This window comes from uncultured Photobacterium sp., assembly GCF_947502415.1.
GTDB lineage: Bacteria > Pseudomonadota > Gammaproteobacteria > Enterobacterales > Vibrionaceae > Photobacterium.
Genome location: NZ_CANMZV010000003.1, coordinates 173,015 through 230,685 on the forward strand (window position 1 = coordinate 173,015; position 57,671 = coordinate 230,685).

At 47.8% G+C, this 57,671-nt stretch carries 43 protein-coding genes (2 of these 43 running past the window's edge); 25 read left to right on the forward strand and 18 right to left on the reverse strand.

Annotated features, from left to right (window positions below; translation table 11 throughout):
* From Q0852_RS04980 to fcrX, 4 genes are all read left to right on the forward strand, one after another.
* A protein-coding gene (locus Q0852_RS04980) for an alpha/beta fold hydrolase (protein WP_299014731.1) crosses the window boundary here: on the forward strand, window positions 1-372 show its 3' portion. It extends 402 nt beyond the left edge of the window; 372 of the gene's 774 nt are visible here — the last part of the coding sequence; the start codon falls outside the window, past its left edge; the stop codon is at window positions 370-372.
* A 66-nt stretch (window positions 373-438) separates the two neighbouring features.
* The gene (locus tag Q0852_RS04985; RefSeq protein ID WP_299014734.1) at window positions 439-660 is read left to right on the forward strand and encodes a DUF2788 domain-containing protein; all 222 of its coding nucleotides are present in this window, start codon (window positions 439-441) and stop codon (window positions 658-660) included.
* A gap of 265 nt (window positions 661-925) precedes the next feature.
* Window positions 926-1,453 (forward strand): flavodoxin FldA, encoded by a 528-nt coding sequence (gene fldA, locus Q0852_RS04990; RefSeq protein ID WP_299014737.1) that lies wholly within the window; start codon window positions 926-928, stop codon window positions 1,451-1,453.
* Window positions 1,454-1,917: 464 nt separating this feature from the next.
* Window positions 1,918-2,364 (forward strand): ferric iron uptake transcriptional regulator FcrX, encoded by a 447-nt coding sequence (fcrX, locus tag Q0852_RS04995; RefSeq protein ID WP_299014740.1) that lies wholly within the window; start codon window positions 1,918-1,920, stop codon window positions 2,362-2,364.
* A 113-nt stretch (window positions 2,365-2,477) separates the two neighbouring features.
* Here the strand turns inward: fcrX and glnS are convergent, their stop codons facing one another.
* Both glnS and nagE read right to left on the reverse strand, forming a co-directional pair.
* A complete protein-coding gene (gene glnS / locus Q0852_RS05000) occupies window positions 2,478-4,142 on the reverse strand; it encodes a glutamine--tRNA ligase (protein WP_299014743.1) in 1,665 nt (554 codons plus the stop codon).
* Window positions 4,143-4,565: 423 nt separating this feature from the next.
* Complete coding sequence (gene nagE, locus Q0852_RS05005; protein ID WP_299014746.1) at window positions 4,566-6,059, reverse strand: N-acetylglucosamine-specific PTS transporter subunit IIBC; 1,494 nt, start codon at window positions 6,057-6,059, stop codon at window positions 4,566-4,568.
* 255 nt (window positions 6,060-6,314) lie between these two features.
* On the opposite strand from nagE, the gene nagB reads away from it, so the two are divergent.
* From nagB to asnB, 5 genes are all read left to right on the forward strand, one after another.
* Window positions 6,315-7,115, forward strand: coding sequence for a glucosamine-6-phosphate deaminase (gene nagB / locus Q0852_RS05010; RefSeq protein WP_299014749.1), 801 nt, complete (start codon window positions 6,315-6,317; stop codon window positions 7,113-7,115).
* Between the two features lie 14 nt (window positions 7,116-7,129).
* Entirely contained in the window at window positions 7,130-8,266 is a 1,137-nt protein-coding gene (gene nagA / locus Q0852_RS05015; RefSeq protein WP_299014752.1) for an N-acetylglucosamine-6-phosphate deacetylase, read from the forward strand.
* A 2-nt stretch (window positions 8,267-8,268) separates the two neighbouring features.
* Entirely contained in the window at window positions 8,269-9,483 is a 1,215-nt protein-coding gene (locus Q0852_RS05020; RefSeq protein ID WP_299014755.1) for an ROK family protein, read from the forward strand.
* 154 nt (window positions 9,484-9,637) lie between these two features.
* Window positions 9,638-11,224 carry a cation:proton antiporter family protein gene (locus Q0852_RS05025; protein ID WP_299014760.1) on the forward strand — a complete coding sequence of 529 codons (1,587 nt, stop codon included), beginning with the start codon at window positions 9,638-9,640 and terminating at the stop codon, window positions 11,222-11,224.
* 306 nt (window positions 11,225-11,530) lie between these two features.
* Window positions 11,531-13,201, forward strand: coding sequence for an asparagine synthase B (gene asnB / locus Q0852_RS05030; RefSeq protein WP_299014763.1), 1,671 nt, complete (start codon window positions 11,531-11,533; stop codon window positions 13,199-13,201).
* A 269-nt stretch (window positions 13,202-13,470) separates the two neighbouring features.
* On the opposite strand, the gene Q0852_RS05035 is transcribed toward asnB, so the two are convergent.
* From Q0852_RS05035 to htpG, 4 genes are all read right to left on the reverse strand, one after another.
* A complete protein-coding gene (locus Q0852_RS05035) occupies window positions 13,471-14,775 on the reverse strand; it encodes an inosine/guanosine kinase (protein WP_299014766.1) in 1,305 nt (434 codons plus the stop codon).
* A gap of 133 nt (window positions 14,776-14,908) precedes the next feature.
* On the reverse strand, window positions 14,909-15,889 hold the full coding sequence (hemH, locus tag Q0852_RS05040) for a ferrochelatase (protein ID WP_299014769.1): 981 nt from the start codon (window positions 15,887-15,889) through the stop codon (window positions 14,909-14,911).
* 137 nt (window positions 15,890-16,026) lie between these two features.
* Window positions 16,027-16,671, reverse strand: a complete 645-nt coding sequence (adk, locus tag Q0852_RS05045; RefSeq protein WP_299014772.1) for an adenylate kinase — start codon at window positions 16,669-16,671, stop codon at window positions 16,027-16,029.
* Window positions 16,672-16,847: 176 nt separating this feature from the next.
* Complete coding sequence (htpG, locus tag Q0852_RS05050) at window positions 16,848-18,746, reverse strand: molecular chaperone HtpG (RefSeq protein WP_299014775.1); 1,899 nt, start codon at window positions 18,744-18,746, stop codon at window positions 16,848-16,850.
* Between the two features lie 200 nt (window positions 18,747-18,946).
* Here htpG and Q0852_RS05055 point away from each other — a divergent pair, with 200 nt between their 5' ends.
* On the forward strand, window positions 18,947-19,819 hold the full coding sequence (locus Q0852_RS05055) for a transcriptional regulator (protein WP_299014778.1): 873 nt from the start codon (window positions 18,947-18,949) through the stop codon (window positions 19,817-19,819).
* A gap of 17 nt (window positions 19,820-19,836) precedes the next feature.
* Window positions 19,837-20,358 carry a regulatory protein ToxS gene (locus tag Q0852_RS05060; RefSeq protein ID WP_299014781.1) on the forward strand — a complete coding sequence of 174 codons (522 nt, stop codon included), beginning with the start codon at window positions 19,837-19,839 and terminating at the stop codon, window positions 20,356-20,358.
* Window positions 20,359-20,553: 195 nt separating this feature from the next.
* On the opposite strand, the gene recR is transcribed toward Q0852_RS05060, so the two are convergent.
* The 5 genes from recR to Q0852_RS05085 form a co-directional block, all read right to left on the reverse strand.
* The gene (gene recR / locus Q0852_RS05065) at window positions 20,554-21,156 is read right to left on the reverse strand and encodes a recombination mediator RecR (RefSeq protein WP_299014784.1); all 603 of its coding nucleotides are present in this window, start codon (window positions 21,154-21,156) and stop codon (window positions 20,554-20,556) included.
* 3 nt (window positions 21,157-21,159) lie between these two features.
* Entirely contained in the window at window positions 21,160-21,489 is a 330-nt protein-coding gene (locus Q0852_RS05070; RefSeq protein ID WP_299014787.1) for a YbaB/EbfC family nucleoid-associated protein, read from the reverse strand.
* Window positions 21,490-21,517: 28 nt separating this feature from the next.
* The gene (gene dnaX, locus Q0852_RS05075; protein WP_299014790.1) at window positions 21,518-23,728 is read right to left on the reverse strand and encodes a DNA polymerase III subunit gamma/tau; all 2,211 of its coding nucleotides are present in this window, start codon (window positions 23,726-23,728) and stop codon (window positions 21,518-21,520) included.
* A 115-nt stretch (window positions 23,729-23,843) separates the two neighbouring features.
* Window positions 23,844-24,389 (reverse strand): adenine phosphoribosyltransferase, encoded by a 546-nt coding sequence (apt, locus tag Q0852_RS05080; RefSeq protein ID WP_299014793.1) that lies wholly within the window; start codon window positions 24,387-24,389, stop codon window positions 23,844-23,846.
* A gap of 182 nt (window positions 24,390-24,571) precedes the next feature.
* Window positions 24,572-24,982 (reverse strand): YbaN family protein, encoded by a 411-nt coding sequence (locus tag Q0852_RS05085; RefSeq protein WP_299014795.1) that lies wholly within the window; start codon window positions 24,980-24,982, stop codon window positions 24,572-24,574.
* 407 nt (window positions 24,983-25,389) lie between these two features.
* Between Q0852_RS05085 and Q0852_RS05090 the strand changes: the two genes are divergently transcribed.
* Window positions 25,390-25,755: a TraR/DksA C4-type zinc finger protein gene (locus tag Q0852_RS05090; protein ID WP_299014798.1), complete on the forward strand. Its 366-nt coding sequence runs from the start codon at window positions 25,390-25,392 to the stop codon at window positions 25,753-25,755.
* A gap of 79 nt (window positions 25,756-25,834) precedes the next feature.
* Here Q0852_RS05090 and Q0852_RS05095 read toward each other — a convergent pair whose 3' ends face one another.
* Both Q0852_RS05095 and Q0852_RS05100 read right to left on the reverse strand, forming a co-directional pair.
* Window positions 25,835-26,473, reverse strand: a complete 639-nt coding sequence (locus Q0852_RS05095; protein WP_299014801.1) for a DUF2057 domain-containing protein — start codon at window positions 26,471-26,473, stop codon at window positions 25,835-25,837.
* A 91-nt stretch (window positions 26,474-26,564) separates the two neighbouring features.
* The gene (locus Q0852_RS05100; RefSeq protein ID WP_299014804.1) at window positions 26,565-27,524 is read right to left on the reverse strand and encodes a porin; all 960 of its coding nucleotides are present in this window, start codon (window positions 27,522-27,524) and stop codon (window positions 26,565-26,567) included.
* 538 nt (window positions 27,525-28,062) lie between these two features.
* On the opposite strand from Q0852_RS05100, the gene dinG reads away from it, so the two are divergent.
* From dinG to Q0852_RS05140, 8 genes are all read left to right on the forward strand, one after another.
* Complete coding sequence (gene dinG, locus Q0852_RS05105; protein ID WP_299014807.1) at window positions 28,063-30,141, forward strand: ATP-dependent DNA helicase DinG; 2,079 nt, start codon at window positions 28,063-28,065, stop codon at window positions 30,139-30,141.
* 24 nt (window positions 30,142-30,165) lie between these two features.
* Entirely contained in the window at window positions 30,166-30,939 is a 774-nt protein-coding gene (locus Q0852_RS05110) for a TSUP family transporter (RefSeq protein ID WP_299014810.1), read from the forward strand.
* A gap of 119 nt (window positions 30,940-31,058) precedes the next feature.
* Window positions 31,059-31,610, forward strand: a complete 552-nt coding sequence (priC, locus tag Q0852_RS05115) for a primosomal replication protein (RefSeq protein ID WP_299014981.1) — start codon at window positions 31,059-31,061, stop codon at window positions 31,608-31,610.
* A 3-nt stretch (window positions 31,611-31,613) separates the two neighbouring features.
* Complete coding sequence (locus Q0852_RS05120; protein ID WP_299014813.1) at window positions 31,614-32,549, forward strand: histone deacetylase; 936 nt, start codon at window positions 31,614-31,616, stop codon at window positions 32,547-32,549.
* Window positions 32,550-32,630: 81 nt separating this feature from the next.
* Window positions 32,631-32,801: a pleiotropic regulatory protein RsmS gene (rsmS, locus tag Q0852_RS05125; protein ID WP_299014815.1), complete on the forward strand. Its 171-nt coding sequence runs from the start codon at window positions 32,631-32,633 to the stop codon at window positions 32,799-32,801.
* Between the two features lie 373 nt (window positions 32,802-33,174).
* Complete coding sequence (locus Q0852_RS05130) at window positions 33,175-34,575, forward strand: hypothetical protein (RefSeq protein ID WP_299014817.1); 1,401 nt, start codon at window positions 33,175-33,177, stop codon at window positions 34,573-34,575.
* A gap of 368 nt (window positions 34,576-34,943) precedes the next feature.
* A complete protein-coding gene (gene dmeF / locus Q0852_RS05135) occupies window positions 34,944-35,879 on the forward strand; it encodes a CDF family Co(II)/Ni(II) efflux transporter DmeF (RefSeq protein ID WP_299014983.1) in 936 nt (311 codons plus the stop codon).
* A gap of 13 nt (window positions 35,880-35,892) precedes the next feature.
* Complete coding sequence (locus Q0852_RS05140; protein WP_299014820.1) at window positions 35,893-36,309, forward strand: MarR family winged helix-turn-helix transcriptional regulator; 417 nt, start codon at window positions 35,893-35,895, stop codon at window positions 36,307-36,309.
* A gap of 64 nt (window positions 36,310-36,373) precedes the next feature.
* On the opposite strand, the gene Q0852_RS05145 is transcribed toward Q0852_RS05140, so the two are convergent.
* From Q0852_RS05145 to Q0852_RS05160, 4 genes are all read right to left on the reverse strand, one after another.
* The gene (locus Q0852_RS05145; RefSeq protein WP_299014823.1) at window positions 36,374-37,114 is read right to left on the reverse strand and encodes a glycerophosphoryl diester phosphodiesterase; all 741 of its coding nucleotides are present in this window, start codon (window positions 37,112-37,114) and stop codon (window positions 36,374-36,376) included.
* Window positions 37,111-37,617: an ACT domain-containing protein gene (locus tag Q0852_RS05150; RefSeq protein WP_299014826.1), complete on the reverse strand. Its 507-nt coding sequence runs from the start codon at window positions 37,615-37,617 to the stop codon at window positions 37,111-37,113. The genes Q0852_RS05145 and Q0852_RS05150 overlap by 4 nt, the downstream gene beginning before the upstream one ends.
* Before the next feature lie 302 nt (window positions 37,618-37,919).
* Window positions 37,920-39,380 (reverse strand): methyl-accepting chemotaxis protein, encoded by a 1,461-nt coding sequence (locus Q0852_RS05155; protein ID WP_299014829.1) that lies wholly within the window; start codon window positions 39,378-39,380, stop codon window positions 37,920-37,922.
* Window positions 39,381-39,697: 317 nt separating this feature from the next.
* Window positions 39,698-40,672 (reverse strand): leukocidin family pore-forming toxin, encoded by a 975-nt coding sequence (locus tag Q0852_RS05160; protein ID WP_299014832.1) that lies wholly within the window; start codon window positions 40,670-40,672, stop codon window positions 39,698-39,700.
* Window positions 40,673-41,241: 569 nt separating this feature from the next.
* Between Q0852_RS05160 and Q0852_RS05165 the strand changes: the two genes are divergently transcribed.
* The 5 genes from Q0852_RS05165 to yedF all read left to right on the forward strand — a co-directional run bounded on the left by Q0852_RS05165 (window position 41,242) and on the right by yedF (window position 45,259).
* A complete protein-coding gene (locus tag Q0852_RS05165) occupies window positions 41,242-42,393 on the forward strand; it encodes an aminotransferase class V-fold PLP-dependent enzyme (protein WP_299014834.1) in 1,152 nt (383 codons plus the stop codon).
* A gap of 62 nt (window positions 42,394-42,455) precedes the next feature.
* Window positions 42,456-43,640 (forward strand): double-cubane-cluster-containing anaerobic reductase, encoded by a 1,185-nt coding sequence (locus Q0852_RS05170; protein ID WP_299014837.1) that lies wholly within the window; start codon window positions 42,456-42,458, stop codon window positions 43,638-43,640.
* Entirely contained in the window at window positions 43,637-44,422 is a 786-nt protein-coding gene (locus Q0852_RS05175) for an acyl-CoA dehydratase activase (RefSeq protein WP_299014840.1), read from the forward strand. Before Q0852_RS05170 ends, Q0852_RS05175 begins: the two co-directional genes overlap by 4 nt.
* 11 nt (window positions 44,423-44,433) lie before the next feature.
* A complete protein-coding gene (locus tag Q0852_RS05180) occupies window positions 44,434-44,712 on the forward strand; it encodes a DUF3343 domain-containing protein (protein ID WP_299014843.1) in 279 nt (92 codons plus the stop codon).
* A complete protein-coding gene (yedF, locus tag Q0852_RS05185; protein ID WP_299014846.1) occupies window positions 44,696-45,259 on the forward strand; it encodes a sulfurtransferase-like selenium metabolism protein YedF in 564 nt (187 codons plus the stop codon). The genes Q0852_RS05180 and yedF overlap by 17 nt, the downstream gene beginning before the upstream one ends.
* 121 nt (window positions 45,260-45,380) lie before the next feature.
* Here yedF and rtxA read toward each other — a convergent pair whose 3' ends face one another.
* On the reverse strand, window positions 45,381-57,671 hold the 3' portion of the coding sequence (rtxA, locus tag Q0852_RS05190) for an MARTX multifunctional-autoprocessing repeats-in-toxin holotoxin RtxA (RefSeq protein WP_299014849.1). Its footprint extends 837 nt past the window's final position; the window shows 12,291 of its 13,128 coding nt (coding positions 838-13,128); its start codon lies off the right edge, out of view; it ends in the stop codon at window positions 45,381-45,383.

Below are 57,671 nucleotides of genomic sequence, written 5' to 3' on the forward strand. Positions count from 1 at the left end.
TGTAACAGAAAAGATGCTGAGGCCTACCTGGCACAGCATATTGTTGAACCCGGTGTCCGTCAGTTCTTGCTCAAGTCATTTGCTAAAACCGAAAACGGGTACGACTGGCGGTTCAATGTCGATGGCCTGATAGCCAACTACGATACCATTATGGGCTGGCAGGAAGTTCCGGCCTTTTCCGGTCGCACCCTGTTTATCAAAGGCCAGGATTCAGAATACATCCAGCCGGAACACCGCGAATCTATCGCCCGCCAGTTCCCGACGGCTAAAGCCCATATGATTGCAAACACCGGACATTGGCTACACGCAGAAAAGCCCGAGACGGTAAATCGTATTATTCTTAACTTCTTACAACAGCCCCTAGACCGTTAACAGTCGCCCACTCTCTGTGTTATAGTGCGCGACTAGCTCGGCTTCGACTGCTGTAAGGAGACGAAAATGTTATACGAGCACATGGATTTGCTTGAATCGATTGGGCTAGACTTGCTGTTTGCCGCCATTTTTTTCTTTATTGGCATGGCCATTAAAGATGTTTTAAAGCAAGGCAATGTGCCACCTTTCGGTCGCAGAATCGTCTGGCTGGTCCTTTTTTTGGGCTGTGCCGGCTTTATTACCAAAGGTCTGATCCAACTCAGCTGGGAAGGTGCCGGCATCGGCTAAAATTTCATTTCAGGTATCCAGTGTTAGCGAAAGCTATCATTGAGCATTATGCGATAACCGTATGAAGTAAAACGATACCTGAACAATACGCAAATTGTGCAAATGTTGTAAAGACAAAGCTCAATCCTGCGTTTTCGATCTCTCGCTTGGTTAAACTCGTAGATCGGAATAATGTCATTGAAACTCAGGGCATCCCCTGAACAGATTTATGTATATCGTTACCACCAAGGTTACGGTCAACAACTAAATACAGGTAATCTCTACTATGGCGAGTGTAGGACTCTTCTTTGGTAGCGACACTGGTAATACAGAAGCAGTCGCTAAAATGATCCAAAAGCAACTAGGTAAAAATCTAGTTGAAGTAAAAGATATCGCGAAAAGCAGCAAAGAAGATATCGACAATTTTGACCTACTACTACTGGGCATCCCAACCTGGTACTACGGTGAACCACAGTGCGACTGGGATGACTTCTTCCCTGAACTTGAAAACATCGACTTCTCTACCAAATTGGTAGCAATTTTCGGTTGTGGTGATCAGGAAGACTACGCCGAGTACTTCTGTGACGCGATGGGTACCCTACGTGAAATCGTTGAAGGTCGCGGTGCAACAATCATCGGTCACTTCCCAACAGAAGGCTTTGAATTCGAAGCATCAAAAGCACTCGTTGATGACAACCACTTTGTTGGTCTGTGCGTTGATGAAGACCGCCAGCCTGAACTGACAGAGCAGCGTGTCGAACAGTGGGTCAAACAGATCTACGAAGAGATGTGCCTAGCAGAACTAGAAGACTAAGTTCTCTTTAAAAACGCGCTGAAAGGCGCGTTTTTTGATTTCGAACAGTTTGAGATAACCCTTTTTATCTATGGCCTGTTAATTACGAAACTGCGGCCTTTACGAACATACAATACCCGCCTGACCTGGGAAACAATTTCTCCTCTTTCATTGTTCACATTCACGATAAACTCCGGCAAATATTTTTCTCCCATAACGGTTGCTTGCCACCAAAAAGGCGGCCACATATTTTCAGGAAAACCGAATCATACTTGGCCGATAAAATCGATTCACAATAGCCACGCCATATACCGCAGGATGCATAACACACATTCCTGTAACATTTTTTTAAAATAAAGAAAAGTTACAGATCAGCTAGATTCATCGTTTTTTAAGGTTTATTGTTACCTTATGGTCACTTATAATAAATATATATGAGAAGACTACCGCATCATGTTGTTGCGGCTAGCCAATAGGAAACTCGGATGTCAGATAATAATCACGCACTGAAACAAGCAGGCTTAAAGGTTACGCTTCCGCGCCTTAAAATTCTGGAAGTTCTGCAACAGCCTGACTGCCAACACATTAGTGCTGAAGACTTGTATAAGAAATTAATCGATATTGGTGAAGAAATTGGCCTAGCCACGGTTTACCGCGTTCTTAACCAATTTGATGATGCAGGTATTGTTACCCGTCACCACTTCGAGGGTGGTAAGTCAGTGTTTGAGCTAGCAACTCAACACCATCATGACCATCTGGTTTGCCTTGATTGTGGAAAGGTAATTGAATTTTCAGACGAAATCATCGAGCAGCGCCAAAAAGAAATTGCTGCAAGCTTCAATGTACGTCTGACTAACCATAGCCTGTACCTATATGGTCACTGCATGGAAGGCGATTGCAGTGAAAACCCAAGCCTACACGATAAAAAATAACAAATTATTCTAGGCCTTCACATATATTGATTATTACTTAGACGCTCAACACTAAGTAAAAAAAACCAGCCAAACGGCTGGTTTTTTACTTTTATCGCTTTGCTATACGACAATTAATCGCCAATTTTCGCCCAAGTATCACGCAGGCCAACAGTACGGTTAAATACCAGATTATCAGCCGACGAATCTTTGCTATCTGCGCAGAAGTACCCCGTACGTTCAAACTGGAATGCCTTCTCAGCTTCCGCTGATACCAAAGATGGCTCAACAAACCCCTTCATCACAGTAAGAGACTCAGGGTTGATCACAGAAACAAAATCTTCCGCTGCACCAGGGTTTGGAACAGTAAACAGGCGATCGTACAGACGGAACTCAGCCGGTACACCAGCGTCAGCCGATACCCAGTGGATAACGCCTTTAACCTTACGACCATCAGCAGGGTTTTTACCCAATGTCTCGTTATCGTAAGTACAGAAAATAGTTGTGATATTACCATCTTCATCTTTCTCGATACGCTCGGCCTTGATCACGTACGCTCCACGCAGACGTACTTCTTTACCTAATACCAGACGCTTGTACTTCTTGTTGGCTTCCTCACGGAAATCTTCACGCTCGATGTACACTTCGCGAGTGAATGGTACCTGACGGCTACCCATTTCTGGTTTGTTCGGATGATTAGCCACGTTCAGCATTTCAGCTTCGCCATCAAAGTTTTCGATCACAACTTTGATTGGATCCAAAACGGCCATTGCACGTGGTGCGTTCTCATTCAAGTCATCACGAATACAAGATTCCAGAGAACCCATCTCAATCGTATTATCTTGCTTAGTTACACCGATACGCTTACAGAACTCGCGGATAGATGCAGACGTAAAACCACGACGACGCAGACCTGAAACAGTCGGCATACGTGGGTCATCCCAACCTGAGACCAGATTTTCAGTTACTAGCTGGTTCAGCTTACGCTTGGACATTACTGTATATTCTAGGTTCAGACGGCTAAACTCGTACTGACGAGGCTGACAGTCAATCGTAATGTTATCTAGAACCCAGTCGTACAGGCGGCGGTTATCCATGAACTCTAGCGTACAAATAGAGTGTGTAATACCTTCCAAAGCATCAGAGATACAGTGAGTGAAGTCGTACATTGGGTAAATGCACCACTTATCGCCAGTCTGGTGGTGGTGGGCAAAACGAACACGGTAAATCACGGGATCACGCATAACCATGAACGGTGAAGCCATATCGATTTTTGCACGAAGACACATTTTGCCTTCTTCCACTTCGCCGTTCTTCATTTTTTCGAACAGCTCAAGGTTTTCTTCTACGCTGCGATCACGGTATGGACTTGGCTTACCCGGCTCGGTTAGCGTACCGCGGTATGTCCGCATTTGCTCTGGACTTAGCTCATCAATATACGCTAAGCCTTTATTAATTAATTCAATAGCAAACCCGTATAGCTTATCGAAGTAGTTTGATGAATAACAAATCTCACCACTCCACTCAAAGCCCAACCAGTTAACATCGTTCTTAATAGACTCAACGTATTCGATGTCTTCTTTCTCAGGGTTTGTATCATCAAAACGTAAGTTACATTGACCCTGATAGTCCTGAGCAATACCGAAGTTCAAACAAATTGATTTCGCATGGCCGATATGCAGGTAGCCATTTGGCTCCGGCGGGAATCGGGTATGTACGCTTGTATGTTTGCCACTTGCTAAATCCGCATCGATAATCTGGCGGATAAAGTTAGTTGGACGAGCTTCAGATTCACTCATCAATTACACCTCGTGTGCTGACAGGATTTTAGAACTCTCTATGATCCATAAATATGGGTCACGACTCAACAAATAGTATGCATTGTTTGCCGATATGTATAAAAAAACCCCGCTAATGCGGGGCAAAGTTAACGCATAGGCCTGATAGCAGGCCTTAAGGACAACATTCCACTCAGGATTTCACAACTGAACATAGAAAACCTGACAATGAAACTACCTACGCAGCTTCTGACTATGCTTGTAAAAACATACTCAGAAGCCGGCAGAAACACACACTATGCAAATACCAATAATGATTTAAAGCATCGAGCTAAATTGTTTCTACTTGTTGTTAGTGATGATTGTTTAATTTGAGGGAATTGCCGACTTCATTACAGAGGCCGGCAATTTAGTCTGATAATTATTTAAAAGGCTTTTAAATAATTAAGGTAGTTTTACTGAAGATAAATCTTCAGAGACTGGGATTTTCTTCATCTCACCAGCCACTATTTCAGCTAGAGGACCCAAGATAACCTGCAAGTTATTTGAACCAAGCTTAACCACACCCATTGCACCCAATGCTTTCAACGTTTTCTCATCCGCAAGGCTGCTGTCTTTCAGCGTCAGGCGTAAACGAGTAATACATGCATCGATATTCTCAAGGTTACCGTGACCACCTAAAGCTTTCAGGTACTGCTTAGCAAGCTCACCAGTTTCAGCTGAACCAGCAGCAACCGCACCTTCTTCAGCATCATCGTCTTCACGACCTGGTGTTTTCAGGTTGAACTTAAGAATAACTGCACGGAAGATTGCGTAGTACAGACCGAAGAATACGAGTCCCTGTACAACCAGCATGTACCAATTGGTTGCCAGTGGGTTACGAGTCTGCAGAATCATATCCACAAAACCTGCAGAGAAACCAAAGCCTGAAATCCACTGCATTGACGCAGCGATGTATACAGAGATACCAGTTAGCAATGCGTGAAGCACATACAGGCCAGGTGCCAAGAACATAAATGCGAACTCTAGTGGCTCAGTAACACCGGTGAAGAATGATGCGAAACCAGCAGCAATCATGATAGAAGCTACTTTTTCTTTATTCTTCGATTTAGCTGTATGGTACATAGCCAGTGCCGCACCAGGCAGACCGAACATCATAATAGGGAAGAAACCACCCATGTAGATACCGGTTACACCTGGAGTTGCAACACCAGCATCAATAGATGCCTGACCACCAAGGAAGTTTGGCAAGTCATTAATACCCGCAACATCGAACCAGAATACGGAGTTCAGTGCATGGTGCAAACCAACAGGAATTAGAAGACGGTTAAAGAATGCGTAGATACCAGCACCCGCTTCACCCAAACCTTGGATACCTTCACCGAAAGACACCAGGCCGCCGTATACTGCAGGCCAGATATACATCAGTACAAAAGCAATCAGAATGCCGGCAATAGACATTAAGATAGGAACCAAACGCTTACCGGAGAAGAATGCCAGTGCTTTATGCAGCTCAACATGTGAAAAACGGTTATAAATTTCAGCCGCAACAATACCAACCAAAATACCAACGAACTGGTTATTAATTTTACCAAACGCTGCTGGAACAGCACTGGCATCAATACCCTGAATATTGGCAACTGAACCAGGGGCAAGCAGCGTTGTTACCACAAGGAAGCCAACAAAACCGGACAATGCCGCAGCACCATCTTTATCTTTTGACATACCATACGCAACACCAACGGCAAACAGCACCGACATGTTATCAATAATAGCGGAACCAGCTTTGATCAGAAAAGCTGCCAATGCACTATTTGCACCCCAGCCATTCGGGTCAATCCAGTAACCAATACCCATTAAAATTGCAGCCGCAGGCAGCGTGGCAACAGGCACCATCAACGCTTTACCTACTTTTTGAAAATATCCAAGAATATTCACCCTTAGTTCCCCCTATGGTTTTCTTAGATTCGAAACAGATAACTTATTTTAGTTACCCGATTAAGTTATATGCAGTTTAAGAGTTTAATTTCGCCCCGCAAATTAAAACCTCATCTTTTGTGATCATTATCACCTGCTTGAGTGACAATACAGCGATTTTGCTAGCTCGATCATAAAACTTATTTTATTATCCGAAACAAAGGCCGTAACACGCTAAGATTCTATTGTGATTTCTACTTGAAACGAGGTGTAACCGTGAGACTTATCCCACTGAATAAAGCGAAAGATGTAGGTTTGTGGTCTGCTCGCTATATTGCTGATCGTATTAATAAATTTCAGCCAACAGCAGAGCGTCCTTTTGTATTAGGCTTACCAACTGGTGGCACTCCTCTAGCAACATACAAGCGCTTAATCGAGCTTTATGAGGCAGGTGAAGTAAGTTTTGAGCACGTTGTTACTTTTAATATGGATGAATATATCGGTATCCCAGCCGATCACCCTGAATCCTACCGTAGTTTCATGTATAACAACTTCTTTAGTCACATTGATATTCAAGAAGAAAATATCAATTTGCTACATGGCAACACCCTGGATCACGAAGCAGAATGTCAACGCTACGAAGAGAAAATTAAGTCTTACGGCAGAATCAACCTCTTCATGGGCGGCGTAGGCAATGATGGGCATATTGCTTTCAATGAACCAGCCTCTTCGCTGGCTTCGCGTACCCGTATAAAAACACTGACCGAAGACACACGTATTGCCAATTCACGCTTCTTCGATAACGATATCAACCAGGTACCTAAATACTCACTCACCATTGGTGTCGGTACTCTGCTTGATGCTGAAGAGATCATGATCTTGGTTACCGGCCACAACAAAGCTCTCGCACTTGAAGCTGCAGTTGAAGGCTCCGTAAACCACTTGTGGACGGTTTCCGCCCTTCAGCTACACCCTAAGTCATTAATTGTCTGCGACGAGCCATCAACCCAAGAGTTGAAAGTGAAGACTGTTAAGTACTTCCAAGAGCTTGAAGCTGAAAATATTAAACACCTTTAACAAAGGACTTGTTCATGTACGCGCTAACCAACTGCCGCATTTTTACCGGTAGCGATGTGCTGAATAACCACGCCGTTATTATTGACGGCGTGAACATTCACGCTGTTTGCCCTGCCACAGAGCTACCACAAGACATCAAAACTCAGGATCTGAAAGGGGCGAACCTGACGCCCGGTTTCATTGACCTACAGCTTAACGGCTGTGGCGGTGTGATGCTTAATGACCAAATTAACGCAGACACCATCCACACCATGCACCGTGCAAACCTGAAATCAGGCTGCACTAGCTTCCTGCCGACCCTCATCACCTCGTCCGACGAAGACATGAAAGCTGCCATCGCCGCCGAACGTGAATATCAAAGCAGATACCAGAATCACTCTCTTGGCCTGCACCTGGAAGGGCCTTACCTTAACGTCATGAAAAAAGGTATTCACAGTGTTGATCATATTCGTCGTTCCGACGACGCCATGGTTAAAACCATCTGTGACAATGCCGATGTCGTTGCAAAAGTAACGCTGGCCCCGGAACAGAACCCGCATGAACATATTGAGCAGCTTGTTGATGCAGGTATTGTTGTCTCGGCCGGCCACACCAACGCCACCTACGTAGAAGCACGCAAAGGTTTTGCCTCCGGTATCACCTTCGCTACCCACCTGTTCAATGCCATGACCCCTATTGCGGGTCGAGAGCCGGGCATGGTTGGAGCAATTTACGACACACCTAATGTCTATACTGGTGTGATTGCCGACGGATTCCATGTCGATTACGCCAACATCCGCATTGCGCAGCGCCTGAAAGGAGACAAACTTATTTTGGTCACCGATGCAACTGCACCAGCAGGAGCTGACATTGATCACTTTATTTTTGTCGGCAAGAAAGTATATTACCGTGATGGTAAGTGTGTGGATGAAAACGGCACACTTGGCGGTTCGGCGCTAACAATGATTGAAGCAGTACAAAACAGCGTCGAACATGCAGGTATCGCCCTCGACGAAGCGATTCGTATGGCTACCCTTTACCCTGCCAGAGCTATTGGTGTGGATAACAAGCTGGGAGCCATCAAAAAAGGCATGGTTGCTAACCTTGCTATTTTTGATCGTGACTACAAAGTTCGGGCGACTGTTGTTAACGGTGAATACGAGCAGAACTAACTATGACAGGCGGACAAATTGGTAATGTAGATCTGGTAAAGCAGCTGAACAGCGCGGCTGTTTACAGACTCATAGACTTGCAAGGCCCTATATCACGTATCCAGGTTGCTGACGTCAGTCAGCTTGCTCCTGCAAGTGTTACTAAAATCACCCGCCAATTGCTTGAGCGCGGCCTGATCAAAGAGGTCGCGCAACAAGCTTCTACCGGTGGTCGACGTGCCATTTCGCTGACCACAGAGTCAGCACCATTTCACTCAATTGCAATCCGTCTTGGACGAGACTACATTGAGCTCACTCTTTATGATCTGAGCGGCAAATATATTGCCGGTGCAGCCCATAAATTTATCTATACCAACCAGCAAGAATTGACTGATGGCCTTCTCAGCCACATTCGCCAATTTATCGCAGAAAATCAAAATGTCATGCGCGAGCTGGTTGCTTTCGGCATAACCCTTCCCGGCTTAATAGATCCCGAGAAAGGCATCATTGAATACATGCCGCATATCACAGTTGATCGCTTCCCACTATCAGAAATCATCCGTGAGAAGTTCGGCGTTTCCTGCTTTGTCGGCAACGATATCCGTGGGCTCGCACTTGCTGAACATTATTTCGGAGCCAGCCAGGACTGTGTCGACTCGATTTTAGTCAGCGTTCACCATGGTACGGGCGCAGGCATCATCGTTAACGGTCAGGTATTTTTAGGTTATAACCGCAATGTTGGTGAGATTGGTCATATTCAGATCGATCCGCTTGGCGACAAGTGCCAATGTGGAAACTTTGGTTGCCTGGAAACCGTCGCAGCGAATCCGGCCATTATCAAACACGTTCAAAAGCTACTGGATCAAGGCTACCCAAGCAGCCTGCAGGAACTTGAAGGTGTCACCATGCCTGCTATCTGCGAAGCCGCTAATAAAGGTGATGAACTTGCTAGTCAGGCTCTTATCCGGGTTGGCAACCAGTTAGGCAAGGCTCTGGCCATGACTATCAATTTATTCAACCCGCAAAAAATCGTAGTTGCAGGAGATATCACCCAAGCTCAAGAAGTTATCTTCCCGGCTATTCGCCGCTGCATCGAAACCCAGTCCCTGTCGACCTTTAACAAGGATCTACCGATTGTCGAATCACAGCTGTACAACCAGCCGACTATCGGAGCTTTTTCAATGATTAAGCGGGCGATGCTAAATGGCGTGCTATTGCAACGCTTGTTAGAAGACTAAAGAGCTAAAAAACAACGTATAAGAGTATCGATTTAAGCAAAAATATTTTACAGGGGCATGTATCGGACAGGTACATGCCCCTTGTGTTATATTGCGTAAAACCACCAGATCCCCTCCAGAAGAAAAAAGAAATCACAGGAACACTAATCTCATCATGGAACTCGTATATATTATTGCCGCTTTCTTAGCTGGCTTTATCGCCCTGAGGTGCAAGCTTCCTCCGCTTGTGGGCTTTCTAATTGCAGGTTTTGCCCTTAATAGTGCAGGCTACCAGTCAACCGATGTACTCACAGCACTTGCCGAGCTCGGGGTTACCTTGCTGCTATTTTCTATCGGTCTCAAACTGGATGTAAAAACACTGCTGACCAAAGAAATCTGGGGCGGTGCAACCTTGCACAACATCCTCTCAACCGGTCTATTTACCCTGGCATTATTAGCACTGAAACAACTGGGACTGAGTATGCTCGGCGAGCTTGATATTATGCAGCTTGCTTTACTTGCCTTTGCCCTATCCTTCTCAAGTACCGTATTTGCTATTAAGGCATTACAGGAAAAAGGCGAACTCAATGCTACCTACGGAACACTGGCCATCGGTATCTTGGTTATGCAGGATATCTTCGCGGTTATCTTCCTAACAGTCTCAACAGGAAAAATTCCCGAGATCACAGCCTTGGCGCTATTTGCTCTTCCGCTACTTCGTCCTTCACTGTTCAAAATCCTCGACAAAGCTGGGCACGGGGAGATGCTGGTTCTATACGGAATTTTCCTCGCTTTGGTCGCCGGTGCCGGTCTGTTTGAGGCTGTCGGCATGAAAGCGGATCTTGGCGCTCTGATCATGGGGATGATGCTTGCAGCACATCCTAAAGCTTCGGAAATGTCCAAATCGCTGTTTAACTTAAAGGAGCTACTACTGGTCTGCTTCTTCCTCAACATCGGTCTTTCCGAAGAGCCCACGATAAATGGTTTCTTGATGGCTGTTGTTTTGATCTTGCTGCTGCCAATCAAAGGACTCCTGTATTACGTCACCTTCAACCTTTTCCGTTTTCGGGTTCGTACCTCGCTGCTTGGTACTCTGACCCTCTTCAACTACAGCGAATTTGGCCTGATTGTCGGCGGCCTTGCCTATAACATGGGGCTGCTGCCTGGTAGCTTCCTGGTTGCCATCGCCATTGCGGTCTCCATTTCTTTCCTTATCTCGGCTCCCCTTAATAGTATTGGTCACCGCCTATACAAAGACGCATCGAAATGGCTGAAAGAGTACGAGCCGGAAAAACTCAATACCAGCGATCGTCTTATCGACCTTGGCGATAAGAAAATCATGATCCTGGGAATGGGCCGCATTGGTACCGGAGCCTATGATGAACTGGTCGAACGCTATGGAGAGCAGGTCATAGGTATTGAAGCCCGTGAAGACTCAGTTCAGGGACACAGAGAGGAAGGCCGTAATGTCATCCATGGCGATGCTACTGACCCTGATTTTTGGGCCCGAGTCGTATCACGCCACAACACGGAGCTTATCCTGCTAGCAATGCCACACAGCCAAGCTAACAGCTTTGCTCTTGAGCAAATTCGTGAACGCGACTACCAAGGAAAAATTGCCGCTATCGCCAAATACAACGATGATGAAGCACTACTGAACGAGCTTGGCGTCGATGCCGCCTTCAATATCTACAACGAAGCCGGTAGTGGCTTTGCTCGCCATGTTTGTGAACATTTATCACCACAAATTAAACCACTGTAGAGCTTTATTCTGTTCTTTTTGTTCAACGGCAGCTTCGGCTGCCGTTCATTTTTCCGTTCAAAACACCACCCAACATTAGAAATAATTCAGTTAAAGCCAATTATTTTAAATTTAATTCACCGCAAAGCCTTTCCTTTAATTGATTTGAGGTTTTTGGTTGCATTTATTTACTGAATACGCAATTTTAAAAATCAAGAACGGCAGGGCAAGGCTCCAAACCCTAGTAGCAAGTTCCTTAAATGAAGGAACTGACCCTGCCAAGAAATTCAGAACAGCAACAAGCGATTTAAAGTTGGAGTGGGAAGTATGTGTTCAGTATTCGGTATCTTAGACATTAAAAGTGATGCGGCAGCATTACGTGAAACTGCACTAGAAATGTCTAAAAAAATGCGTCACCGCGGTCCTGACTGGTCAGGTATCTATTCGTCTGAGAAAGCTATTCTGGTGCACGAGCGCCTGGCTATCGTTGACCTGAATAGCGGTGAACAGCCTCTGTATAACGAGGACAAAACACATGCACTAGCTGTCAACGGCGAAATTTATAACCACAAAGAACTACAGGCAGAATTTGCGCCTGACTACCCTTTCCAAACCGAGTCTGACTGTGAAATCATTCTGGCTCTGTACAAAGAAAAAGGCCCGGAACTGCTGGATTACCTCAACGGTATTTTCGGCTTCATCCTTTACGATGAGAAAGAAGATGCTTATCTGATCGGCCGTGACCATATCGGTATTATCCCGCTTTACCATGGTCATGATGAGCACGGTAACTACTATGTAGCATCTGAAATGAAAGCTCTAGTTCCAGTTTGTAAAACTATCAGCGAGTTCCCTCCAGGCCATTTCCTATGGAGCAAAAAAGGTGAGCCAGTGCGTTACTACAAACGTGACTGGATGGAGTTTGACAGCGTAGCTGAAGCGAAAACAGATAAAGTTGAGTTGGCTGAAGCGCTGGAAGGTGCAGTAAAACGCCAATTGATGACTGACGTACCATACGGTGTATTACTATCAGGCGGCCTGGATTCATCGGTTATTTCAGCTATCACAAAAAAATTCGCAGCGCGCCGAATCGAAGATGACGAACAATCCGAGGCCTGGTGGCCAACACTTCACTCTTTTGCAGTCGGTCTTGAAGGTGCTCCGGATCTGAAAGCAGCAAAAAAAGTGGCTGACCATATTGGAACCGTTCACCATGAACTAACCTACACCGTACAAGAAGGGCTGGATGCAATCCGCGATGTGATTTACCACATTGAAACCTATGATGTAACGACTATCCGTGCCTCAACACCGATGTACCTAATGTCACGTAAAATCCGTGCAATGGGGATCAAGATGGTACTATCCGGTGAAGGTGCCGATGAAGTATTCGGTGGCTACCTATACTTCCACAAGGCACCAAATGCCAAGGAATTCCATGAAGAAACAGTACGTAAGCTATTAGCTCTGAACATGTTCGACTGTGCACGAGCGAACAAGTCGATGGCAGCCTGGGGTATCGAAGCCCGTGTTCCGTTCCTCGACAAAGACTTCCTGGAAGTAGCAATGCGCGTAAACCCGGAAGACAAAATGTGTGGCAACGGTAAGATGGAAAAACATATCATTCGTGAATGTTTCGGCCACTACCTGCCAGAATCAGTCGCATGGCGCCAGAAAGAGCAGTTCTCGGATGGTGTGGGCTATAGCTGGATCGATTCCCTAAGAGAAGTCGCTGAAGCCAAGATTACTGAACAACAGCTTGAAACTGCGAAGTTCCGCTTCCCGTACAACACGCCAACCACGAAGGAAGGCTACATGTACCGCGAAATCTTTGAAGAGCTATTCCCTCTTGCTGATGCTGCGAAGTGTGTACCTGGCGGCCCGTCTATCGCATGTTCAAGCGCCAAGGCAATTGAATGGGATGAGAGCTTCAAAAACAGTGCCGACCCATCTGGCCGTGCCGTTGCAGCAGTTCACAACGAAGCATACGACAAGTAAGCAAGACAACTGCACGATAAAAATGACAAAGCGGGAGCCATTGGCTCCCGCTTTTTATGCTTCCGAATAAGACAAAGAAGATTCAGCAGTCCTTTGGTATTAAACGTCTTCAATAAAAAAACCGCCTTTCGGCGGCTTTTCTATGAATTGCAATTAAGCACTTTTTTCAAAGCCAGTTCGTTCAAGAGCAAAAAGAAAGTGCGGAGCTTATAAGCATAAGTGGGCACTTTCGATACCGATATTGAGCAAAGAGGCAAAGAAAACAGGGATTAACGTTCCCAGTATGCTTCTTCCAAACTATCTTCACGCTCAGGCAGACCGCGAGAAAGACGTGGTGAGTGCTGTGCCAGAACCTCGTAACTCACACGGTTCGAGTACAGGCAAACCTGCGAGAACGATGAGTAAGTCAGGAAGCTATATTGATGCTTGCTCGACTTAGGCACATTTTCGCGGTGGTAGCGGTTCGCAGACATATCGTGCAACAGTGCTGACAGTGCACCGTCACCGGCACCATTAGTATTCTTAATTCGCTCTGGGCCACCCATGTATGGTGCAATGTGCGAGAAGACTTTGATTGGTTCATCACAGTCAGTCTTCAGCATTGGTCGGCTGAACTCGTAACGGTTAAACTCTGGGATTTCACCCGGTAGCAACGGCAAGCTAGTCTCGCGCTTGGCTGCATTTTCCGTATAACCGGCTGTGTACAAACCTACAGGACCAGCAGTGCAAAGCACAAGATCAACCCATTCCAGAGTTTTCTCTGAAGCAACAAGTGGATCATGTTCACCCGTCAGTGCCTCAGCTTCGTCTTCGTTCATTGCAACAACTGTTACATGATCACGCAGGAAGTCACGCCACCACTGGGGATCATCTTCGATCACAAACTTAGTACCCAGGGTCAGAACTACAGGTACGTCATGCTTTTTCGCATATTCGATAGCGCGCATTGTTGCTTCAGGCATTGGGTCACCGTCTTTACAGCGAACCAGGTAAGCCGTCAGAACCAGCGCTGAAGCACGCTCAAATACTGACTCAGGAATGCTGTCAGGAGACAGCTGGTTCATGCGACCTTCGTTGATCGCGAACGTACGCTCACCTTCTTTGGAGATCAGAGCAAAACAGCGACCAATCGGGCCACATACCGGCTGAAGGTGGTTCATATCCATACGGCTGGATGTATTACAAAGGTAACGGTATGCGTAGCTACCGATCTCAATGTCTTTACTCATCACGCCCAATAAAACTGAACGGTCATCAGCCAATACTGAGTAGTTGTGTAGGGTATTACCAATAGTACCACCGGCAAATTCATGGCTGATCAGATCGTTTTCTTTCAGCTCCTGATACAGGGCTTCGGCTTTCTCGTCAGTAATTACCAGCGAGTGGCCTTTACTTAGCTCATAACGTTCCAGGAATTCATCATCGACACACGCTTCAATATCAACCAAAGTCTGGTCAATACCCACCACATGGGTACGTGTTAGACGTTTTTCTTGTTTGGTTTGACTTAGAAGAGGATCACGCGCATGTACCGGAAAATAATGCTTAGATTTTCGTTGGCCTGGAAATTTCATGTCAATGAGCTGTATGTTGGGAAATTTTGCGAATTCTATCACAGAATATAGAACAGAAAAGAAAAAGCTCTCACACTTTTTGAGAACTTCAACTTTTTTTAAGGAAAGATATGAGTACAGGCTTTACAAACTGTTACCACCCCTGACTATGCTGCTCCACCAGCCGAGCCATCATATCAATATGGGCAGGACGATCATTCAGACATGGGATTAAGTTAAATTCTTCGCCCCCCGCCTCTATAAACGTTTCTTTGCATTGCTCGGCAATTTCTTCCAACGTTTCCAGGCAATCGACAGAAAAAGCCGGGCACATTACATCCAACCGTTTAACGCCCTTTTTAGCCAGTTCAGCAATAGTTTGATCTGTATATGGTTTGAGCCACTCTTCACGACCAAAGATTGACTGGTAACTCATGCTCATTTTTTCCCGAGACATGCCCAAAGCGTCAGCAAGCAATGCTGTGGTTCCATTACAATGTTCCGGATACGGATCGCCATTGTCGGCGTAACGTTTAGGGATACCATGGTATGAACACAACAAATAGTCTGGTTTACCATGCTGCTTCCAGAAATCCGTAACGGAGCCAGCCAATGCGGCAATATAGTCCGGATGATCAAAATACTGGTTCACAAAGCGTAATTCGGGGATATCAGCACGCGACTTCAGTACCTTGGCAACTTTATCGAATACCGCTGCCGTTGTCGTTCGCGAATACTGCGGATATAACGGCAACACCAACACCTTATCGCAGCCTTGCCGCTTCAAACTATCCAGGCCAGAAAGAATGCAAGGATTTCCATAAGTCATTCCCAGTTCCACTGGCACTCCAAGCTTATGATTAAGCTGCTGCTGCTGGCGGCGGGAATACACCATCAAGGGTGACCCCTCTTCCATCCAGACCGATTGGTACAATTTAGCCACTTTCGGCGAACGAATAGGCAGAATCACGCCATGCAAGATCGGACACCACAACCAGCGCGTCATATCGACTACTCGCTGATCATGCAAAAATTCAGACAAAAAACGTTTTACAGCCGCCGGCGAGGCTTCATCAGGGGTACCGAGGTTGACCAGCAACACCCCATATTTATTGTTATCGCTTTTCTGGCTCATACTATTCTTCGCAATATCTTAAGCGCTGACATATCAAAACTTTACCAGCTTTACTCCAAGCTGAACACCTATAAAAAAACGGGCTAACCCTAAGGCCAACCCGTCTGTCACGTTCGCTTTACCGCATCAGGATGCAATTAAGCCAGTGCTTTTTCCAGCTCTGCGCTTACAGCTTCAACAGCCTGAGTACCGTCAAATTTCAGGTACTTAGTGTTGCCAGCTTCAGCTTCTTTACCATAGTAAGCAATCAGAGGTGCTGTTTGCTCATGGTATACGCCAAGGCGAGCACGTACTGTTTCTTCTTTGTCGTCATCACGAACAACAAGATCTTCACCAGTAACGTCATCTTTGCCTTCAACTTTAGGCGGATTGTAAACAACGTGGTATGTACGACCAGAAGCAAGGTGAGCACGACGGCCCGCCATACGCTCAACGATCACTGCATCAGGAACGTCGAACTCGATAACGTAGTCTACATTTACGCCAACTTCTTTCAGACCATCAGCCTGTGGGATAGTGCGAGGGAAACCGTCTAGCAGGAAGCCTTTTGCACAATCGTCTTCAGCAATGCGCTCTTTAACCAGGCCTAGGATGATATCGTCAGACACCAACTGACCAGCATCGATAACTGATTTCGCTTGCTTACCCAGCTCTGTACCAGCCTTGATTGCTGCACGTAGCATGTCACCAGTAGAAATTTGTGGAATACCAAACTTCTCCATGATGAATTGTGCCTGAGTACCTTTACCTGCACCTGGAGCGCCCAGAAGAATGATGCGCATCTTGATCCCCTTTAATAAAATGGAGTATTGCAAAAACATGAAAAATACACTGATTAGCTTATCGTCGCAAGCCCGACACTATGGCCGGACTTCGATTACATGCTTTATCAGAATACTATTTGACGCTGACAAGATAATCGATAAGAACTTAGTCAAACCGACGGATAACAGCCCAATTATGACAACAGCTTATTTACCGCAGCCAGGAACTGAGACGGATCTTCCACCGAGCCGCGTTCAGCCAGCATCGCCTGACCAAGCAGCATTTCAACCCAACGGCCAAACACTTCTTCATCTGCCTCATCCGCCATCTTAATAACCAGCGCATGCTCTGGGTTCAGCTCAAGAATATACTTCACTTCCGGAGCTTCATGACCCGCCGCAGCCAGCAGCTTAGCCATTTGAGTACCCATTTCATTTTCGCCAGTCACGACAACTGCCGGCGTATCATGCAGTTTAAATGTCGTACGGACATCCTGAACGCGCTCACCCAAGTAAGATTTTGTGCGCTCAATCACAGACTTAAATGCTTCTTCCGTCTCTTTGTGCTTCTCTTTCTCTTCTTCGTTTTCAAACTTAGATAGATCCAGATCCGCCTTTGTGATTGCCTGGAAGGACTTACCATCAAATTCTGGCAGGTGTCCCATCAGCCACTCATCGATACGATCATGCATAAGCAGCACTTCCAGCCCCTTAGCACGGAACTGCTCAAGGTGCGGGCTGTTCTTCGCAGCAGTAAAGCTGTCTGCAGTCAGGAAGTAAATCTTATCCTGACCTTCTTTCATACGCTCAACATAGTCGCCCAATGAAACGGTCTGCTCAACGCTGTCAGTATGAGTCGAACTGAAACGTAGTAGTTTCGCAACTTTCTCACGGTTAGCAAAATCTTCTGCCGGGCCTTCTTTCAGCACCTGACCAAATTCATTCCACAGAGTCTGATACTTCTCTGTATCGTTCTTCGCCAGGCGATCCATCATAGTCAATGCACGCTTGGTACATGCCTTACGCAATGCCTGGGTTACTTTGTTGTCTTGCAGAATTTCACGAGAAACATTCAGCGGCAAATCGTTCGAGTCAATCAGACCACGCATAAAACGCAGGTAAGACGGCATAAACTGCTGGGCATCATCCATGATAAAGACGCGCTGTACGTATAGCTTCAGCCCGTGCTTGCTTTCACGGTTATTAAGATCCCAAGGCGCCTTAGATGGAATATAAAGCAGGCTGGTGTAATCCTGAGTGCCTTCTACGCGATTGTGGCTCCATGATAGCGGCTCAGCAAAGTCATGCGAAACGTGCTTGTAGAATTCCTGATATTCTTCATCGGAGATCTCAGACTTATTGCGGGTCCACAGGGCTTGAGCCTTGTTAATCTGTTCCCACTTTTTACCGGTTTCCTTGCCTTCTTCATCACATTCCACGGTCTGAATTTGAACAGGAATACCGATATGGTCCGAGTACTTGCCGATAATGTCGCGCAGGCGATACTCACTCAAAAATTCTTTCTCATCAGCACGCAAGTGCAAGATGATCTCAGTACCACGTTCAGCTTTCTCGATATCTTCAACCGAGTAATCTCCTTCGCCTGTTGAATGCCAACGAACAGCCTGATCGGCTGCAACACCTGCCATACGGGTATTCACTGTAACCGCATCTGCAACAATAAACGCAGAATAAAAGCCTACACCAAATTGACCGATCAACTGAGAGTCTTTTGACTGTTCATCGCTCAGTTGGGCAAAGAAATCCTTGGTGCCAGATTTGGCGATGGTACCCAGATGCTCAATCACATCTTCGCGAGTCATACCGATACCGTTATCACTTATGGTAAGCGTACCCGCCTCTTCGTTGAATGACAGCTTGACGCCCAGCTCAGCATTATTCTCATATAAATCAGGCTGTGACAATGCACGAAAACGCAGCTTATCGGCAGCATCCGACGCATTAGAAATCAGCTCACGCAGAAAGATCTCTTTGTTCGAATACAGTGAGTGGATCATCAGATGCAAAAGCTGTTTAACTTCCGACTGAAAACCGCGTGTTTCCTTGTTTTTATGGATATTTTGCTCGCTCATTTCAACTCCGTAATTAACTGTATTACGTAATTCATAACAATTCATTATATAGATATGGTCATCGACGGTAATTTCAACCTAAAATACGGTTTTTATATAATTTAGATTTTTTCAGCCTGTTCTTATGATGATTAATATTCAGACCATATTCAGGCAAATCATGATATACAAGCCGCTCAACTGTACCATCGGTGCTAAAAATGAATAACGCTTCAAATAAGTTTTTGATTGGGAATAGATTCATATTTGACCCATATGACAATAGCCTGATCGACCAATTCGAGAACGATGAACTCACCCGACTTGGCAGCAATGAAAGCCGTGCATTAAGCCTCCTTATCGAAGAGCCAGGGGCTATCATCACTCGTATCCGCTTACATAACTATGTATGGCGCGAACAAGGCTTTGAAGTTGATGACTCAAGCCTGACTCAGGCCATTTCGACGCTTCGAAAGGCACTGAAAGACTCAACCAAATCACCGGAATTCATCAAGACAGTGCCTAAGCGTGGCTATCAGATGATTGCGCCGATTGAAGAATTTAGCGCTAAACTCGATGTTGCCGAACCAGCCTATAAAGCAAACCAGTCAAATGCCGCCGAACCGGAATCGGGCAACTTACAGCCGGCATCAATGCCGCCGCTCCAGAGCACAGCAACTATCGCTGGAGAATTCAGCGCCCATAGTAAGCCAAGAGCTCGCCGGCCCAAGTCGACATTGAACCTACTCAGTGGTATCGCGATCCTCATCGCCTGCCTGCTGCCGATCCTGGTCAACATGAGCTTCCCGCCCAAATCAGCAGCTTTTAAGCCGCTGCTTGAAATTGACGGTATAAAAGTATTAACCCCGAAAAACCATCCGGATATTTCTCAATGGAACTCAATGATCACCAGCTGTGTAGAAAACTACCTCCAGCATCATAAAGGTGATATTCGCCCTGTCGAAATAATCGCAACAGGGGGGCAAAGCAAGCAACTATGGCTCAACTACATCCACAATACATCTGAGCCAACCGAAAACGTTACGCTACGTTTGCTAACGAGCCATGAGGACAATACTCAGCTATGTCAGTGACTAATAAACGAGATCTAATGCCATCCTTCGTAAAACGATACTGGGCATTCATTATATTGGCCCTATCGGCAATATTCAGTGCCTGGTTATATTTCTCCAGCGACTACAAGCAAGAGCAACTGTTAATGTCACGTGAATGGCTGTCGAGCTCTGTCAGCCGAATCCAACCGACGCAACTTGATCAGCTTGGAATGCTGCGCAGGGTTGAGCAAAACAGTCATGTGGTCTACCTGCCCAACCACTCGTACTCACGTATCACCCAGCTCAAGCTGTTCAGCGAAAGCGAGCAGCCGTTAACTTTGCATATTTCTGAATCTGGCAACTGGGATGTCAGCGGAGGCTACCTACTGACAGAGCCAATGGAGTTCAAAGATATTACCTCCGGTCAAAATCAAGACTTCAAGAAACATCACCTATCGGTTGTTAAACAAGTTTTCCGCATGGATGCCCAGCAAAGCCGCCGAATTGATGTTATCAACGAAAAGTCGCTGCTACTTACCAGTCTGACCTACGGCTCAAATATCCTGTATTCGTTGTAAGAAAAGCAGCTTAGGTAAGCCTAAAAAAAGGGGGGGGGGAAACATTGACTTCCCCCCAATGACAATGAACATCCCTATAATTAACTACTTAAGTAATACCAAAGAAAACAAAAAAAAGGCAAAAAAATACCAACGTCCAGATAACTCTGTCAGTTGGCATTTATTGAAGTGGATTTACTTTCAATTAATCCATTTTTAATAGAGCTTATGGCGTCCTGCAATGGAATGAGACAGGGTGGTACCATCGACCAGTTCTAGCTCACCGCCAACAGGCACACCATGGGCAATGCGGGTTGCCGGAATGTCGTACTCGCTACATAGCTCGGCAATATAGTGCGCTGTCGCCTCACCTTCCACAGTCGGATTTGTCGCCAGTATCAGTTCCGAAATATGCTCGTTCTGCATCCGGAACTCAAGCACATCCAGTCCAATATCTGAAGGTCCAATCCCGTCTAGCGGAGACAAGTGTCCCATCAAAACGAAATAACGACCTGAAAACTGTCCTGTTGACTCAACAGCAACAATATCGGCCGGGGTTTCGACCACACAGATCTGGCCATTTTCCTGACGACGAGGATTAGCGCAGATAGCACAAACATCCTCTTCAGTGAAAGTACGACAGCTTTGGCAATGCCCGATATCCGTCATTGCTTTACTCAGAGCCTCTGCCAGCTGCAAACCGCCCTGACGATTACGCTGCAACAAACTGAAGGCCATCCGTTGCGCCGACTTGGGGCCAACCCCAGGCAAACAACGCAAGGCCTCCATCAACTGTTCCAGTAAAAGACTGGTACGCATTGATTAGAATGGCATCTTAAAGCCAGCAGGTAGGTTCATACCACCTGTAACACCAGCCATTTTCTCTTTCTGAGCTTCTTCTACGCGTCGTGCTGCATCGTTGAATGCGGCAGCAATCAGATCTTCCAGCATGTCTTTGTCGTCTTCCATCAGGCTGTCATCCAGCTCAACACGACGAACACTGTGACTACCAGTAATTGTTACTTTCACTAGGCCAGCACCAGACTCGCCAGTTACTTCCATGTTTGCGATCTCTTCTTGCATCTGCTGCATGCGCTCTTGCATCTGCTGCGCCTGCTTCATCATGTTAGCCATACCGCCTTTACCAAACATACTTTCTCTCTCTATTGGTCTGGTTAATCTATAAGGGTCTTACGCTCTCTTCATCCAATACCGCGGCAAACCGCTGGCAGATAAAGTTCACGTTCGGATCACTCAATAAACTCTGTTTTGCCTGATCCAGTTTCTGTTGATAAATCGCTTCTCGCCATTCAAGGGGCGATTGGCCTTTATCACTCAATTCAATTGTCAGCTCAACCGGACTTCCAAAAAGTTCGGACAGAGCCGGGACTAGCTGCTCGCGGGCCTTGGGCGTATCGAGATGCTTCTGCGCATGACGCAGAAATAACGTTACTTGCCCGCCGTTTTGTTCAAATGCCGAATTTAAAGCCAGCTGTTGAACCATACGCCCTACGTTTAGCTTAGTCACTAAATCGGACCAACTATCCTGATTTGCTGCTTCTTTGACAAGCAGTTTTGCCATCTCAGGCGTTTTTTCATGCTCCAGCGCCCGCTTTAGCGTAGCGGGTGCCACTTCCTGCTTCTCCTCGACAGGAACCGGGAGAGTTTGTGGTTTCCACTGATATTCTTCAACCGGTTTACTTTCCTGTCTGGCAGGTGTTTCCGGCGCTGGCATCGCTGTAGCCCCGGCGACCGGAGCAGGCTGACCGTGATGCTTGCTGGCAATCCGGTCTAGCACATTAGTTGCGACTTTTTTAGCTGGCGCCGATTCAGTCTTTTTTGCAGGAGATGATTCCCCGCTGCCACGCTTGTTGTGGCTACGCAATTTATTTCTGGCAGCCAGCAAACCGGAAGCCGCTGATGCTGGCTGAACCGGAGCCGCAGGCTGGGACGCAGGCGCACTTTGCGAAAGCAAATGCTGCTGCGGTTGCGATTCTGCCACATGGCCTGAAGGCATCTGCTGAGGCATACTCGGTGGCGCCGTCGGCATTGAGGATGCGTGCTGCTGAACATTACCCTGAGGGTGCTGAGCAGGCGGCACTGCCGGTGCAGGTTGCGAAATTGGCTCAGGAATCGATGCTGGCTGCTGAGGCATTTGCCCAGACTGAGGCTGGCCACCATGCATCTGGGCTTTCAGCGCCTGTACACGCTGCATTCCTTGCTGCCCCTGAGGAGCAACATTAGGAGCAGGCTGAACCGGCTGGCTAGCTGGTACCGCAACCGTTTGAGGCGTAATCCCCTGACCGGAAACCGGACGGAATGCCAGCATTCTTAGCAAGACCATCTCAAGTCCTATACGGCCATCCGGCGCATAGGCCAAATCGTGCCTTCCCTGCAAGGCTATCTGATAGCAAAGCTGCACATCTTGTGGTGAAAGCTGTTTGCTCAACGCCACTACTCGTTCAGCATCAGGCGAACTCTCATCTAACGAAGCAGGTAGAGCCTGATACATGGCAACGCGGTGCAGTTGGGCGGCAAGCTCACTTAAAAGGCTATCCCACTCAACACCAACACCCGCGAGCTCTTCAAGGCAAGCCATCGCTGGTTCTGCTTCACCTTTCGCCATCACTTCAAGCAAATACAGCGCTTGGTCAGTATTCAATGTTCCCAGCATTGCGGACACCGACTCGGCATGAACCTGGCCGTTACCCAACGCAATCGCCTGATCGGTCAGGCTAAGAGCATCACGCATACTGCCTTCGGCTGCCCTTGCCAGCATGCCCAATGCACGGGGCTCGAATTCAACCTGCTCCTGAGTCAGGACATTCTCCAGCTGGGACTGGATTTGGGTATTATCAAGGTGCTTCAAGTGCAACTGTAAGCAACGCGATAAAATCGTAACAGGTAGCTTTTGCGGATCCGTCGTTGCCAGAATGAACTTAACGTACTCCGGCGGCTCCTCAAGCGTTTTCAGCAAGGCATTAAAACTGTGACGAGACAACATGTGCACTTCGTCAATCAGGTATACCTTAAAGCGACCTCGGGCTGGCTTATACTGAACGTTATCAAGCAGCTCACGGGTATCTTCAACTTTTGTCCGTGATGCCGCATCAATCTCCAGCAGATCGACAAAGCGCCCTTCATCTATTTCACGGCAAGTTTCACACTGGCCGCATGGGGTTGCCGTAATGCCCTGCTCACAATTCAGCCCTTTAGCAAAAATACGGGCGATAGTGGTTTTACCCACCCCTCGGGTACCACTAAACAGATAGGCGTGATGAAGACGGTTGTGGGCAAGTGCATTAGACAGCGCTGTTAAGACATGCGACTGTCCTACCACATCCTCAAATTGGTGTGGTCGCCACTTCCGTGCCAGAACCTGATAACTCATGTTAACTAACCTTACAAAATCAAGAGCTCAATGCTAGCACAGGGAGAAAATTTGAGCGAGAGGGCGCCGCGATGAGCGCCCAATGATTCACCAGAAAGAAACTGGCTCAGGAGGATTAGTGACCCTCGAAGTCACAAATGCTGAAGATATTCAGGCCGATGCCTTTCAGGCGCTCTGCTCCGCCCAGTTCAGGCAGATTAATAACGAATGCCGCATCTTCAACGATACCGCCAAGACGGCGAACCAGTTTAGTTGTCGCTTCGATAGTACCGCCAGTTGCCAACAGATCATCAACAAGCAGAACCTTGTCCCCTTCTTCGATCGCATCAACATGAATTTCTAGCGTGTCCTGACCATATTCAAGCTCATAGCTTTCGCCAATCACTTCACGAGGTAGTTTACCCGGCTTACGAACAGGCACGAAACCAACGCCCAGCTCCAGCGCCAAAGGAGCACCAAACAGAAAGCCACGCGCTTCGGTTCCGATCACTTTGGTGATGCCTTTGTCCCGGAACTGTTCAAGCAGCACTTTCATCGTCAGGCTATACGCTGTTGGGTTTTCCATCAGGCTTGTCACATCGCGGAACAAAATGCCCGGCTTAGGATAATCTGGGATTGATTTGATGCTGCTCTTGATCAAAGCGAGGTTTTCTTGAGTCATAATCATTTTCCGTGCACCTTTCAGACAAGTGCTGTAGAGCTAATTAAAAAGCCTGCTGCGGTTAACTACTGGCAGCAGGCAAATAAAATCCAAAGGCAAATATTATTGATTTTCAGCACACGGAGCAACTAATAACCACGCAACTTTGTCGTGAATCAAAAGTTCATTTAAGTAAATTGTGGCTACTTACTGACAACTTGCTGATGTAATGGTTTACTTGGGTTTTCAACCACTGGCAGGCGATTAAACCAAATCAACAATAGTGAACCGATAACCAGCAACATAAATTTATGCCATAGCAAAGGCACTAAAAATAGTGACAGCAGGAAGCTGGCAACTATCGTGATATTTGCCCGACGTTTAACTGCCTGGGAGACGGCCCGGTTCTCATGCCAATTCCGTAAAACCGGACCAAAATGAGGGTGATGGTGCAGCCAGTGACTGAGGCGGGGAGAACCACGCATAAAGCAGGCACTTGCCAATAACAAGAAAGGGGTGGTCGGCAACAAAGGTAAAAAAACACCTAATATGCCCAAAACAATGGATAGCCAACCAACACTGAGCAGTAGCGCTCGCTTTACGAAGTCTTTCACATCCCCTCTCCTGCCGGTCGGGGCAGATACCAATAATACCAAACTGAATAAGCGTTATTGGTTCTACGACGCCAGCACTCCTAGCCAGGTCAAACTTGCTGGTAACGTTGGCAACGCAAGTGCAATCAGAAAACCAACAAAATATTTAAAATTATACGGGTCTTTAAATCCGTGTTCCATGGTACGCTTCCTTTATCGAGTTATTACTGCTGACTTAGGCTTTGCCTGGCCCTTCATTGGAATCAGTTCTTAAGCAGAATGACTATATCGGATTAGTAAACCGACAAAAACCGATGAAAATTGGGGTTATTCAACTAACTACCCTCTAAAGGTTTGATTCAAATCACAATCATTCGCGCAAACAGTCTTAGACTAAATTTATTCCAAATAAAGATAATATTAGAGATATGACAACGTCAGAAAAAACTTACCCGCATTTACAAGACCTGCTGGCTCAGGAGCACGACACCCTCGCAAAAGAACTTAGGTATGAGATGCAGCTCAATACGCTGGTGCCTTCAGCAAATGCTATCGAAAACGCAGACCTCAGCGAGCTCATCTCGATGGCAAAATCGTCGTTTATTCCAAATTTATTTGATTTGGCAGTACGAATGGAAAAAGTCGATGCCGCTGTCTGCTCGATAAAGCTCGGAATGTATGGCCTTTGCGTTGACTGTGAAGAGGAAATTGATTTTGAAGAGCTGCAAGCCGATCCGGCACAGCCTCGTTGCCGTTCATGCCGAGTTCACAGCCGCTACCATCATAACGGTTAACATGATTATTTAGCGGGACAAATCCATCATTGCCGGTTGCCCCGCCCGCTCCGAATTAACAGCTCAGGGCTATTAACAATCATAGAGCGTCTTGTGCTTTTACCCACTGCTGAAATGCTGCTTTTTCTTTAGCATTCGCCTTGCTATACCAAAGCTTCAATTGTGCAAGCGCATCACCGGTGATCTTCACTTCGCCTTGCTCAGTGACTTCTACCGCTGCTTTTTTCAGATCAACCGCATAGCCCAGCTCAAAAGTAATGCCATGCTTGCGGTTATAGTCAGCTACCAGACCTTCGATGTCTTTATGCGCGACAAAGCCTTTGCCATGAAGTGGTACGTAATCCAGAGTTCGTGTCGTACCATCTGCAAGCTCTAACTGCCACTGCGGGCCTCGATCAAAGTGCGCTTTCGCCTGCGACAAGTTATTTAGCCGAGGCAATACAATTGTTGATTCTTGCTCTGGCACTTCCAGCTCAAACAAGTAAGGGCGTGTGGTATGCATTTTTGTCTTAGAGCCGTTCTTCAGCTCGCCGTCAAAACGAACCACGACCTGATGCTTACCCGATGCTAATTCGACACTCTTGTTTGGCGACCAGAAAGTTGATTCAACTTTCTTACCGTTCACAGCCATTAGCTCAATATTATCTCCCATCGACAGCGTGGCTGCCTGCAGGCTCAATGGCAAAGCCATTAATCCGGCAAGTAAAATCTTTTTCATTTTCATCCTTAATTTATGTATTGAACCTGAACATAAAATAACAAAAAAGCCGCCCAAAGGCGGCTTTTTATATTCTCAGGTTAAATCAACCTTAGAATAGTACTTCCATACCAGCTACGTAACCGAACTCTGAGTTATCAGCATCAGTAGTACCGATTTCACCGTAAACTTTCACGTTGCTGTGCAGCTGCTGAGTCACGTTAGCGTAGAAAGTGTTGATATCTTCTGATTCTGGGCTTAGGTAAGTATAACCAGCGGCAAAAGTTGTCTTGCCCATGGTGTAAGAACCAGCAAGAGATGCAGTATCCATATCTACACTCTTAGATGAATCTGAAGCTAACGTGTATTCTACCTGACCGATAGAAGCCGCAAGAGAAATTGCACCCATGTTGTATTCGGCTTCTAGGTTGAAGCCTTCAATATCTAGAGCTTCTTTGATTTTTTCATCTGCAATGAAGTTAAGTTTCTCTGAAGCAACATCATCGCCAGAGTACAGGTATACACGTGCATCGAACTCACCGAAACGCGCACCTAGACGACCGTCAACGATAGTTGTGTCATCAGTGCCTTTCTTACCATCTTCTGTAAGCAGAGCAGAAACACCCGCGTAGAACTGACCGTTGTCGAATACGTACTTAACAGCCTGGTCACCGTTAGCCTGAACAAAGTCAAGACCGTCACCACCTAGCTCGATATCTTTACCGATACCTGCATCATCAGAAATTAGGTACTGACGACCGAATGTAAGTGTACCGAAGTCACCGCCGAAACCAACCCATAGCTCATCGCTAGTTACAGCTGATTTTTCGAATTCAAATGCAAGGCCTGCTAAAACGTTCATCTGCTCAGTTACAGCAACTGTAGTGTTTAGAGCCAGGTCACCGTCATCTAGTTTGATTTTTGCTTCGCTGTTTTCAGCGTAGCCTTGGTAATACTGAACTTCAGCTGCTGCTGAAAGGTCAACAAGAACGCCGTCTTGGTCGTATAGGTTAACACCTGCTTGTGCTGAACCTGCTGCTAGAACTGCTAGTGCTAGAAGAGTCTTTTTCATGATATCCACTGCCTTTTCTTATTTAGACTGGAATTCCTGTTTCGAGAATTCCTTTTCTTTATATCCCTTCGGCTCTCTATCCTTTTTCAACATAAAGAAAGATAAAAAATCAAAGGTAAGTAACTTGTGGCTTCATCCTGACAGAAATTTCATCTTGATGTCAAATAACCTAAAAAGCACATCAAAAAACCTCAAACACAATAATTATCAATAACTTATAAGGCAGAGAGAGCATTTATTGAACACCATTCATAGCAAACGAAGCAACTGACCGCTTATTTAATAAACGTAAATAACAAAACAAAAAACTCCAAAAATGTAAAAATAGTCCCAACTTACAGCATAAAACCCTGCCGAGTTACGGTTTATATAGTTAATCCCTTGTTTATAAACAGCTCATCGCCACCTCCCGGTTAGGTTCAATCTTATTTCGTGACCAAAATCTCATTTTATATATGAAATTATTCAGAACACGCTGACGCTCACATTTATCGGTTCGTGGTATACTGCCAGCCCCTGTCCTTACTATGTTTCAGTTATGCTACACAGCCATATAAAACGTGATATCAAACAATGCTATGAGAACCTGGGTCACCAGCTTGACAACTTCATTCCCAGACGAGCGCAAAACTATCTTGTGGCTGAAATCGCCAAAACCCTGGCGGGCGAATACCATCCAAAGCACCGGATGCTGGTTGCAGAAGCTGGAACAGGCATTGGCAAATCACTTTCATATCTGTTGGGCGGGATCCCGTTTGCTTTATTCAACAACAAAAAAATCCTGATCTCGACGGCAACCGTGGCGCTGCAAGAACAGCTAATCCACAAGGATTTACCTCTTTTCAATCAAATTTTTCCTAAAGAGTTTAGCTTTATCCTTGCAAAAGGAAGGCAACGCTATTGCTGCACCCACAAACTGGCAGCGTGCTGCAATAGCGACACAGATCAACAAGTTGCTCTTTGGGAAGAAAAACCTAAAAAGTCTGATTTAGATCTTTTGAAACGGATGCTTAAAGCCAGTGAAACTCAAAAATGGGACGGGGACCGTGACAGCTGGCCAACATCAATTCCAGACAGGGTGTGGCGACAAATCGTAGCAGACAAGCATAGCTGCCATGCCGGGCTTCCCAAGCATCGCAGTTGTCCATTTGCCAAAGCACGAGAGCACTTGGAAAAGGCCGACGTCATCGTCGCCAACCATGCGCTCCTGATGGCAGATATTGAGTTAGGCGGCGGCATTATTCTGCCTGAACCAGAGCAAACTATTTATATTATTGATGAGGCGCACCATTTACCTCAGGTCGCCCGTGATTTTTCAGCGGCCGCAGCCAGCCTTATCGGTGCGTCCAACTGGCTTGAAAAACTTAATCAGTCTGTCGCCAAACTGGCAGAGCTCGCTGACTATAAAAAATCGGGACGTTTTCAAACGAACCTAAGCGAAAGTATTACCCACCTGATCCCGTCACTGCGACAAATTGCCACCAATATAGATCCGGCACAATTCAGTCGGGACGGCATTTACCGCTTTGAGCATGGAGAACTACCGGCATGGCTTATTGAAGAAAGCAAAAGCTGTAAAGAAGCCAGTAAAAAAGCACTGCAGTCACTCGGGAAAATCCATGACTTAATCTCTGAGCGAATTAAGGACAATGAAATTGTCCCGCGTATGGGCGAACCGGCTCTTGCTGAATCCGGCTTTTATTTACAGCGATTGGAAAACCTTGAAAAAGTCTGGTCATTGATGGCCCAGCCTAACAAAGATAAAGGGGCCCCGCTGGCACGCTGGATCGAAAAAAATCCTGATCGTGAAGGTGACTATATTGTTGAGGTTTCACCACTTGAAGCCGGTTACCGGCTAGACCAGCAACTATGGAGCCGGGCGGCCGGTTCGATATTGGTTTCTGCCACCCTCAGGGCACTGAATAAATTTGATTACTTCTGCAAACAAGCAGGGATCTACGAAACGGACAGCACTCGTTTTCTTGCTCTGGCCTCACCTTTTGACTATCAAAACAATGCACGCTTGGTGATCCCGGCGATGCCACTGGAGCCTCAGGCCGACAAATTTACGGATTTGCTGATCAAAACCTTACCTGAATACCTTGAAGGCGAAAAATCCAGCCTGGTTCTGTTTTCTTCTTACTGGCAGATGAACAAAGTGGCTGATGAGCTACGGGCACAAGCCAAGCAAAATAAGTGGGAACTGCTAGTTCAGGGTGAAGAATCCAGAAACGCCACCCTAAAAAAACATAAAGAAAACTGTCAAAAAGGTAAAACCAGCATTTTATTCGGAACAGGTAGCTTTTCTGAAGGTCTTGATCTGCCAGGAGATTTACTCACCAACCTGATTATTACCAAAATACCGTTTGCAGTCCCGACCTCGCCGGTTGAAGAAGCACACGCCGAGTACATCGAGAGCCGGGGCGGTAATCCATTTCTGCAAATTTCGGTACCGGAAGCCAGTAAAAAACTGATCCAATCCGCCGGACGTTTACTGCGAAAAGAACAAGATTCTGGTAGAGTCGTGCTGCTTGACCGCAGGGTGATCAACCGCCGATACGGAAAGTCTTTGCTTGACTCGCTACCACCATTTAAACGCGTCATCGAATATCCTTAAACCCGACAACCAAGATAACGATTAATGATAGAAATGATTGAACCAAGTATGATGATCATACTTGGTCTTGTTGCTTTCGCTGCTGGATTTATTGATGCCGTTGCCGGCGGCGGGGGAATGCTCACCGTTCCGGCCCTGCTGTCACTTGGCTTGCCTCCGCATATCGCGCTGGGTACCAATAAACTTGCCGCAACATTCGCGTCCTCAACAGCTGCATGGACGTATTATAGAAAGCAGCTGTTTTCACCGTCATTCTGGCGCGCCTCATTTGCAGCCACACTCTTCGGCGCTATCGGTGGCACCCTGGTCGTTGATCTCATCAGTACGGCCTGGCTGGAAAAAGCCCTGCCACTGGTTATATTAGCGGTGGCGATTTACACAATCTGGCACCCGCATCCTAAAGGAAATTCATACAAGCTCCCGTCACGCTGTCGCAAGTTAACACAAAAGCAATGGCTGCAAGGTACCTCGCTCGGGTTTTATGATGGCCTGGCAGGTCCGGGGACTGGCGCATTCTGGACGGTTTCCAATATGGCCCTTTATCGGCTTGATATCCTGATGGCCTCAGGATTAGCCAAAGCCATGAACTTCACCAGCAACATGACTTCCCTTATTACCTTTGCCATCCTCGGGCATATTAATTTCGCCCTAGGGCTGACGATGGGCATATGCTTAATGATGGGTGCTTATATTGGTGCACATTCTGCCATTCGCTTCGGTGCCAAGTTTATTCGCCCGGTCTTTGTCACCGCCGTCATCGTGCTGGCTGTCAAGCTTGCCTGGCAAGCCTGGTTCTAATCGAGAGAAAGCTATGTTTGCGAGAGAGAAAGCTATGTCTGTGAAAAAGCTATGTTTGCAAAAGAGCAATGTCTACGAAAAAGCTGTATCTACGAGAAAGCAATGTCTGCGAGAGAGCAATGCCTGATCTAAAACGCCTGGAAAACATACTCGACCAACTGGCACAGCAAGCGGCTCAAACCGATCGCAAACGAGGTGAAGCTTCGCGCCCGCTATTCGATGAACAGCTCTTTTTTTGCCGAAGCAAGTTATTAACACCTTGCGTTGACGAAGTCCGAAATGAAATCAAAGCACTAAGAAACGAGCGCAAAGCCGGGAAATTACAGGCATCTCGTACCCAGCATATCTGCGAAAAAGTGATTGCCCAAATTCAGGCTATCCAGCGCGAACTGGCCACTCTGCAAATACGGCGTAATGAACCTCGACGCCAACAAAGCTGGCGTCGCCCTATCCATGAAATGTATCAGGATCTGGCGCAACATCAAGACTGGGAACGCAGACTGGCAGCGATGCAGCGAGATAAAGAAATGCTGCTAAATCGCTGTACGACATTGGCTGAGCAACAAAAACTGCAAAAAGAAGTGCTGGCTCTCGAAGGACGCCTGAATCGCTGCCGAACCGCCCTTGGCAAGATTGAAAAAGAAATCAGCCAAAGAGAGCGAAAAGGATAACTCATGCTACCTCTGGTTTATCATCCCATCTATTCTCAACTGGATTTACCGGCAGGTCACCGCTACCCCATTAGCAAATACCGCCGGCTATATCACTATCTGATTGACGAGCTGAACATTGAGAATCGGGCAGATATCACTGTCCACCAACCAGAGCCGATCAACGCAGGAGATCTCAAAACACTCCACCATCCGGACTATATTGATGCACTGTTTAGCAATACTCTCCCCATTGCCAAAATGCGCCGGATTGGTTTCCCCTGGAGTCAGCAGCTCATCAAACGTACTCTGATTTCCACCGCCGGAACCCGGCTGGCCGTCGATCTTGCTTTCCAACATAAAATCGGTATCCACTTAAGTGGCGGCTACCACCATGCCCATCATGATTTCGGCAGTGGCTTTTGTCTGATCAACGATCTGGCCTTTGCCGCCAGGCACGCCCTAACGCTCAACGGGGTAGAGAAAGTCATGATCATCGACTGTGATGTCCACCAAGGTGACGGGACCGCAACGCTTCTTGCCCAAGACAAAGATATCATCACCTTCTCGGTACATTGTGATAAGAACTTTCCGGCTAGAAAGCCCGAATCCGATATCGATCTTGCACTAGCAAAAGAAACGCAAACCGATGAGTACCTTGAAGCATTTAAAGCTATCCTGAATATTGCCCTGGCCCAGCACCAGCCTGACTTCATCATTTATGATGCCGGTGTTGATATACATAAAGATGATGAGCTCGGCTATTTCGATGTCTCCATCGATGGCATTTTCAAGCGGGATCAGCTGGTTCTCAGCCTCTGCGAGCAAAATGAAATCCACGTAGCAGCAGTTGTTGGAGGCGGTTATCGACAAGACCACCAGCAACTGGTCGAATTACACGCCCAGTTACTCCACGCTGCTATCGCGGTTTATCAACCCAATCGTGCATTCAGGCTATGACGCTGCCTGCAAGCAATATATGCTAAGCTCGCTTACGTTATTACGTAAAAAACAGCCCGACTTACAGTGAACAAGATCATTATGACAACACAAAACACAAAATCGCCTCTTGATGATGCTCCAGAAGAAATCAAACTGGCCGTAGATCTAATTTACCTGCTTGAAAGTAACGAAATATCACCAGAAGTTGCATTATCAGCCCTAGAGATTGTGACTCAGGATTTCAAGGCCAAACTGAATAAAGACAAGTAACCCCGCCTTAATTAAACAGTTATCTTCACGGTTTCCTGCAGCAGTTTATCTATCTCAAACTGCTGCACAGTACCTTGTGCTTATTCACTCATAAATACTCTTTTCATATTTCCTTGTACTCTATCATTAATAAAAAGCCCCAATAATCACAAATTCATCAACAACCAAAACCGTCAAAAAAACGTCTTTACGCTCAATAAAGCGCCAATTAAATATCCATTTTTCTTTCGCTGAAAAAATTAACCATAATATTGTTTTGTGCGATTTAACTTCGGATGAAATATATCTAGAATACTTCCGGCGTATATTATTATTAGAGCGCTAACTGCTTTAACAAATTTTAATTGTTTAATTCCACAATCAAGGAGTCCTCATGAAGAGGGAATTTAAAATAGCAGCACTTGCTGCAGCTGTTGCACTGTCAGGGTGTGCATCTGATTCTGCGTCGACAACGGCTCAACCTTTAGAAACAAACCAAGCTCAGGAACAAGTTGCCAATCAGATTGGTAATGTTAAGCAATCAATTGATTTAGCAGAAAAAAAACTTGAAGAAACCACTCAAAGTAAACTTGATTGGTATGCAACACTTCAAGTCCGTGATGCAAAAAATGCACTGGCTGAAGCAAAAGAATATTATGCAGAATATGCACAAGACCCAAGCCAAGCTAACAGCAGCAGCGGTTTCTTCAGTTCAACAACAAATATTGAAGCAACAGAAGAAAGCATTGCTTTATTTAATTCTCATTTAAATAAAGCGGAAGCTATTCGTTCTGAAGTAAAAACAGTATTAGAAGAAGCACTTAGCTACCGTGCCCAATTAAATAAAATTGACGCTATTAAATATTACCCAACAACCGCTAAGCAATTAGAGAAACGAATTAAAACTCTTGTTGACTACGTTGCTGATGAAAATGCAGAAAGAGCCATCAGTGGCCAGCCAGAGCTGGTACGTAAGCAGCGCGCCCTGGAAGTCCGCACAGTTACACGTATCTATCTGTATGATGCGCAAACGGAGCTTAATCGCCTGAAAACAGCTCGTATTAGTATGCATGCACCTGAAACGCTGGCTCAAGGTGCTGCAGCAGTAAAAGCCGCAGAAGCCTTTATTGCAGCAGAACCACGTGCAACCGCTCAGATTATCGATAAAGCCGACGAAGCGATGTTCTCTCTAAATCATGCGCAACAAGTCGCTAACGTCGTGAAAAAACTGAAGGCTATGCCTGAAAAAGACTATGAGCGTCATGTCCTGAGCTTCGAGAAAATTTTACTTAACGTTTCTCTGGCACTAGGTTCAGAAGATGTGCGTGACCAGCCAATCAGCCAGCAGGGCAAACACATTGTCGACTTCATCAAAACCAATCAGCAAGGTGAACAAGAGTCTGCTATTGCTCAACAAAAGCTACGTAGCAAATTGGGTGATGAAAAAGCACGTACCGCTATGCTTGAAAAGAAAGTAGCTGAACTATCAGCCAAGCTTCACACAGCCCAACAAGCGCCAGCCGTACTACCAGTACAGCCTGCAGCTCCAGTGAAAACAGCAACGGTTGCTGCTGCGCCAGTTGCGACTCAGGCGACTGTTCCAACAATCGCTCCTGAACCAGCGACAGTTGAACAACCAGCGACAGTTGAACAACCAGCAGTAGCTGAACAGCCAGCAGTAACTGAACAACCAACAGTAGCTGAACAGCCAACAATGGTTAAACAGCCTGCTGCAATTGCACAGCCAGTAGAGGCAACAACAGAAGCCGCTACAGCCCCTGCGGTACAAGGCTAATTACACCTTTAAAGCCTAACTATTTAATTGAGCGCCTTCCTCTCATAGGGAAGGCGCTTTTTTCTGTTTCATTCTTAAAACGAAATCCAATACACATTGCCATTCATGAGTAAAAATAACTCACTTCAAATGAAAGCATAGGGCCTTCCCCCTTCTCCGCAACAGCAAATAATTGCATTCCACAAGGCAAGCCATCTCTCGGTGAAACAGCCTGCTATTCAAAGAATGGAAAAAACGACCATAGGGTGATAACGCTTTGTTGAAATTACCTTGATCTTCAAACTATATGATGAAAGTATACTTTGAAAGCCAAGCTATAATAAATTCAAACTACTTTAATACGGAGCAGCAAGGTGCATTCACAATCATTGAAACAATGGCAGCATTCCCATGATTTCGTGTCTATCAACCCAAACGGGGAAAAACATACGTTCTGGGTATTATGGCTGACTGTCATTACTATGGTCGCCGAAATTACTGCCGGGACCTTATTCGGTTCAATGGCTTTACTGGCTGATGGCTGGCACATGGGCACCCATGCAGCAGCGTTTCTGATCACCATTTTTGCCTACCGCTATGCCCGCAAGCACACCAATAACAAGGCCTTTTCCTTTGGTACCGGCAAGGTCAGCGTGCTGGGCGGCTTCACCAGTGCCATCGCCCTCGGACTGGTAGCCTTGATAATGATGGTTGAATCCATCCAGCGGCTGTTCTCCCCCGAGACTATCCATTTCAATGAAGCCATCATGGTTGCAGTCATCGGCCTTATCGTTAACGTAGTCAGTGTTTTCCTGCTTAAAGACGAGCACCATCACGATCATGGACACGGACACGGACACGGACACGGACACGGACATGATCACCACCATCATCATGACCACAATCTGAAAGCCGCCTATTTCCACGTACTCGCAGATGCCCTTACTTCTCTGCTGGCTATAGTAGCCCTTCTTTTCGGCAAATATTACGGATTCAACTGGCTCGATGCCGTTATGGGGATTGTAGGTGCTGTCATCATTACTCGCTGGGCTTGGGGACTAATGAAACAAACCAGCCCAATTTTGCTGGACAGCAATATCGATGATGATTATCAGCAGCAAATCATCGAAGCACTTGAAATCGGCACAGATAACAAAATCAGTGATATCCATATTTGGAAGGTCAGTGCTAACCACTATGCCGCTATGATTTCACTGGTTAGCCATGAACCGAAACCCGTAAAGGATTACAAGCAATTACTGGTAAAATTCGATAAACTCAACCACCTGACCATTGAAGTAAACAGGTGTCAGGACGCACACTGACAACGGATTTTTAATGAAAGAGATTGAACAGTTAAACCACACGATCATTGAGTTTTACGAAAAACTTTCTTCCTGGGAGCAGTCTGTCGTCAGGGACAAAGGCTTTACCCTGCCTCAGGTTCACATCGTTGAAATTCTCGGTGTGCACGGTGCCATGCGAATGAAAGACCTGGCTGACAAAATCGGTGTTACAACCGGAACCTTAACTGTTCAGGTCGATAAAATGGTCAACTCAGACCTGATCCTGCGCCGTCCACATGAGTCTGACCGCCGCTCAATCCTGGTAGAGCTAACAGACAAAGGGCATGAGATGTACCAGGAACACGACAACCTGCACCTTGCCCTGACTCATGATATTACCGCTAAACTTGACGACACAGAGCGCCGTAATCTGCTGAGTTACCTGCAGAAAATGAACCATGAGTTCTAACCACGTTTTCTTCCAACAAAAAACGCAGGCTGAAACCTGCGTTTTTTTAATTGATTGAAGTTATTCAGCTTTGCTTGTATTTCGAAGGAAAGCGGTGAGCAATATCCGTAAACACTCCATCGACTCCCCAATTAAAGAGCTGGTTGGCACGAGCCAGATCGTTCACTGTATACACATTGATTTGGTAACCTGCCGCTTTAAAACGTTCGACCATTTCCTGCGTTAGATTATGATCTTCAGGATGGATATATTCCGCTTCACAAGCTTGCAGCACGGATTCCCAATCCTCTCCGAGGGTCGCACTTTCGAACAAACAGGCAACCTTTGTTTGCGGGCGTCGGTGCTTAAACTCAGCCAAAGCTAAATGGTTAAAGCTTGATACAATCAGCTCCCGCCCCGAGTCCAGTTTCTCCAGTCCGACAATCACGTTTGTCAGCAATTTATCGGTCATCCCCCAGCCTGCGGTACATGACTTTATTTCAACATTGATATTCATCTGATGCTTATTAACCAATTCAATCAACTGGTCAAAGGTCGGGATCGGCTCACCAATAAAATCATCATGAAACCAGCTCCCCGCGTCGATACCGGCCAGGTCTGCTTTATTAATTTGATACAAACTGCCACTGAGATCAGTACAGCGATCCAGTGTATCGTCATGGGATACCACTACAGTGCCATCAGCCAGGATGTCCACATCACACTCAATCCACTTGATACCGTGTTGCTGGCATAACGAAAACGCTGCCAGCGTATTTTCCGGTGCAATTGCAGACATCCCCCGGTGGGCAAATACTTTCTTCATTCAACCACACTAACCCGCATATCTTCTTCCACCTGCTGCATGGCATCCAGCAACTGATCCACATTAACTTCCTCAGGCACATCCACTAACAACTCGGCGATAAACAACGTCTTGCCAAGATCAGGGACACCAATCCTGTGGTTTTCGATTTTAACAATATCAATACCGATATCATCAAGGACATTGGTCAGGTCATTAACCAGCCCTGAACGATCGTTTGACTCAACTTTCAGCTTAAGCTGTTCAAATTTAGCCAGCGGCACAGGCTGGGGTACATCTATAATCCGCGCATTCAACTCAGGAAAGCGATTAAACTCATCCTTCAGCTGCTGCGCAGCTTCCACGGGTATATCAACTTTGATAATACCCACAATCTGGTTATCCAGACGGTTAATTTTACTGATTAGCCACTTACCACCTAATTGATGGGTTTTCGCAGCAAGCTGGTTAATTAATTGAGGGTGATCCTGACCCGCAATGGTAATTGTCAACTGAGTATTCATAAGCCGTTCCCTCTGTAAATACATCATGTATTAACGCATTGTAACCAGAAGAAAAATACAGGTTACCTATTGAGACTAGCAAGCAACCCGATATTGTGCAGTGACTCAGTTCATACTAACCACGCATAAAAAATCACACTTATGTGCTCAGTTTGCATATCACTGGCTTCCAAAAACCAATAAAAACCATAACGCCAGATACAAAAATGCCAGCCATTTTCATTGGCTGGCATTCTCTTTTTCTATCCGAATAACCTCAAGATACTGATCCAAAAAGAATATATTCGTTATAACAACTTTACTTAACTGGCAGTACGGTATTTTTCCAGGATATGCCCCAAAGACTGAGCTGCAGCCGAGAGTTCCTGCACCCCCGCCACTGACTGCTCAGTTGCAGAGCGGAGTACACTAGACTGATTACGAATATCATGCAGCTCAGAAGCAATATCATTCGCTACAGCTGTTTGCTGCTCCGCTGCTGTCGCAATCTGAGTACTCATATCCATCACCTGCTTGGCCGACTCGGCAATGTAATTCACATCACTACCAATTTCAGTGATCACCTCACGGCTCTGGTAAGCCTGCTCAAGTGTCTCTGCGGTGATCTGCGAGATCCCGTTAGTTTCAGCCTGAAGCTTGTCGATCATCGCCTGAATTTCTACCGTTGCCTGCTGGGTACGTCCGGCCAAAGTACGAACTTCATCAGCTACCACAGCAAAACCTCGTCCCTGCTCTCCGGCACGTGCCGCTTCAATTGCAGCATTCAATGCCAGTAGGTTAGTCTGCTCAGAAATCGCATTAATCGTCGTGATCACTTCATTGATCGCGGTCGCTTTCTCATTCAGGCTGCTCACCGTTGCTGACGCGGCATCCGTCTGCTCTGACAGCTTGGTTATCACCACAATGGCATTCTGCACTTTCTCGTTGCTCTGCTGGATTTTGACTGAATCCTGATCTGACTGATCCGATGCTTGTACCGCAATACCGGCAATATCTTTGGCCGATGCCGTCATCTCTTCCATTGCTGTTGCAACAGAATCCAAAGACACATACTGCTGGCTGATCTGCTGTTCGGAATTTTGTGCCTCCTGGCCAAATGTCGATGCTGTGCCCTGCAACGTCGCCGAGCTGCCCTTAACCGTTTCAACCAGCTCACTAATCGTATCCATCGTACGATCCAGCTCGAAACCAATCATTCCAAACTCGTCACGGCCAACATGGAAACCAAGGCGGGAAGTCAAATCACCCTCAGCAATACGGCTTGTCGCCTGGTGCATCACCCATAAGGCACCACCTAAGAAAGTCGCAAGCCAATAGCAAAGCAGGCCCATCGGAGCCAAAAGCAATAAGGAATAAATAAAGTGAGAGAAGGCTTGTGATTTAGCTTCGGCTTCCGCCTCGCCTACAGACTGAGTCAGCACGGCATAACCTTGGCCTGACATTGGTACCGCCACGGTCAAGACATCATTCTGACGTGACGCTCTTACGACATCCGTGACCAAACGGATATTCTGCTGCGCTAAAACCTGCGCTTGAGCATCATTACTTAACCCTGACGCCTGAATGGTATTTACCGCAGTCGTTACCTGTGCTTCAGCCCGCATCATAGATGCGGCCTCAACACGTTCCAGTGCAGAATAATAGTGGCTACCGGATACACCAACAACAATAGCGGTTATCGCTAAAAACAATAGCCAGAATTTGTCATTAACAGACATTTTGACGAACAGACGATCGATTGTCCTGAACTCAACTTCTCTCATCTTATTTCCATGTAAAAAGCCTAAAAACAGCATGTTAACAGTAACCTTGTAATTATTGTGATGCATGACCGAGGTTTTAGTGACAGAGAAAACAATAATTTCAAGGAATATCGACTGGGATCACAAATACGCCACAGCCATTATGAATCACTGTTAATAAGTAAAACCCGTGTTAACAGGAAAATGAGATAAATCAGAAGGTAATTAATGGAAGGTAAAGCAAGGGATCAGATAATAATATGCGGCCTTAAGCAGAAGCATGGCCGCATAAATAACTAGAACAAATTTCCAGCGGAACAAAGATTAGCGATAAACCCTTAGTACGGATTTACAGCTAACTTATCCCAATCAATTGTGAAGCGAACCTGTGCCTCGGTATAATGGCTCTCTGTACCATAGTCAGACCACGTACAAGCACCGCGAGTAAAACCTTCTTCAACCTGCTTCATGCCAGCACGGACAATCATCTCCGTTTTAGGCTCAGTGCCCTGTTCGATCTCAGGTGTAAACACATACTGGAACTTCGGCTTAAATCCGTAAATCAAGCGCGGAAGGTTTTCTTCCGGCAGCAAGTTCTCGTTATAACAATCCGTGTAATGGTAAACACCAGCCCATTTGCCATAGTACTGATAGTCGTTTGTGTATAACTGATTTAACGATGTCGTCCACTTCACACCTGTACCGCGTGTCATGCCTACCGAAGGTTTTACAGCCGTAACATAATCTTTGCTTGAATAGCGCGAGGTATATGCCACACCCAACTGACTTCCCAGCGTACCGGTAAAGTTTGGTGCCGCACCCGGTGTAGCCGTTGCAGTCAAACCAATTGATGGCGCAACGGTAGTTGTTGATACAGAAACATCATTAGTTTCATTTTGCGGAGAGTAGTCATCACCGAAAATTGGTGTACCACCGGCCTGGTAGATGCTGTAGTCAAACGCAACTGGATAATTTTGCGTAAAACGGGCAAGCAATGGCGCATCATGGATCAGCTCGACACCTGGTTTGCCTGGCACATAACCACTACCTAGGGTCACTACACGCGCAGCTTTTTTCCCGTTGTTTGAATTGTGGAACAGCTCAACCAGCAATTTCATTTGCACCCGGCTGCCACGGAAAGCATACGGGAAAAGTTCAGGCTCGCTTTCGAACTTAACCTCAAAACTCTTCTTTACGTACCCGTTCAAACTAACGTCGTCAACAATAATGCTCTCAACAACCTCAGAGGCTGAAACAGACGCTGTCGCTGCTGAAAAGCCCAAAATAACAGGCATCAATATTTTTTTATTCATTATTCATCCGTCCTATGGGAACAGTCCCAGAACCTAACAGCTTGATTAAAATGCATCAATACAGGCACGAACAGGACAGACCAGTATAAATACAGCTGAAAAATACAGCTACAAACACCCCCCTAAACACCCAGAGAAATAACGGCAGGACTCACCATACCCGCAAGGGATAATCAAAAAAACAAAAGCCCTTTGAGATACAGTGAGGCGATACATTGCACAGATCGTCCAAATGAGAATAATTGTCAAAAACTTGATCTTGCTCTGATAATTATATCAATATACTCATGATGCATGCTCACTCTTTAAACAATTAAAATAATGCCAGCACAAACAAACTCCTTCCTCAATATTGTTACTGCACCCACCAAAGCGCAACAACTACGACACATTTGCGACAAATGTAGCAACAATCAGTAATCGCTATCTACGAACAATCAAAGATATGCGACTAGGCTCACTGACATTTACTTTCTAAATCAAGACTATAATCGGCGCGCCCTGAATCAGGCCGCGCTTTTCTGCCTTGCAGAAAAGGTATTCGGTATTGGATAAGAGATGTTGTAACCATGATTTACCTTGATCACGCAGCCACCAGTAACCCTAAGCCCGCCTCCGTTGTTGATGCAATGACCCATTTCATCAGCCATGGTTGCGCAAATCCCGGACGGGCCAGCCACCCGTTGGCCAATGACGGTGCCCGACTGATCTTTCAAACACGGGAAAGACTGCTCAGTTTTTTCCATGCAGAAGATTCTTCGCAAGTTATTTTCACCAGCAATATTACAGAATCACTGAACCTAGCACTCAAAGGGTTACTAAAAGCCGGAGACGAAGTGATCGTCAGCAGCATGGAACACAACGCCATGATGCGCCCGCTGCGCCAACTGGAGCAAAACGGCATCACAGTTACGGGCATTCCCTGCGACTCTGAAACCGGGCTGATCGATGTCAAAGACATTGCTGCCGCCATAACACCGGCAACAAAACTGATAGCAATCAACCATGGCTCCAACACGTTTGGCACCCTACAGCCAATTGCAGATATCGGCAGGTTTTGCCGGGAGCAAAACCGTCTGTTTCTGGTCGATACCGCCCAGACAGCCGGTTCCATTCCAATAGATATGAACGCTGCCAATATCGACTTTCTTGCTTTCACCGGCCACAAAGGACTGCTTGGCCCTATGGGGATCGGTGGCCTGCTCTTAAATTCACGAGCACAAGAAGCTGGCCTGACGCCGCTCATTACCGGCGGCACCGGCAGTAATTCAGAATTGGAAATCCAACCGGACTTTCTGCCTGACGCACTTGAAAGCGGGACTCCTAATCTGCCCGGCATTGCCGGTTTAAATGCTGGTATCAGCTGGCTGGAAGAACAAGGTGTGGAATCTGTCCGTCAACATGAGCAGCAACTGACAAAACAGCTGCTTGAAGGGCTAAATACCATCCCCGGCGTAAAACTATTCGGCCCGACAGCTGAAATGCCGCGTGTCGGTGTGGTTTCACTGATTATCGAAGGCAAGGACAACGGTGAAATCGATGAAATGCTGGCCTATGACCACGAAATTTACTGTCGCACCGGACTGCACTGCTCACCTGCTTCACACAAGACCATGGGTACCTTCCCTGACGGCACAATCCGCCTGAGTGTCGGCGCATTTACAACAGCCGATGACATTAGTCAGGTTATCACTGTGATCGAGCAAATCGCTTCACATTAATCATTAAAAGTTTGGTGACTGGCACCAACTTTCATAATTCATATAAGAAACAAAGGAATGCAATGATGGCAATGAGCAATACCGCGGTACAACCACCACATCCTCAAAGCCCCGACACTTCAGCTCTCGACTATTTCAAAAGCGCCATCTCCGATGAGATCCGCTATGTTTCGGAGCAAAAGGCCGCAGGACGTGGCATTGTCGGCTTCTATTGTGAATTCACTCCGCGCGATCTGATCCTCGCTGCCGATGCGGTGCCTATCTGCCTGTGCGGCACCAGCCAGAATACCATCAGTCATGCCGAAACTCTGTTACCTGCCAACCTGTGTCCGATGATCAAATCGTCTTTCGGCTATGCCCTGACAGGCGGCTGCCCGCTGCTCAATGATTCCGACCTGCTAGTTGCGGAAACCACCTGCGACGGCAAAAAGAAAATGTATGAAGTTCTTTCGCGTGACAAAAACATGCATGTGCTTGAGCTAACCCAAAAGCCGAACGAAGAGCGTGCTTTCAAACATTGGCTGGCTGAAGTGGAAGAGCTGAAGGAAAAACTGGAACAAACCTTCCAGATCAAAATCACCGAACAGAAATTACGTGATGCGATCAAAGCCATGAACGAAGAACGCCGCCTGATCCTGGCTATCCAGAAACTGGGTAAGCACAAACCTTCGATCGTTTCCGGTTATGAAGTTGCCCAGACACGTTATCGTGTTGCCGGATACGACCAGCATCAGGAGCAGATGAAAAACTTCCTGACCATGGCACAAGAACGAATCAATCAGGGTTATCAAGCTGCCCCTGTTCACGCACCTCGCATCCTGCTGACCGGCTGTCCTACCGGACATGGCACAGAAAAGCTAATTGAGATTATCGAAGAGTGCGGCGGTGTTGTCGTTGTTCAGGAAGCCTGCTCCGGTATCAAAGGCGTCTATGAAGAAGTCTCCGAACAGGGTGATCCACTGGAAGCCATCGCTCGCAAGCACTTCAATATCCCCTGCTCCTGCATGACACCGAACCAAAAACGAGAGGAGATGCTGCGCACTCTAGCCCGAGATTATCAAGCCAATGCTGTTATCGACTTGGTATGGCAGGCCTGCCACACCTACAACGTTGAATCTGTCCTGATCCATGATTTCGTACGCAATGAGCTGGGACTGCCGTACATGAAAGTTGAAACCGATTATTCAAGCTCGGACCGTGAACAGCTCAAGGTCCGCGTACAAACCCTGTTGGAGCTAACCCAATGATCACATGTGGCGTCGATATCGGCTCAAGAACCATCAAACTCGTTCTCTTTGATGGCAAGAACATCCTTGATTCTGCCGTTACCTTAAGTGGCTCCGCGCCGCAGGAAAATACCGAGCGAACGTACCTTGAAATGCTTGCCGCCAATCATATGACCCGATCAGACGTCGCAATGACGATTGCCACCGGTTACGGGCGGAACTATTTCGAGCTGGCCGATAAAGCCTCGTCGGAAATCATCTGTCATACTGCCGGGGTGGCCTTCCTTTGTCCGAACGTCAGAACAATTATTGATATCGGCGGGCAGGACTCCAAAGTCGTACAGGTATCCGAACAGGGTAAAGTGGCCGACTTTGTCATGAATGATCGCTGCGCCGCCGGAACCGGTAAGTTTATCGAAATGGTGGCTCACACCCTGAATATGCCTGTCGAAGAAATCGGCCAGGCGGCATTGTCCTGCGATGAGATCTGCGAGATCTCATCCATGTGCGCCGTCTTTGCCGAATCCGAAGTCATCGGCCTGTTGCACCGTGGCATTCCAGCCGAGGTAATTCTACGCGGCGTATTCCGCTCGGTTGCCAAACGCGTCGTCTCACTCGGGCGTAAAGTGGGATTCCATGGCCAGATTGTCTTTACCGGCGGGGTGGCACAAAATCCCGGCGTACTGGAAGCCATCCGTACCCAAGTCGGTGATCCAACCATTACAACGCCCCGCAACCCGCAACTGACCGGAGCTTTGGGCGCAGCGATTATTGGCCAGCAGACCGTATCGCAAAATCAGTAACAGGAAACATTATGACAGCGTCAGCAGTAACGGCGATGGATTACATCGTCACCTTCACCTCCAGCCACTTTGCGCTAAAAGCTGAAAGTGCACTGAAAAAGGCAGAGATGGCACCCCGCCTGATTTCAGCACCACGAGCAATCAGTTCACAGTGCGGCTTTTGCCTCGTACTGGAAAACTGCGACTGCCAGGATCTGGCCGCAAAGCTGAAACAGCTGACCGTAGCCTTCACCCACATCTATACAAGACAACTGATCGATGGAGTAAAACATTATGCACAACAAAATTGATGTTCGTGGTATCAACCAGGATCAAGCCCTTACTCTTCTCGAGCAGGCATTAAAGGCAGAAGAACTGGCTTCGCTGGAAATCCTCAGCTCAGAGCAAGAAAACACCACAACGCTCATCAAAGCCCTGACTCAGCATGGCGCTACCTGTGAAGTGCTTCAGGCAGAAGAAGGACAAACCATTATTGCCACCTTTGCCGGCGAACAAATCATGAAGCAAAAATCTTATGTCGTAGGCTCTGATACTTTAGGCAAAGGCGATGATGTGATAGGTCACAAATTGATGAATGCCTTCTTCAATGTCAGTTCCGACTATGAGCAGGTTCCGGCATCTATCTTCTTCATGAACACCGCCGCCAAACTGTGTGTGGAAGGGGCTGATGCACTAGCCGCACTACAAAAGCTAGAAGAAAAAGGCACTGAGATTATCGTCTGCGGCACCTGCCTGGATTTCTTCGGTATCAAAGACAAACTAGCCGTAGGTCGTATCGGTACCATGCATGATCTGATCGGCATCTACCACAAACAGGAAGAAGTCATCAGCCTGTAGAGTTGTTCGATATAAAACAACCATCTACGAACAAAAAACTGCAAAAACAAAAAAAGCCGCCTCCCCGAAAGGAAACGGCTTTGATTTTATTTCAGTCTTTCAACCTGATGTTAATTAAAGCTTAAGCTATCGCGCCTTTGCCGTTAGTGACATCAGCCCATGCTGTTGTCACTGCAACGCGAGACTTGCTGTCCAGGTTGTCGATAAAGCCATTGTCACCGGCAGTCGGTGAAAAAGAGCTCATGGCCTGAACCAGCGCATCAACGGCATTGTCAGACAGTGCCGTGTATTCACGTTCACCGGCTGCATCTTTCTCGCCCATGCCAATAACCAGTTCAGCACGATTACCATTGAAGTAATCTGCAAACGTCACAGCACCTACGCTTTCGAACTGGTCCTGAACCGTATCAGTACTATCATCACGCAGAACTGACAGTTTCAGATCATAACCACTGCGTTCGAACCATAGGTTCTGCCAGTTAACACCGTTGAAGACGATGTTATCTTCACTGCGGATATCTTCTACCAGATTGTCGATCACATCGCCGCTCACAACAAAGCTGTCAACGTCTTCGCCACCCTTAAAGGTGTTCTGGTAGCCGCCAAGCACCATCAGATCACGGCCTTCGCCGCCGTCAAACTGGCTGAACTTGGAGATCGCGGCTGCGATCAGGTGATCATCACCTTCACCGCCGTTCAGCACCGCATGGTAGCCCATCAGCTTAACAACATCGTTGCCTGCGCTGCCGTTAACCCGGTTATTGTTACCGAAGACATTGGCAAAGTCGTTACCGCCGCCCAGCTCAACCTGGTTATTGTTACCGATAGTTACCGAGTAATCCTGATCATCACCGGTATCGACACGGTTGAAGTTACCGGATGTCACCACATAGTCCTGGCCGGTTCCGGTATTGATCTCGCCACCTTCACCAAACACAAACGACTTGTCATTACCCGCGCCCATAAAGACATGGTTGATACGTCCGGCAACCACCGCCGTATCATTGCCGTCACCGCCAAACATCATGTTTTCACGCCCCATCAGGACACCCATGTCATTACCTTCACCGCCGGTGAAGATGTTGGATGTACCCGTAGCGTAATACACGTCGTCACCGCGACCGCCCCAGAAGTTGTTGTTATCGCCAAGGTAGGCACCCAGATCCTTGCCGTCGCCGCCCCAGTTGAAGTTGTAGTTACCCAGTGAAACGTTGATGTCACCATCACCTTGGAGATGACCGCTGTTACGAAGGAAGTCAAACGTCTGCTCCTTCATATTCAGCAGATCAGCCGTCAGGTTCTCCTTCAGGTTAGTCACCAGCGACGCCATTTCGTCCTGCTTATCCTGGCTGAAAATCGTTGCAAACAAGTTCGGCAAGTTAAGAGCATTAAAGCCAAATGCGCGCTCCTGCTCTGAACTGTCAGCCTCAGACTCAGCAGCCGACCTTTCCGGCACAGCTGCTTCGACAGTTTCGCCATTAACCGATACAGAGGACTTTTCTTCTTCCCCTTCCGGCGCTGTTTCTTTCAGGCCGTGGGTCTCGGCAAACGACTGGATACCTTCTGCACCCATGTCGATACTCGATTCCAGGCTGTCCAGCAGTTTGCTTGGATCAACAAAAGACTGCAGCTGATCACCACTGAACTCGCCAATCACTTCCAGCATCTCTGTCAGGATCGCCACGCCATCCACGGCTTCGCCATTGCGCGACACAATATGGCCACCAGCGCTGTAGTCTACGCCAAAGATGTCGCCCAGTGTCGTATCAGCACCAACACCAGCCAGTTTACCCAGCAGCTTGTTCTTCAACTGACGAGGCAAGTCTTCCGGGTTGTAGGTGAACGTCGTCTTGGCCTGGCCCGTTGCTGAGAACTGTTGGGTCATCAGGCCGAACAGTGAACCCAGGTTAGTATCCAGAATAGACTGAATGTTGTCACCGAACATGAAGTTCCAGTTACCTGTCGTCACTTGAATATCGGCGCCCTGACCGCCTACCGCAAAGTTGAAGGCCAGCTTCTCATTTGCCTGACGGAACTTGTCCGCTCGGCTCATCTTGCTGGTGTCAGTGTCACCATTACCGCTCAACCACTGGTTGTACTGCTTGTTCAGCGCCGCTTCGGTGTCACTCTTCAGGCCACGGCTGCTGCGTTCATTCTGTGAGTCCAGCTCAACCAGTGTGGTGTAATCCACGCTGCTGGTCTGATCCAGGCCCGACATATCGTTAACGAATTTCTCCGCGCCAGACAGCGTCCATTGCTGCTCCTGAGCAGCCAGCCAATCCTGACCTTCACCTGAGCGGGCAATGCCCTGCAACACACCAGAAATACGCGATGCACCATCAAACGGATTAACCATTGGTGGTGTCGGGATCGACTTGTCAGCCATCACGATAAGATCATTACTGCGGCCCATGTTGAAGCTCACATTACGATTACCGATGAACATCTGAGCGCCTTCCAGCGCCTGGTAGCCTGCCATGTCAAAACTGTGCTTGCTGTCGCCGTTACCAACGTGAACCATCACATTGTTATCACCAAAGGCCAGCGACTTAAAGCCACCGTTACCAACCTTGATACCCAGATTCGAGGTTCCCCAGTTCACAGCAGTGAACTCACCATTACCGACATTCACCTGAATGTTGCCAGAATAGCTAAGCTTGCTGTCAGAACCGCTTGATGCTGTATCCTGCGCGTTTTTGCGTTTTTCCGGTGCCGTAAAGACATCGTCATTATCAGCAATTGCGCCACGATCAGGTGCATCGCTGTCACTCTGGCCAACACGGGTAAGATCAATATCGCCTTCCGCGATTCCATTACGGATCGCTTCTTTGCGAGCGACGACTTCACCCTGCTCGTTCCAGCTCAGCACGACCTTGTTATCAGTCAGCTTATGAGCCCACTGGTCGTTGGCATCACGGGTATGCTTACGGCCTGTCGAGTCAACAGCCACTTCAGTGCTGCGGGCTGACACATCGCTGCGGATACCCTGCTCATCCATCGCTGTAACAAAGCGGCGGGCAAAGCCTTCCTGCTTATCGTCACTGACCAGTGAACAACCGGCGATGCTGATATGCTCCGGCTTGCTGGTGATATTTTCAGCCTGACTGAAGTCCTGATTAAACTTCTTGTTGAATTCGGTCAGCTTAGCCGCCAGTTCATCAGCACTGTAGCCACTCAGGTGCGTGTTGTTGTTCTCGGACTCATCACGACCATGACCCACTACCTGCCAGCGCAGTTTGCCTGCCAACTGAGATGGATCACCGTAAACCACACGGTAGTTACCATCAGCATCAAGCTGAACCACCACACTGCTTTCCGGGTGCTTACCAGCCAGATTCGCCGCCGCTTTCGCTGCTGCCGGATCATTTTCGGTCTGGATAATCACCTGGCCGTCAAAGCGGGTTTCACCGCCGTCAGCCTTCGGCGTTACAGCTACCTGTTCCCAAGACTCAACATCTTGGTTGTTAGCCTTACTACTAGTACCAGCCAGCGCCTCTTCCTGACCAGGTGTTTTCGCACCTTCGACAACGTCAGTACCGACAGGCTTCTTCATTGGAGTACTGTCAAACACCGGCAGATCAAGAATGCCCTGCATTGTTGTTTTGTCACCCAGTGTCGGCTTATAGGTCGCCAGCACACTGCCGTCCATAACAACGACACGGTTGAAGACCACTTCACCCGCTTCATTCTTCGCCAGCCTATAGCTCTGAGCCATGTTCAGATCTGACTTACCGAAGAAACGGTTCAGGTAAGCGCCGAACTTATCTGCTGATGAGAACTCGACAACACCGGCATTCGGATCGTAGAAACCGTAAACACGGTCTTCACCACTGCCTTTGGCCCATACTGCCATTGCGTGTCCCGGCGCATCCAGCTCCAGCAATACCGGCTGACCGTCGGCTGCACTGTCGGTGATCTTGTCAACAACTCCGTTCACCGTCAGCGCCTGCTTACCTTCGAGCTTTTCCTGCCACACTTTGATGGAGGTTTCGTTCATCGGATTCTTGGCATGAAGAGCGGCAAGGCTGCCCAGAAGCTTACCAGCATTGGCTCGTTCTGTTTCAGAGTAAAGATCGGGATTGCTCAGTACCGCCGCGGCGGAATACAGCTTCTCCAGCAACTTGCCGGCAACCCCTGCCTGACCATCATTTTCAAGCTGCTTCGCCACCAGAACCAACTTGGACAGCGGGTCGCAACGACCACCAAAACCATCATTCGACAGGTTCAGCAGTAACAGTTGTGGTGCCAGCTGTTCACTTGCCTTGCTATCAGCCATACCGGCAGAGGCAACATCACGGAACAGGCGGTTAAACTTCTCAACCTTAGGCTGGAAAGTGACCTTCAGAGCACGGCTTTCAATTTCCCATGCAAGGGCACCTTTCTGCTCTGCCGTCCAGTTACCTTTAACCAACAGGTCGACCAGCTGATTGATGCTCATATCCGAACGGAAGCCATCAACCACCTGATCGGCATAACCTTGCTTGTAACCACCCAAGAAGTCTTTTGTGGCACGGATATCTTTAGCTTTGCCTGGTTTAGAGTTATCAGGTTTGAGCGCTTCGCCATAGCGTTGAAGATCGCTCTTAATACCTTTCAGAACTTCGATACCACCATCCTGTGACTTAGCGTCGAACAGACCAGAAACAATCTGCCCTGCATACTGGCTCATCAGACGATTGCTTGCTTCATGGCCGTAGAACGTCTGCTCACCCGTCACGTTATAGCCGGCAACGGTGAGCTTGGCGCGCATCTTCTCGCCTTCAGTGCCCAGACCTTCATTGTCGGTCAGCAGCATGATTGGCGTCTCTTTCGGCAAGCCTTTCAGGTTCTTCTCAACCGAGAACTGACCATTAACCACCTTAGACAAGGCTCCTACAATACCCGCCGGGTTTGGAACCTCATGACCGGTAATTGCCTTGGTCATGCTCGGCATCGGACGATCCAGCAACAAGCCGGAAACAGCTTTGCCATTCTGAGCCGCATAACGCGCCAGATCTGCCGCGATCGGGCCACCCATTGAGTAACCGTGGATGATGATATTGCTAGGGTCGATACCTTTGTCATTCACCAGGTAGCTGAACATGGTGCGGGCATCCTGATAGAGGCCTTTTTCGCTCGGACCACCATCACTTTCACCGTAACCACGCATGTTAACAGCCAGCATATCCATGCCCTGTTTCTGGTAATGATTACGGATGGCACTTGCCTGCTCTTCAGCTGAAGAACCAGAACCATGCAGGAACAAGACGACTTTCTGCGATGCTTCAGAATCCTGCTCACCCGCTTGCGCTGTTTTGCCGTGATGGAAATACCCCGTCAATCGGCCAGAATCACCTTTCAGCGTCACCTTATCCGATTCACCTTTTGTCACAGCATGATCAAGTAGCGCCTGGGTGATCTCACCGGTATTCCGGCGATCTTCTTTGCTGCCATACAGCTCATCATTTAAGAATCGGGTCAGCGGACTGAGTGAGGATTTATCACAAGCCGGTGTGCCATCATTATCAATCGCTACCGATTCATTCATCAGCTCACGCTGGTGCTGACGCTTACCACCAAGCGCTACCAGCTCCTCTGATGCGGAATGAGCATGCTCTTTGTAGAACTCGAGTGTTTTCTCAAAGGCATTGTCCAGCGCAGTGCGCACAGCACCCTCGGAGTCAGCACCGACCAGCTCTACCAGATCCTGATAGTTGGCGGTATAGCTTTCCAGTACCGCTTTGCGATCATCGCCGGTTTCCTGAAGCGCCTTATACACAGCCAGGCTCTCGTTGACCGAGTGACCGCCATCAAAGACCAGGAACGCCAGGGTGTTCAGGTACGCCTGATCAACAGAGAACCCTGGATTCTTGCTCGCAAGGTGCTGATTCAGGTGCATCATGATGTTGGTCGAACCCGATGCGCCCGTCACTACCGACAAACCATTGTTCAGAGCATTGCTTTCAAAGGTTGTCTCTTTGCCCGGAGTAAGAATTCGGCCATCGGCCACACTGCGGCCTTCCTGGAAGTCCTCGTAGGCATCACCTTTCGGCTGGTAGTGAAGCGCTGTACCGTAGTCACTGGTTTTCTTCTCAATCAGGTTAACCTGGTTTTCACCATCAACACCTGTTGAGATCACAGCACTGGTTGAACGAGCCTTAGTGATCACATTCTGATAGAAGCGATCGCCTTCAGCTTTCCATGGTGCCATTTCCATACCCAGACCAGGAGTAATCGCCATTTTCACCGCAAGGAAAGGGACTTTGATCACCCCGAAACCATCATCAACTTGCATCATCATAGTTTTGAAGTTGTCGTAGTTCGGCGTTTCAAGAAATTGAGTCAGGGTCGGCACACGGCTGAACCATGGACGCGCGTCCTTGTTGACCGCTTTGGCGAACGCTTCCATTTTCTTCTGGATACGCCCATCACGCAGGGCGTCATCTGCCGCATCCGGTAGCAGGGTATGCATCCACTCATCGAAATCGTTAACCAGACTGGTACCGATCTGAACCGAGGTATTGATAGCCTGCTCTGTCGGTGTTTTCACCAGCTCATGGGCAATTTCAGAATCGAAACGACGGCCAAACAAGTTATCGAGGTACTGACCTGTTGTTTTTTCTTTCTGTGCATCAGATAGCAACTTACCAGCCAGCGTTTGCAGCTCTGGATGAGCCGCCAGCTTATCATGAGCCTCGCTAAACAGCGCAACAGCACTCTCTTGAGTTACGTTACCGTTCATCCATAGCGCCTTGGCTTGCTCCGCCAGCTGGCTGATTTCACTGACATCAGCTTCAGCAACATTGACCTGCCCTAGCTTATAAACGAACTCAACAATGCTCTCGCTCTCGGTTTTCGCCGCTTCACGCTCCGACGTTGAATTCGTCTGGGTCGGTGAAACCACTTCAAGCGATTGCAAGCGGCTGATCTCGTCTTCTGCCAGCGGTTCAACCAAACCAGCTACACGGCCAATACCGTCAAATACCACCTTGGACTCAAACGCTTCGGCAGCTTTCGGATCGATTGCAATACCAAAGACATCAGCGTCCTTAGCACGGCTTGCCTGAATATGGCTTTGCAGCGACACAATCTCAAACTGCAGTGGCTTAACCAGCTCGCTGCGCTGGGCAAACTCATTCGGATTTTTTTCCTGCCACTTCTGTAGCGCCTGCTCCAATGCGGCAAGGTTATCTTCAGATGGCATACGCTGAACATACTGAATGTTACGACGAACCGCTTTCAGCTCCTTACTTGGCAGATCCGTTGAAAGCTTGCCAAGGTGACGCTTAGTCGAGTCGATAAAGCTGGTGTCATCTGCATCCAACAGTAAGAAACCGAACCCGTCGACAGCTTTCATTACTGTCCCCGACGCATCAGCCACATCCCCCAGCGCTTCCAGGTTCACACCTGAAATCTCCTGACTCTTACGTCCCAGAGCATCAGCCCCGCTCGCGTTAGGTACAACAATGCTATTGGTCTGTGCCTGCGTGAACATAGAGGAAATAGTTACCCCTGCGTCGCGTGAGCGAGTACCAGCATTAATTTGCAGCTGGTTAACCGCTTCCTTCGCTGCTTCCAAAGCTTCCTGCTCTTCTTCTGTCAGGCCTTCTTCTGTCAGATCTTCGTTGAATCTTCCATCAGCCTCAGCTTGAGCTTTAGCATCGACATGGCTTGCCGTTTCACCTGCTCCCTGAACATCGTAGGCGTTGCCAGCCAGCTCACTACCTACGGCACCTTCGCGCTCAGGGCGATCGCCTTCATTTTGCTTCGCAGCTTTTGCATCTGCCTGCGCCTGAGATGCTTTGCTCTCGGCAGCAGCACTGTCGCGCTCACCACGAGACTGCGCATCATCAGATGCACTGTGGGCATCGCGCTCAGCCTGCTCGGCACGTTCTTGCTGAGACAATGCCTCTGCTTTACGAGCCTCTGCATCTGCTTTGGCATCGGCAATGTCCTGCTCGGCTCCTGCGCGGTTCTGTTCACCTTGTGCAACACCGGCTTCTGATTTAGCTACCGCCTCTTTTACATTTTTCTGGTTATCTGCAATCGCTGTCAAAACCTGTGAAAGGTATTCATCAGAAACATCTTTCATGTTATCCAGTTGCCCTTGAACACCATCAAGGATGCCGCCGGCAAAGTGCTCGCGCCAGCTGTTACCGGATTTGCCTTCATAATCAGCATGGTTATTCAGCGCATCCAGGCCTTGAGCCATTGCGGTCAGCTCTTCAGTTACCGCATTGGCTTCATCCTTCACTGCATCGCGATGTGCATGACCGTTATTTTCCAATGCATCCTGATCAGTAGATTCAAGCTGAGATTGCGAACCTGACAGAGCAACCAGTTGTTTTTCTTTTTCCTGCTCCAGGCGCTGACGGTCTGCTTCTGCGCGCTCTTTGTCGCCCATCGCATTTTGTGCGGCTTCATTCTGCTCGGCATGTTCGCTGACAGCATTGGCATGTTGTAGCATCTCAGATTTCGCAACGACGTTATCCAAGATATAACCCAGCCCATCATTATGGCCTGTGCCTTTAAATTCAATTCGGTTACTGCCGGCCTGTGCCGTCAGTTTCAATGTTTTTTGCTGCCAAGCCGACTCATCGCCAGAGGTTGAGAATACAACATTACCGTTCCAGATAACCTCTATGCCATTGTCAGCTGAAATGCCTTCGCGCTTCGCAAAATCGAAGCTCAGTGAAATGACCTCGCCATCAGCCAGGTTCTGAATATCTTGATAGATGGTGGTATTTGTGTGCGTTGCCAGCTCAGTAACTCGAGAACCATGACCAGTACTATCAACACCATATACGTTCGCGGCGTAATCCGCTTCAATACCGTGGGTTGACTGCCAGCCGTGTCGACCTTGCTCAAAGCCACCGTTAGTGATTAAGTTTGGATTTTGCTCTGTATCCGGCGCGTCTTCGACATTAAGGTCACTACGCATCAGATCCAGTTCCGGCGTCTCAACATCAGTCACACTGCTGCTCAGGCTATCGCCAAGATCAGTGCTGACTTCATCGATTTCATCCATATTGAAGCCATCGATTGAAGAGACTTCTGCCAGATCAATCGCGCCTTTACCCTTGCGGGAACCCGAAGCTGTGGCGTCATCACCCTGAACCAGGTGATTGATTGCCTGACTACCGCCGACACCCAGTACGGTCTGCTTGATGTTGTCGAACAGTGCGGACAGCTTATTGCTATCGGTGTTGCTCGATGCCACAGCAAGACTATAGAAATCGCCGTTACCAATCTTGATAGCCACGTTGTTCTGCGCATAAGAGGCATTGATGCCCAAGCCGTCACCGACGTGGATATTGGCGTTTGCCTTACCTTTCATCACCGCAACATTGAGGCCGTCACCGACTTTGGTATTGACGTTAAACTTGCCCCAGGCCACGTTAACCGAAATACCGTCACCGACTTTGGTGTTGATATTGGCGTCGCCGTATGCCGCCGTCACACTCAGGCCGTTACCGACCGTGGTAGTGATATTCGCCTGGCCTTTCGCTGCGGTCACCTGCATACCATCACCCACTTTGGTCACGATATTGCCCTTGCTCCACAACGCATTGAAGCTGTCACCATTACCCACCTGGGTAACGATGCTGGCATCACCTTTCGCCAGCACCACATTACGGCCGTCACCGACTTTGGTGATCACATTCGCCTGCCCCCAGGCACCGGTATAGTCATCACCATTACCGACATGAGTAACGATGTTGGCTTTGCCCTGAACAACGGACACTTCCTGGCCGTCACCGACCTTAGTGATCACGTTGGCTTCGCCCTTGGCGAAGTTATAACGGTCACCGTCACCGACATGAGTAAACACGTTAGCATTACCCCAGCCAGCATTGATGCCCAGTCCGTCACCGACTTTAGTGATGATGTTCGCCTTGCCTTTGGCAAAACCGATCGTCGCGCCGTCACCGACGTGGGTCATCACGTTACCGACTTCAGACAGCAGCAGGCCAACCGTTGTACCTTCGCCGACCTTAGTCAGGATATTGCCTTTACCAGCCAGAACCGCGGCTGTGGTCGCATCACCGACATGAGTCACTACGTTCGCTTTAGCCGCGGCTACCACGCCCATAAAGTCGTCGCCAACCTTGGTCACGATATTCGCTTCGCCCAGCGCCAGTACCCCTGTCAGACCATCACCAACATGGGTCATGATATTGGCTTTACCGAACATTGCAGCCAGTGTCGTACCATCACCGACCTTAGTCATGATGTTTGCTTCACCGGCAAACATACCAATACTGGTGCCGTTACCGACATGGGTCATGATGTTCGCTTTACCGACCATCAACGCCGCCGTCAGTTCATCACCGACTTTGGTCATGATGTTGGCCTGACCAATCATCGCAGCAAAGGTTGAGCCATCACCAACATGGGTAAAGATATTGGCATTACCGACCATCGCCGCCAACGTCATACCGTTACCGACCTTGGTCGCAATATTGCCCTTAGCCAGCATTAAGGCTACCGACATACCGTCACCGATATGGGTAAACACATTGGCCTCTGCCACCATCAGCGCCAGTGCATTACCGTTGCCAACCTTGGTAAATACGTTGCCCAAACCGCCCATCAGCGCCCAGGCGTCACCTTCACCAACATGGGTAAAGATATTACCGGCACCAACCATAGCAGCGATCGATGTACCGTCACCGACTTTGGTGAAGATATTGCCTGCCGCCCCCATCACACCGAGGGTCTGGCCGTCACCGACATGGGTCAGCACGTTACCGATACCCAGCATCACACCGGTCGTGTTACCGTTACCGACCTTGGTCAAAACATTAGCACCACCGACCATCACACCAGTAGTCGCACCGTCACCGACATGCGTCAGTACGTTGGCACCACCACCCATCACAGCCAGCGCATCCCCCTTACCTTTCTTGGTCAGGATATTCGCGCCGCCAAGGGCTACCGCTGTCGTATCGGAAGATTCGTCATCACCGCTGATATGAGTGATGACGTTAGCACCGCCAAGCATGCCGGCGATCAGATCACCACCACCAATTTTCGACAGCACATTGGCGCCACCGGCAAGCACAGAGGCAATATCGCCATTACCCATCTGGGTCATAACGTTAAAACCACCGGCAGCCATCCAGGTCGCGTTACCATTGCCCACCTGAGTATGGGTGTTGTAACCGCCCAGCATTGCCACTTGGCTGTCACCGTTGCCTTTGTGTACCGAGATATTGCCGTAAGCCAGCAGGTGCGCCAGGTATTGACCGTCACCAACGCGCACAAGCACGTTAACCGCACCACCGGCTGTCACATCCATCTTGCCTTGCTGACTCTGGTGAACCAGCACGTTAGCCAGACCGACACCACGGAAGGTCAAATCACCCAGCTCACCGCTCTTGACGATAACGTTGGCTGCACCGCCACCAATAAACTCGGTGTCACCGAACTTAGAGCTGTGCTGAATAACGTTGGCAATACCGCCGCCACTGAAGTAGACGTTACCGCGAGTGACGTTGGAATTAATGACATTGCCGCCACCAGCGCCTTCAAAGCGAACATCACCGGAGCTCTCGCCGTCAACCTTCGCTGACTCAACCAGTGCCTGCTCACTGTATTCCTGCATCTGCTCAACATGTTCAGATGTGCTGCGCACCGCATTAACGCTATATTGCAACTCACTCAATGAATAACCACCGGTTCCCATCTCGTGGTAACCGTTAGCGGTTGAAATATCAGCATTGGCCAGATCAGCCATATGGTCGCCAGTTTTGTACCAAGCCTTAGCCAGATACTTCAGCTCACCGGTTTTCTCATCATTAGCCAGCTCAACCACAACAATTTTGGTATGGGCACCAAGCTTCTTGGCATACACGTAAGTATTAGCTTTACAGTTAGATTTCACTGCTGACACGTCAACAGCAGTACCATCGGCATAAATGGCGTGACCACTCATTTTGGCATCAGCCAGCGTCACGTCCGCCGCATCAATCAACGTGCCGTCACCGTAGCTCACCCACTGGTTTTCAATCAGGTCTTTTTCTACCGCATGGATCGTCACTGGCTGCTGATGTTCAAACGTCAGATCAGAAAGCGTATACGCGCCATTTTGATTAATGGCAGTAAAGCCATTGCTAGAAGAGATATCTTTATCGGCAAGATTTTCTAAATGATTCCCCTCTTTATACCAGGCCGTCGAATAGTACTTTAACTTGCCTGTCTGAGGATCGTTAGAAAGTTGAACCTTGTTAATTTTGGTATAGTGTTTATCTGTGAACGCAAACAGGTAGGTATTAGGTTCTGTTGTCGACTTAATGCCGGTAACCGACTGGTTATAGCCAATCCAGCTACCACTCATGGTCGCCGTGGTAAGTGCAATGTTTTCCGCTTTGGCTGTATCCAGACCTTCACTTGAAAATTCATTGCCTGCGCCCTTACGGGTAATGGTGTT

Coding starts and splice junctions, on each gene's coding strand:
- Q0852_RS05025 (WP_299014760.1), top strand. CDS start 9,638: ATGGAACTCGTATATATTATTGCCGCTTTCTTAGCTGGCTTTATCGCC.
- Q0852_RS05035 (WP_299014766.1), bottom strand. CDS start 14,775: ATGAAATTTCCAGGCCAACGAAAATCTAAGCATTATTTTCCGGTACAT.
- Q0852_RS05090 (WP_299014798.1), top strand. CDS start 25,390: ATGACAACGTCAGAAAAAACTTACCCGCATTTACAAGACCTGCTGGCT.
- Q0852_RS05055 (WP_299014778.1), top strand. CDS start 18,947: ATGAATAACGCTTCAAATAAGTTTTTGATTGGGAATAGATTCATATTT.
- glnS (WP_299014743.1), bottom strand. CDS start 4,142: ATGAGTGAATCTGAAGCTCGTCCAACTAACTTTATCCGCCAGATTATC.
- fldA (WP_299014737.1), top strand. CDS start 926: ATGGCGAGTGTAGGACTCTTCTTTGGTAGCGACACTGGTAATACAGAA.
- asnB (WP_299014763.1), top strand. CDS start 11,531: ATGTGTTCAGTATTCGGTATCTTAGACATTAAAAGTGATGCGGCAGCA.
- Q0852_RS05120 (WP_299014813.1), top strand. CDS start 31,614: ATGCTACCTCTGGTTTATCATCCCATCTATTCTCAACTGGATTTACCG.
- Q0852_RS05160 (WP_299014832.1), bottom strand. CDS start 40,672: ATGAATAAAAAAATATTGATGCCTGTTATTTTGGGCTTTTCAGCAGCG.
- nagA (WP_299014752.1), top strand. CDS start 7,130: ATGTACGCGCTAACCAACTGCCGCATTTTTACCGGTAGCGATGTGCTG.
- dinG (WP_299014807.1), top strand. CDS start 28,063: ATGCTACACAGCCATATAAAACGTGATATCAAACAATGCTATGAGAAC.
- hemH (WP_299014769.1), bottom strand. CDS start 15,889: ATGAGCCAGAAAAGCGATAACAATAAATATGGGGTGTTGCTGGTCAAC.
- Q0852_RS05070 (WP_299014787.1), bottom strand. CDS start 21,489: ATGTTTGGTAAAGGCGGTATGGCTAACATGATGAAGCAGGCGCAGCAG.
- adk (WP_299014772.1), bottom strand. CDS start 16,671: ATGCGCATCATTCTTCTGGGCGCTCCAGGTGCAGGTAAAGGTACTCAG.
- Q0852_RS05155 (WP_299014829.1), bottom strand. CDS start 39,380: ATGAGAGAAGTTGAGTTCAGGACAATCGATCGTCTGTTCGTCAAAATG.
- Q0852_RS05180 (WP_299014843.1), top strand. CDS start 44,434: ATGACAGCGTCAGCAGTAACGGCGATGGATTACATCGTCACCTTCACC.
- Q0852_RS05060 (WP_299014781.1), top strand. CDS start 19,837: ATGCCATCCTTCGTAAAACGATACTGGGCATTCATTATATTGGCCCTA.
- rsmS (WP_299014815.1), top strand. CDS start 32,631: ATGACAACACAAAACACAAAATCGCCTCTTGATGATGCTCCAGAAGAA.
- dnaX (WP_299014790.1), bottom strand. CDS start 23,728: ATGAGTTATCAGGTTCTGGCACGGAAGTGGCGACCACACCAATTTGAG.
- Q0852_RS05095 (WP_299014801.1), bottom strand. CDS start 26,473: ATGAAAAAGATTTTACTTGCCGGATTAATGGCTTTGCCATTGAGCCTG.
- Q0852_RS05175 (WP_299014840.1), top strand. CDS start 43,637: ATGATCACATGTGGCGTCGATATCGGCTCAAGAACCATCAAACTCGTT.
- Q0852_RS05165 (WP_299014834.1), top strand. CDS start 41,242: ATGATTTACCTTGATCACGCAGCCACCAGTAACCCTAAGCCCGCCTCC.
- priC (WP_299014981.1), top strand. CDS start 31,059: ATGCCTGATCTAAAACGCCTGGAAAACATACTCGACCAACTGGCACAG.
- Q0852_RS05130 (WP_299014817.1), top strand. CDS start 33,175: ATGAAGAGGGAATTTAAAATAGCAGCACTTGCTGCAGCTGTTGCACTG.
- recR (WP_299014784.1), bottom strand. CDS start 21,156: ATGCGTACCAGTCTTTTACTGGAACAGTTGATGGAGGCCTTGCGTTGT.
- yedF (WP_299014846.1), top strand. CDS start 44,696: ATGCACAACAAAATTGATGTTCGTGGTATCAACCAGGATCAAGCCCTT.
- Q0852_RS05170 (WP_299014837.1), top strand. CDS start 42,456: ATGATGGCAATGAGCAATACCGCGGTACAACCACCACATCCTCAAAGC.
- Q0852_RS05140 (WP_299014820.1), top strand. CDS start 35,893: ATGAAAGAGATTGAACAGTTAAACCACACGATCATTGAGTTTTACGAA.
- Q0852_RS05020 (WP_299014755.1), top strand. CDS start 8,269: ATGACAGGCGGACAAATTGGTAATGTAGATCTGGTAAAGCAGCTGAAC.
- apt (WP_299014793.1), bottom strand. CDS start 24,389: ATGACTCAAGAAAACCTCGCTTTGATCAAGAGCAGCATCAAATCAATC.
- Q0852_RS05150 (WP_299014826.1), bottom strand. CDS start 37,617: ATGAATACTCAGTTGACAATTACCATTGCGGGTCAGGATCACCCTCAA.
- Q0852_RS04985 (WP_299014734.1), top strand. CDS start 439: ATGTTATACGAGCACATGGATTTGCTTGAATCGATTGGGCTAGACTTG.
- Q0852_RS05110 (WP_299014810.1), top strand. CDS start 30,166: ATGATAGAAATGATTGAACCAAGTATGATGATCATACTTGGTCTTGTT.
- Q0852_RS05100 (WP_299014804.1), bottom strand. CDS start 27,524: ATGAAAAAGACTCTTCTAGCACTAGCAGTTCTAGCAGCAGGTTCAGCA.
- Q0852_RS05145 (WP_299014823.1), bottom strand. CDS start 37,114: ATGAAGAAAGTATTTGCCCACCGGGGGATGTCTGCAATTGCACCGGAA.
- htpG (WP_299014775.1), bottom strand. CDS start 18,746: ATGAGCGAGCAAAATATCCATAAAAACAAGGAAACACGCGGTTTTCAG.
- fcrX (WP_299014740.1), top strand. CDS start 1,918: ATGTCAGATAATAATCACGCACTGAAACAAGCAGGCTTAAAGGTTACG.